Below are 45850 nucleotides of genomic sequence, written 5' to 3' on the forward strand. Positions count from 1 at the left end.
GAGGAAGCCGCCGACCCAGCGGCGCAGGGCCTGGCCGAGGAGGAAGGGCAGGAGCAGCTGGAGGACGATCTTCACCAGCGAGTCGAGGGAGAAGCCGCCCGCGCTGCCGCCGAGCAGGCCGGCCGCGAGGAGGGGGGTCAGGAAGATGCCGATGAGGCTGGAGAAGGAGCCCGCGCAGATCGCGGCGGGGACGTTGCCGCGGGCGATCGAGGTGAAGGCGATGGAGGACTGGATGGTCGAGGGGACCAGGCAGAGGAAGAGCAGGCCGCTGTAGAGGGGCGGTGTGAGCACGCCGGGGACCAGTGCGTGCGCGGCGAGTCCCAGGAGGGGGAAGAGGAGGAAGGTGGAGGCGAGCACGGTGAGGTGGAGCCGCCAGTGCCGCATGCCGTCGAGGGCCTCGCGGGTGGAGAGCCGGGCGCCGTAGAGGAAGAACAGCAGGGCCACCGCCGCGGTGGAGGCGGCCTCGGCCACGGAGGCGGCCGCGCCGCGGGCGGGCAGCAGGGCGGCGAGGCCGACGGTGGCGAGCAGACCCATGATGAACGGGTCCACGGGGAGCCAGGCGGGGAGGTACGGGCGGCGCATGGGGATGCTCACTTGTTGAGGTCGGCGGGAGGGCGGTCCGGGGCGGACTCCTCTCCATTTTCGGGGGCGGGACGGTGATCGGGAATCCCGTACACCGCTCTCACTGTCATCGTGAATCGTGATGACAGCGACTAGGATGGGGCGCGTGTACGACCCCGTTCAGCTGCGCACCTTCCTGACCGTCGCCCAGACCCTGAGCTTCACGCAGGCCGCCGCCCGGCTCGGCGTCCGCCAGTCCACCGTCAGCCAGCACGTGCGCCGGCTGGAGGAGGCCACGGGCCGGCCCCTCTTCCTGCGCGATACGCACAGCGTGGAACTCACCGAGGACGGTGAGGCGCTGCTCGGTTTCGCCCGCTCGATCCTGGAGGCGCACGAGCGCGCCGCCGCCTTCTTCTCGGGGACACGGATCCGAGGCCGGCTGCGCTTCGGCGCCTCGGAGGACTTCGTGCTGACCCGGCTGCCGGAGATCCTGGAGGCCTTCCGGCACGAACACCCCGAGGTGGAGCTGGAGCTGTCCGTGGAGCTGTCGGGGACCCTGCACGAACGGCTGGACGCGGGGCGCCTGGACCTCGTGCTCGCCAAGCGGCGCGGGGACGGCGACGAGCGGGGCCGGCTGGTGTGGCGGGACCGGATGGTGTGGATCGGAGCGGAGGGCCTGCGGGTGGACCCGGACCGGCCGGTTCCGCTGATCGTCTTCCCGCCGCCGGGCATCACCCGGGCGCGGGCGCTGGACGTGTTGCAGGCGGACGGGCGGCCGTGGCGGATCGCCTGCACCAGCGGCAGCCTGAGCGGCCTGATCGCGGCGGCCCGGGCGGGGCTGGGCGTGATGGCCCACACCCGCGGGCTGATCCCGCCGGGCCTGGTCCGCGTGAGCGGCCTCCCGGACCTCGGTCCGGTCGAGTTCGCCCTCGTGCGGGGCCCCCGCGGCTCCGCCGCCGCGGAGGCCCTGGCCGGAGCGATCCTGTCGGGCGCGGACCGGCTCACGCGGGCGGTGTAGCGAGGACCCCCCGGGCGCGCCACACCCCCACGGGCAGCGGCGCGCCCGGCCTGCCCCCACACCACCGCAAACCCCGCCGCCCGCGCGACGCCCCGGCCCTGCGGGGCGAAGTCCGGTCCTCGCCTCGGCGGCGTTCCTCACCCCGCCCGGGATTCCCGCGGCCGTCACGCCGCCGGGGCGGCCCCTCGGGGGCGCCGCGCCCACCGCGGCGAGCGTCGTGGACGGCCTGGGGCGGCTGGCGGAGGCGGGGCTCGGTGTCTGCACGCTGTGGCTGCCCGTCGCGGCCGGGCACCTCGGCGAGGCGATGGAGTGGATCGCGGCCGAGGTCGCCCCTCAACTCTCCTGACCTGGGGACTCGAACGCCCGGCGGTCCGGATGTGCCGCCGTTCGGGGCGGCGTGCGCTTAGGGTCTCCGTACGCCAACCAGTCTTGGTGCGGCGGGAGTTCGTACGGAACGAACAGAACGAGCAGGGGGACGTACATGAAGATCGCGGTGCTGGGGACGGGCGAGGTCGGGCAGCGGCTGGCGGGGAAGCTGGTTGAGGTCGGGCACGAGGTGACGATGGGGTCCCGTACGGCGGACAACGCCGATGCCGCCGCGTGGGCCGCCCTGACGGGCGGGGGCCACGGAACCTTCGCCGATGCCGCCGCCCGCGCCGAGCTCGTCGTCAACGCGACCGGCGGGCTGGTCTCGCTCGCGGTGCTGGAGGCCGCCGGAGCCGGCAACCTCCGCGGGAAGACCGTCGTGGACGTCTCCAACGCGCTGGACTTCTCGGAGGGGTTCCCGCCCAAGGTGGTCACCCCGGACGGGCACAGCATCGCCGAACAGCTCCAGAAGGCGTTCCCCGAGGCGCGGATCGTGAAGACGCTCAACACCATGAACAACGCGGTGATGGTCGAGCCGAGCCGGGTGCCGGGCCACCACACCGTGTTCGTGAGCGGCGACGACGCCGACGCGAAGGCCGAGACCACCGTGCTCCTGCGTTCCTTCGGCTGGGCGCCCGGCCAGATCACCGATCTCGGCGACCTGTCGAGCGCCCGCGCCACCGAGGCGCTGATGGCGCTCTGGCTGCGCCTGTACGGGGTGCTCGGCCCGGTGGACTTCAACCTTTCCGTGGTCACGGCCTAGGCCGGGTCCCGGACGGCCCGCTGGGGAGGTCTTGTGGAGGTCTTCCTTCCGTGATCACCGGCGGGTGGGCGTGGGATAGCGTCGCCGCGCCGTACGGAGAGGAGCGGGCCTTGCACGAGATCACCGTCCCCCCGGTCGTCACGGGCTCCCCCGTCGGCGGCCTGGCCGATGCCGTCTTCCTGCACGCCCGCGAGGACCCCGGCCGGGTGGTGCTCGGCCGCAAGTCGGACGGGGTCTGGGGGGACGTGACCTCGGCCGAGCTGGCGTCCGAGGTGCTCGGGCTCGCCAAGGGGCTGCTGGCGCAGGGCATCCGCTTCGGGGACCGGGTCGCGATCATGTCCCGTACCCGGTACGAGTGGACGCTCTTCGACTTCGCCCTGTGGGCGATCGGCGCCCAGCCGGTCCCGGTCTACCCCTCGTCCTCCGCAGAGCAGGTGCACTGGATCCTGTACGACTCCGGGTGCACGGCCTGCGTGGTGGAGGACGAGAACCAGGCCATGACCGTCGGCTCGGTGATCGAGCGGCTGCCGCGGCTGCGCCGGCTGTGGCAGTTGGACGCGGGCGCCGTGGACGAGCTCGTCCGGGACGGGCTCCAGGTCGCCGAGGACGTCGTGCACCGCCACCGCGGCGCCGTGACGCCCGATGCGACGGCCACCGTCATCTACACCTCGGGCACCACCGGCCGCCCCAAGGGCTGTGTGCTGACCCACGGCAATTTCATGTTCGAGGCGGACACGATGGTGACCCGCTGGGAGTCCGTCTTCCGGGCCCGGCCCGGTGACCAGCCGTCCACCCTGCTCTTCCTGCCGCTCGCCCACGTCTTCGGGCGGATGGTGGAGGTGGCGGCGGTCCGCGCCCGGGTGAAGCTCGGGCACCAGCCGGTGCTGGCGGCGGCCGAACTGCTGCCGGACCTGGCCGCGTTCCGGCCGACGTTCGTGCTCGGGGTGCCGTACGTCTTCGAGAAGGTGTTCGCCGCCGCCCGCCGCAAGGCCGAGACCGAGGGCCGGACGGGGCCCTTCGACCGGGCCGTGGACACGGCCGTGCGGTACGCGGAGGCGCGCGAGCAGAAGGCGTTCGGCATCGGGCCCGGGCCCTCGGCGAAGCTGCGCATGGAGCACCAGCTCTTCGAGAAGCTGGTGTACGGGAAGGTGCGCGAGGCGCTGGGCGGCAGGGTGCGGTACGCGATGTCGGGCGGCTCCGCGATGTCGCGCCGGCTGGGGCTGTTCTTCGACGGCGCCGGGGTGACGGTCTTCGAGGGCTACGGGCTGACGGAGTCCTGCGCGGCGGCCACGGCGAACCCGCCGGGGGCCATCAAGTACGGCACGGTCGGGCGGCCGATCCCCGGCGGTACGGTGCACATCGCCGGCGACGGGGAGATCTGGCTGCACGGCGCCCACGTCTTCTCCGGGTACCTCAACGACCCGCAGGCCACGGAGGCCGTCCTGCGGGACGGCTGGCTGGCGACCGGGGACCTGGGGCGCCTCGACGCGGACGGATACCTCACGATCACGGGGCGCAAGAAGGAGATCCTGGTGACCTCCAACGGCAAGAGCGTGGCGCCGGCCGCCCTGGAGGAGCGGGTCCGCTCGCATCCGCTGGTCTCCCAGTGCGTCCTGGTGGGCAACGACCGGCCGTACATCGCGGCCCTGCTCACCCTGGACATGGAGGGGGTCGCGCACTGGCTGGCGATGCGCGGCCGCCCCCGGCTCCCGGCGGCGGAGCTGCTGCTCGACCCCGATCTGACGGCGGAGGTCCGCCGGTCGGTGGTGGCGGCCAACACCCTGGTCTCCCAGGCCGAGTCGATCCGCACGTTCCGCATCCTGGGCGAGCAGTTCTCGGAGGAGCGGGGGCTGCTGACGCCCTCGCTGAAGCTGAAGCGGCGGGCCATAGAGAAGGCCTACGCCAAGGAGGTGGCGGCCCTCTACCGGTCCTGACGGGCTCCGCCGGCCCGGCCCGGCGCGATCACAGCAGCGGTCCGAACCGTTACCTGACGGGCCGTCACTTTACTTGTCGTTGATATTGACGATGCGTCAGGTCGCGCACAGAATGCGGGGATTCCGACCGGAGGGGATCCACACATGTTGCGACCGATCCGCACCCTGGCCGCCGCGGCGGCAGCGCTCGCGCTCGTCTCCGCCTGCAACTCCGCCTCCAACTCCACCTCCAAAGACGTCGGTCCCGCCAAGCCGGGAGCCGCCGGCAACTCCCGCGGGGTGAGCGCCGGCTCGATCAAGGTCGGCGGCATCGTGTCGATGACCAGCGCCAGCGGCTACAGCAAGAAGGACACCGACCTCGGCGCGAAGGCCCGCTACGCGAGAGCCAACGCCGAGGGCGGGATCAACGGCCGCAAGATCGACTACATCGGGGCCGAGGACGACGGGCAGGACCCCGCCAAGAACCTGGCGGCGGCCCGCAAACTAGTCCAGCAGGACAAGGTGTTCGCGGTCTCCCCCATGAGCTCGGTCACCTTCAGCGGCGCCGACTTCCTGGAGCAGGAGAAGGTGCCCACCTTCGGCTGGGGCACGCTCCCCTCCTTCTGCGGCCCCAAGTACATCTACGGGTTCAACGGCTGCCTCGTCCCCACCCCCGGCGGCACCATCAACCAGACCTGGCCCGAGGGCATCGGCCAGGTCCTCGGCGGCGCCGCGGGCAAGTCGGTCGCGATCATCGCCAACGACAGCGACGCGGGGAAGTTCGGCGTGCGCACCTTCCAGCAGGGCTTCACCAGCGCCGGGTTCAAGGTCTCCTACGCCAAGGCCTCGGTGCCGGGCACCGCCGTGCCGAGCGACTGGTCGGCGTACGTCAAGGAGATCCTGGAGAGCAACGGCGGCAAGGCCCCGGACGCGGTCGTCTCCGTCATGCAGACCCCCAACAACATCGGGCTGTTCACCTCGCTCAAGCGCAGCGGGTACAAGGGCCTGCTCTCCGACCCGACCGACTACGACCCGGGTCTGCTCGCCAAGGACGCCACCAAGATGGCCCTCGACGGGGTGCACGTCCTGCTGCAGTTCGAGCCCTTCGAGTCCACGGACCCGAAGATGGCCCAGTTCAAGGCCGACATCAAGGCCGCCAACGGCGGGCAGGACATCCCCCTCAACATGCACATGATGACGGGATACATGTCGGCCGACCTCTTCGTGTCCATCGCGCAGAAGGCCGGCAAGGACCTGACCGTCGAATCCTTCCAGGCCGCCGCACAGGGCTTCTCCGACACCGGCACGCTCGTCGGCGACCGCGCCGAGCCCAAGGGCCAGAAGGACAGCTTCGGCTGCGGGGCGCTCGTCCAGCTGAAGAACGGCGCGTACGAGGTCTCCGTACCGTTCAAGTGCCACGAGCCCATCCCCTTCAAGTAGGGGCGCGGGAAACGGAATGGGAGATCTGCTCGCCTTCGTCCTGAGCGGTCTGGTGTCCGGCGCCCTGTACGCACTGCTCGCCACCGGGCTGGTGCTGTCGTACTCGGCGTCCGGGCTGTTCAACTTCGCGCACGGGGCCACCGCCTACCTGTGCGCGCTCACCTTCTACGAACTGCACTCCGGCCTCGGCTGGCCGGCCGTCCCCGCGGCGCTGCTGGTGGTCCTCGTGCTGGCGCCCGGGCTCGGCTGGGCTCTGGACCGGCTGATGTTCCGGCGGCTCGCGCAGGTCGGCGAGACGGCGCAGATCGTGGCCACCATCGGCCTGCTGGTGGCCCTCCCGGCGGCCGGGCTGTGGGCGGTGGAGCTCCTGACCGACGCGGGAGCGCCGCTCAAGCCCGCGGAGAACCAGTTCGGGCTGCCGGGAGTGGGGCCGAGCCCCGCCACCTCCTGGCAGCTCACCGCGGACGTGGGCATCGACTCCGACCAGCTGATCACCTGGGTAACCACGGCCCTGGTCGCGGTCGCCCTGTGGGTGCTGATGCGGCACACCCGGCTGGGGCTGCGGCTGCGGGCCGCCGTCGACAACCGCTCCCTCACCGAGCTGCGCGGGATCGACGCCGACCGGCTGTCCTCGGTGGCGTGGATGATCGCCTCGGGGCTGGCCGGGCTGGCGGGGGTCCTGGCGACCCCGCTGCTGGGGCTGTCCGCGCACGATTTCACACTGTTCCTGTTCGTCTCGGCCACGGCCGCCGTCATCGGGCGGTTCGCCTCCGTCCCGCTCGCCTTCGCGGGCGGGCTGGGGCTCGGGGTCCTGCAGAACCTGGTCGTCGGCTACGCGTCCTTCGCCGACTCCGTCACCGGATTCAGGACGGCCGTGCCCTTCCTGATCCTGTTCGGCGGACTCCTGGTGCTCACCCGGCGGGCCCGGGCCACCGGGACCGCCGCCGTGGACGTGGCCTCGCCCGACCACCTGGCGGGGGCCCCGTGGGCGCGGCGCTGGGGGGTGTGGGCCGCGGGAGCGGTCCTGCTGGCGACGGCCTTCTACACCGTGACCACCCCCTTCTGGAGCGGGCTCCTCGCCCAAGGGCTCGCGCTGGCACTGGTGTTCATGTCCTTCACCGTGGTCACCGGGCTCGGGGCGATGGTGTCCCTGGCCCAGGGCACCTTCGTGACCGGGGCCGCGCTCGTGGCGGGACTGCTGATGAGCCGCGGGTGGCCGTTCATCGCGGCGCTGGCGGTCGGCACCTGCGTGGCCGCCGTCCTGGGAGCCCTGGTCGCGCTGCCCGCGCTGCGGCTCGGCGGGCGCTCCTTGGCCCTGGCGACCCTGGCCCTGGCCTTCCTGGCGGACCAGGTGCTCTTCCAGATGCGGTGGCTGCGCAACGGGGACTCCGGGTGGTCGGTCCCGCGCCCCGTCATCGGACCGGTGGACCTCTCCGACGACCGGGCACTGGGGGTGGCACTGGTCCTCCTGGTCACGGCGGTCGCCGCCGGGCTGAGCGCGCTGCGCGGCTCCCCCTCGGGCCGGGCGATGCTCGCCGTACGGTCCGCTCCCGCGGCCGCGATGGCCTCCGGGGTGTCCGTGCTGCGCACGAAGCTGCTGCTGTTCACGCTGTCGGCGGGGCTCGCCGGGTTCGGGGGCGTGATGTACGCCTCGTACAACACCCGCATCACGGCAACGGACTTCACCGCGATGACCGGGCTGGTGTGGCTGGCGGTGGTCGTCGCGGCGGGTGTGCGCAGGCCGCAGTACGCGGTGGTGGCGGGGCTGGTCTTCGCCGTCGCTCCGCGGGTGATGGCGGATTACGTGACGGAGTCGGCGCACCTGCCGGTGATCCTGTTCGGCCTGGCGGGGTTGGCCTTGGCCAACGATCCCGATGGGTACTGTGCGGCGGTGCCGGTCCGGCTGGCCCGGCGGCGGGCCGCTGCCTTGGCCGGGGCCCCCGTCCCGGCCGGGGCCCCGGTCTCGGCAGGAGCCCCCGTCTCGGCCGGAGCCGCGCCCAAGGCCGAGGCCGTGCCCGCGGCCCGGGTCGGCGGCGGAAGCGGGGTCGGCCCTGCGGGGCTTTCCCCCACCCCGCCCCTTCCCGAAACCGGGGCTTCGCCCCGGACCCCTTCGGGGGCTCCGCCCCCGGACCCCCGCGCCTCAAACGCCGGCGGGGCTGGATCAATCCAGCCCGCCCGGCGTTTGAGGGCCGGGTCCGGGCCCGGGCAACCGGCGGAGCCGCCCGCGCTGGAGCTGCGCGATGTCACCGCGGGGTACGACGGGGGGCTCGTGCTGCACGGGGTCGGCCTCGTCGTGCGGCGCGGGGAGATCCTTGCCGTGCTCGGGCCCAACGGGGCCGGGAAGAGCACCGCCTGCCGGGTGGCGGCCGGAGCGCTGGCCATCGTCGGGGGGAGCGTCCACGTGGCCGGGCGGGACGCCACCCGCGACGGCGCCGTGGGGCGCTCCCGGGCCGGGGTGCTGCTCGCACCCGAGGGGCGGGGGATCTTCCCCGGGCTCAGCATCGAGGAGAACCTGGCGCTGTACCTGAGGGACGCCGCCGAACGCGACGCCGTCTACGACCGGTTCCCCCGGCTGCGCGAGCGCCGCACGGTCACCGCCGGGTCGTTGTCCGGCGGGGAGCAGCAGATGCTGGCGCTCGCCCCGCTGTTGCAGCGGCCGCCCGGGGTGCTGATCGCGGACGAGCCCTCGCTCGGGCTCGCCCCGCGCGTGGTGGACGAGGTGTACGGGCTGCTCACGGAGCTCCGCGCGGCCGGCACCGCGCTGCTGCTGGTGGAGGAGAAGGCGGCCGAGATCCTCGGGATCGCCGACACCGTCGCCTACCTCGCGCAGGGCCGGGTCTCCTGGTGCGGCCCGCGCTCCGAGGTGGAGGCGGACCGGCTGACCGAGGCCTACCTGGGGATGGCGACATGAGCGCGGGCGAAGCCCCGTACGCGGGCCCGTACGTACTGGAGGCCCGCGGCGTCAGCGTACGGTTCGGCGGGGTCAGGGCGCTGACGGGCGTGGACCTCGGGGTCCGGGCCGGCGAGGTGTGCGGGCTGATCGGGCCGAACGGGGCCGGGAAGACGACCCTGTTCGACGTGCTGTCCGGGATCCGGCGGCCCGACCAGGGCCGGATGCTGCTCGACGGGGTGGACGTCACCCGGCGCTCCCCCGTCTGGCGGGCCCGGCACGGGATGCGCCGGACCTTCCAGCGCCAGCAGTTGTTCGGGCAGCTCAGCGTGGCCGACAACGTCCTGGTCGCGCAGGAGTGGCGGGGCGGGGGCGGCGGGTTCGCCGCCGATCTGGTCGCCTCGCCCACCCGGCGCCGCCACGAGCGGGAGCGGCGCGCACGGGCCGCGCGGGTGCTGGCCGACTGCGGCATCGGCGCGCTCGGGGACTCGTACGCCGGGGGTCTGCCGGTCGGGCGGGCCCGGATGGTCGAGCTGGCCCGCGCCGTGGCCGATCCGCCCCGGGTGCTGCTGCTGGACGAGCCCGCGTCGGGCATGTCCGCGCCCGAACGCGAGCAGTTGGCGGCGGTCGTGCGCCGGCTCGCCGCGGAGGAGGGCTGCGCGGTGCTGCTGGTCGAGCACAACGTGGCCTTCGTGATGGACCTCTGCACCCGGGTGGTCGTCCTCGACCTGGGCGCCGTCCTCGCCGAGGGCACGGCCGCCGAAGTACGGGCGAATGCGCTGGTCCGGGAGGCGTACCTGGGGTCGACCCTGGGGTCGTAGCACCAGCGGCCCCTTCCCGTGCCCGGCCTGTTTCCGCCGTATGAATTCACCCGTACGGCGGGAATAGGCCACCCCGGGGTCCGGTTGTCGCCGGTCGTACAGCACCAGCGACGACCAGAGGGAACGACCGACGTGAACCAGGTCCCCGGCATCAAGCTCAACAACGGCACGCTCATGCCCCAGCTCGGCTACGGCGTCTGGCAGGTTCCGGACGCCGAGGCGGAGCAGGCCGTCCGGACCGCCCTGGAGGCGGGCTACCGGAGCATCGACACGGCCGCCATCTACGGCAACGAGGAGGGCACCGGCAAGGCCATCGCCTCCGCCGGGGTCCCGCGCGAGGAGCTCTTCGTCACCACGAAGCTGTGGAACGGGAAGTCCGAGACCTGGGGCCGGGACAACGTGCTGCGCGAGTTCGACGCCTCGCTCGCCAAGCTGGGCCTCGACGAGATCGACCTGTACCTGATCCACTGGCCGCGCCCGATGCGCGACGACTTCCTGACCATCTGGAAGACCTTCGAGGAGATCGCGGCGAGCGGGCGCGCCAAGGCCGTCGGCGTGTCCAACTTCCGCCCCGCCGACCTGGAACGGCTCGGCGCCGAAAGCTCCCTGGTCCCGGCCGTCAACCAGATCGAGCTGCACCCGCTGCTCCCCCAGACCGAGCTGCGCGCCCTGCACGCACGCCTGGGCATCGCCACCGAGGCCTGGTCCCCGCTCGGCCAGGGCAAGGACCTGCTCACCCTGCCCGCCGTCACGGCGATCGCCGCCAAGCACGGCCGCTCGGCCGCGCAGGTGGTCCTGCGCTGGCACCTCCAGCTGGGCAACGTGGTGATCCCGAAGTCCGTGACCCCGGCGCGCATCCGGGAGAACCTCGACGTGTTCGGCTTCGAGCTGGACGCCGGGGACGTGGCCGCGCTGGACGCGATCGGTGCGGGCGGGGCGGGCCGCCGGATCGGGCCGGACCCGGCCGAGTTCGACTACTGAGCCGCCCGTGAGCGAGCCGGTGAGAGGGACGAAGGCGCCGGACGGCACGTACCGGATCCGCAATGCCGCGAGCGGGCTGCTGCTCCAGGTCGAGAGCGGCAACCGGGTCCGGGTCGGGCCGGACGGCGAGCCGGCCGCGGCCCGGCAGTGGGAGATCACGCCGGTGCACAGCGGCGGCGGGATCTTCCACCTGGTCAGCCTCCACAACGGCAAGCGGCTCGACGTCGCGAACGCCTCGACCGAGAGCGGCACCCGGGTCCAGGTGTGGAAGGCCAACGCCTTCGGGGCGCAGGAGTGGGTCGTGGAGGAGCACCTCGACGACCCCGGCGTGGTCTCGCTGATCGCCGCCATCAGCGGGCTGCCGCTGGAGGCGGACGCCGAGGGGCTGGCCCGGCAGTGCGAGGACACCGATTCCCCGGCGCAGTGGTGGCGTCTGGAGCCCGCCTGAGGGCCGCGGGGCGGGGAGCTGAGGGGGCGGTCGCCCTTCCCGGGGCGGTCGCCTTCCCGGGGGCGGTCGCCTCTCCGCTCCCCGCCCCGCCGGTCAGGCCCGTACGAAGGCGTGCAGCCGGTACGTAGGCTCCGCGCGCGGGGTGTCCGGTCCGGGGAGGAGCTCCAGCCGGTCCGCGAGCTCGCGCGGGGTGATCCCGCGCGGGTGGACCCGGGAGGCGTACCGCCCGGCGAGCAGTGCGGCGGCGGCCCCGTGCGGGGTGCGGCCCTGGCCGTGGCCGGTGAAGAGGGCTTCGCCTGCGGGGTGCAGGCCCACCGCGGCCGCGTGGCCGGTGACGGCCCCGGCGGAGTCGGCGGGGGTGGCGGTGAGGTGCTCGGCGAGCACCGCGTCGATGTCGCTGCCCACGTCGTGGGCGGCGTCCTTGTCGACGGTGGTGACGAACGCCCCGCCGGGCCGCAGCACCCGCCCGGCCTCGGCGATCACGGCGGCCACCAGGCCGGGCGAGCGCAGCAGGTGCAGCAGCCAGACCGCGGTGACCGCGTCGAGCGAGCCCGTGCGGAACGGGAGCCGGGTCCCGGAGGCGAGGACCACCGGGATCCCCCGGGAGCGGGCCATGGCGGCCATCCCGGAGGAGGTGTCCGCGCCGAGGACGTGCAGTCCCGGGCGGCCGGCGGCGATGCGGGTGGTGACGATGCCCGTGCCGCAGCCTAGGTCGAGCAGGGTGCCGGTGTCCGGCGGGAGCAGGCCGAGGACCGCCGCGGCGGCGGCCTCGGCGCGCGGGACCCCGCCGCGCGTGGCGTCGTAGGCCTCGGCCTCGGCGTCGTAGTCGAGGAGCGGTCGCGGCGTGGGCAGGGGCATCGGCGGTGCTTCCGGTGTCAGGCGGCGCCGTGGGCGGGCGCCAGGGACTCGACGCGCTCGGCGAGGGTGAAGTCGGCGTCGGTGACGGTATCACCGGCATCGTGCGTGTTCACGGAGAGGCGGACCGTGTCGTAGCCGAGGGTGAGGTCGGAGTGGTGGTTCAACTCCTGCTGCACGCTGGCGATATGGCTGACCAGGGCGCTCGCCGCGAAGTGGCTGCCCAGCCGGTAGGTGCGGATGATGCGGTCGTCCTCGAAGGCCCAGCCCGGGAGTTCCCGCAGCCGGTCCTCGATCTCCTTCTGCGAAAGCGGCTCTCTCGACATCCGCAGGCTCCTTCCCCGTAGACGACTGCCCGATTGACCTGACGTGGAGTCAAGGTTCCCACAGCTCGGGCCGGAGGGAAGGTCCCGCGCCCTGGTGCGTGCGGGTGCTTCGCCGCCTTCCGCGACCATCGCGGCACCCCTGCGCTCCCCCGGTTGGGCTAACGTCGCCGTATGACGACTGCTGCACCCTTGGCGGTGGGCGCCCTGCTGCGCACCTGGCGGGAGCGGCGCGGGCTCAGCCAGCTGGAGCTGGCGGGCCGCGCCGACTCCTCCTCCCGGCACATCAGCTTCGTGGAGACGGGCCGGTCCCGGCCGAGCGAGGAGATGGTGCTGCGCCTCGCCGACCGGCTGGAGGTGCCGGTGCGGGACCGCAACGCCCTTCTGGTGGCGGCCGGTTACGCGCCCCGGTACGCCCACACCCCACTGGACGACCCCTCGATGGAGGTGCTGCGCGAGGGGCTGGAACGGCTGCTGACCGGCTACGAGCCGTATCCGGCGCTGGTGGTGAACTCCACGTACGAGGTGGTGGCCGCCAACCGGGGCGTCATGATGCTGATGGAGGGGCTGCCGGAGCACCTGCTGGCCGGTCCCCTCAACGCGATGCGGCTGACCCTGCACCCGGAGGGCCTCGCCCCCCGGATCCGCAATCTGCGCGCATGGCGCGGACACCTGCTGGCCCAGATGGAGCGGCAGATCGCCCTGGCCCGTTCGGCGCCGCTGCGCGCGCTGTACGAGGAGGTCTCGGCCTATCCGCTGCCCGAGTCGGCGGGGCCCGACGAGAGCGGTCCCGACGAGGCCGTCGCGTACCTCGCGCTCCCCCTGCGGATCGAGCACGACGGGCACCTGCTCTCCTTCGTGTCCTCCATCTCCACCTTCAACACCCCGATGGACGTGACGGTCGCCGAGCTGGCCATCGAGACCCTGCTGCCGGCCGACCCGGCGACCGTGAAGTACCTGCGGTCACTGGCGCCCTGAGCCCGCGCCCGCGCGCAGCGCGAGCTGCTGGAAGAGGGCGAAGGAGGCGACGGTGAGCGCCTGCGCCGGGATCCACACCGCCCCGGCGGTGGTGGGCGCGAGCCAGACGACGAGGGCGACGAGGCTGAGTGCGGCCCAGGCGTAGTTGCCCTCGATGACGAGCCGGACGGGGAAGACCGGGGGCTCCCGGCGCGAGGCCAGCAGGCCGACACCCACCCCGTAGAGCAGCAGGAACACCCCGAGTCCCAGCAGCAGCCCCTGCCCCAGGCCGAGCAGTCGGCCGAGGGGCGCGGAGAAGGCCGCGTACGCGAGCCCGTTCCCGGTGGTGACGACGGCGTCGAGGGCGAGGAACCGGCGCAGCGCGGCCTGCGGGACGGCAGTACGGGCTACGGCGGTGAACAGGGTTGCGGACATGGCGGATCAGCCTCCGTCGAGGGTCGTTTGCGCTGGTGGAGTACGAAAGACCCGGGCCCCGGAGCCGAGTGCGCGACGCCGGAACCCGATGCCCCCACTGTGCCGCCGGAGCCCCCGCCGGGTCGATTACCTCCGGAGTAACGCACACCTGCGCCAGGAGGCGTACGGGGCCGCGCGGTCCTGGCTGCGGGCCGCGTGCGCGGGCTCGGTCAGGCCGCGGTCGTCACCGCTTCGCGGGCCGCGGCCGCTTCGCCCGTCAGGACCTTGAGCCGCTTGGTGAAGAAGACCATCACCGCGCCGGCCGCGATGACCATGGCGCCCTGCCACAGGAAGTTGCGGCTCTGGCCGATGACCGCGTCGAGCCGGGGCAGCTGGGCGCCGATCGCGTCGCCGGTGGCGGCGGCGAGGAACCAGACGCCCATCATCTGGTTGGTGAAGGCCCGCGGGGCGAGCTTCGTGGTGACCGAGAGGCCCACCGGGCTCAGGCACATCTCGCCCATCACCTGGATCACGTACACGCCCACGAGCCACATCAGCGAGACCTTGACCCCGCTGGAGGCGATGGCCGCGGCGCCCGACATGACCACGAAGGAGGCGCCGGTCAGCAGCAGGGCCAGGCCGAACTTGAAGGGGGTGCTCATGTGCTTGCCCCGGCGCACCCAGAAGGCGGCGAAGACGGGGGCCAGGATGATCACGAACAGCGAGGGCAGGGACTGGGTCCAGCTCGCCGGGATGTGCCAGCCGAGCAGGGACAGGTCGGTCTTCTGGGCGGCGAACAGGTTCAGCTCGTTGCCCATCTGGTCGTAGACCAGCCAGAACAGTGTGGCGGCCAGGAAGAGCCAGACGTAGGCCCGCAGCCGGGTCTTCTCGACCCGGTCGATCTTGGGGCTGCGGTACATCGAGAGCAGTACGCCCGCCGGGACCACCACGGCGACGACCGTCAGCAGGAAGGTGATGTTGTCGATGCTCAGCGCGTGCGAGGCGGCCAGCAGGGTGATCAGTACGGCGGTGAAGACCAGGCCGTACGCGGAGGACTTGCGCACCTTGGCCCGCTCGGCGGCGGTGAGCCGGACCATGGGCTCCGCGCGCAGCTGCTCGGTCAGGCGGCGGCCCCCGACGACGTACTGGACCAGGCCGAGGGCCATGCCGACGGCGGCGGCGCCGAAGCCGAGGTGCCAGTTGACCTCCTCGCCGAGGTAGCCGACGACGAGCGGGGCGATGACCGCGCCGAGGTTGATGCCCATGTAGAAGATCGAGTAGCCGGCGTCGCGGCGCTGGTCGTCGTCCGCGGCGTACAGCCGGCCGACCAGCGCGGAGATGTTCGGCTTGAGCAGGCCGGTGCCGATGACGATGAGGACCAGGCCGGGCCAGACGAAGACCGGGTTCGGCACGGCCATCAGGACGTGGCCCGCCATGATGACCACGCCGCCCCACAGGACGGCCCGCCGGGCGCCCAGGAACCGGTCGGCTATCCAGCCGCCGGGCAGCGCCAGCAGCGAGATCATGGCCATGTAGACGCCTTCCACGGCCTCCGCGGTGCCCTCGTGGAGCCCCATGCCGCCGTGGCCGCGGGAGGCGGCGAGGAAGTGCACGAGGATGGCGACCATGCCGTAGAGGCTGAAACGCTCCCACAGCTCGGCGAGGACGAGGGTGGCGAGCCCGCGCGGGTGACGCTTCCCGTCCACCGCCGCCGCGTCGGCCGGTGCTGCGTCCGGCGCCGGGGGCTTCTGCATATCCATCGAAGGCTTCACATATTCATTGGAGCCCTGTCGTGCCGGACCGGAATCGGCCTTTCGGCCCGTTACCGCGGGAAACGGAACGCCCCGGACCGAAGGGCCCGGGGCGTTCGTCGTACGGGAGGGAGCGGGCGCGGGCCGGAGGTCTCAGGGGGGCCCCGAGGGCTCAGAGGTCCGCGAGGGCCAGACCGGCCTGCGCGGCGGCGGCCTGCACGGTCTGCTCCAGCAGTACCGCGATGGTCATCGGGCCGACACCGCCCGGTACCGGGGTGATCAGCGAGGCGCGGGCGGCGGCCGACTCGAAGTGGACGTCGCCGACGTTGCCCTCGTTGTAGCCGGCGTCCAGGACCACGGCGCCCGGCTTGATGTCCTCGCCGCGGATGAACTCGGCCTTGCCGACGGCGGCGACCAGCACGTCCGCCTGGCGGACGATGGACGGCAGGTCCACGGTGCGCGAGTGGCAGTAGGTGACGGTGGCGTTCTGCTCCAGCAGCAGCATCCCGGCGGGCTTGCCCAGGATCGCGCTGCGGCCGACGACCACGGCGTGCTTGCCGGTCAGGTCCACGTCGTAGGCCTCCAGCAGCCGCATGATGCCGCCGGGGGTGCAGGAGACGAAGCCGGGCAGTCCGAAGCCCATGGCGGCGAAGGAGTGCATGGTGACCCCGTCGACGTCCTTGCCCGGGGCGATGGCCTCGAAGGCGGCGCGCTCGTCGATGTGGTGCGGGACGGGGTGCTGGAGCAGGATGCCGCTGATCTCCGGGTCCTCGGAGAGCGCCGTCAGGGTGGCGACGAGCTCCTCGGTGGTCGTCGCGGCCGGCAGCTCCACGTGGCGGGAGGTGATCCCGGCCTTGGCGCAGCGGTTCTGCTTCATGCGGACGTAGGTGACGGACGCGGGGTCCTCGCCGACCAGCACGGTGGCGAGACAGGGCGCGGTACCGGTGCGCTCGGTGATCTTCGCCGCGTACGCGGCGGTCCGCTCCGAGATGCGGCGGGCGAGGGCGGTGCCGTCCATCAGGGTGGCGGTCCGTGCCTGCGGGGCAGTCGTCTGGGTGGTCATCGGGGCTCCTGGGCGTCGCTGCGGGATCGCGGTTCGCCCAGGCGCGCGGCAGTCGGCGTACGCAAAGCGGGAGTACGCCGGGCCGCTCCCCGGTGGTGATCCACCCGAACGCCAGTCACGGCCCGCCGCCCAGTGTAGGCGACCTTCCGCCGGGCCGGGCGGCGGCCCCGGCGGACCCCGCGCCCGGCAATCGGGTGGATGACCGGGCCCGGACCTGGGACGATCGAGGGATGACGCGCACTTTCGACCATCTCGTCGCGGAAGCGGAATCCGTCTCTGTGGACGGCTGGGACTTCTCCTGGCTCGACGGCCGCGCCACCGAGCAGCGCCCCTCCTGGGGCTATCAGCGGCTCCTGGCGCGGCGCCTGGCGCAGGTCGGCTCCGCCCTGGACATCCAGACCGGAGGCGGAGAGGTGCTCGCCGGAGCCGGGCCGCTGCCCGCGCTGACGGTGGCCACCGAGTCGTGGCCGCCCAACATCGACAAGGCGACAAAGCTGCTGCACCCGATGGGCACCGTCGTGGTCGCGGACTCCGACGAGCCGCCGCTGCCGTTCGGCGACGGGGCCTTCGAGTTCGTCGCCAGCCGGCATCCGGTGACGGTCTGGTGGGAGGAGATCGCGCGGGTGCTGCGGCCCGGCGGCACGTACCTCTCCCAGCAGGTCGGCCCGGCGAGCGTTTTCGAGCTCGTGGAGTACTTCCTGGGACCGCAGCCGGAGGAGGTCCGGCGCGGCCGGCACCCCGACGATGCGGTCGCCGCGGCCACGAAGGCGGGACTGGAGGTGGTCGATCTGCGCTCCGAGCGGCTGCGGACGGAGTTCCACGACATCGGAGCCGTGATCTACTTTCTGAGGAAGGTGATCTGGATGGTGCCCGGCTTCACGGTCGGACAGCATCGGGACCGGCTGCGCGAGCTGCACGAACAGATCGAGCGCGAAGGCCCGTTCGTCGCACACACCGCCCGTTTTCTCATCGAGGCCCGCAAAACGGGCTGACAAAACGGGCGGACGCGACCACCCGCGACCGGCCCCCCGGTCACAGCGTGGCGCAGGTCACTCAATTCAGCGCGTAACGAATCTACTCGGGCATGCGATGAACCGACAGGTGTCCTCGTGCGGCCCGGAATACAGACCCCCCTCGGGTCTGTTTCCCGAGTCCGCGCGATGATGTCCCGCCACCCCTTATCTGTTCGCAACGAGAGGCTCCTTGTGTCGCTCAGCCCGTCCCGTACGTTCCCCACGGAGATCGCCGAATCCGAGGCCCTGGTCGCGCTTGTCGAGCGTGGCCGCGAGCAGGGTCACATCAACGGTGATGACGTGCGCCAGGCCTTCGAGGCCGGCCGCATCCCGGTGGACCAGTGGAAGCGGGTCCTGCGCAGCCTGAACCAGGTCCTGGACGAGGAGGGCGTCGCCCTCCACGTCAGCGCCGCCCCCGCCACGAAGGCTGCCGCCAAGAAGCCGCGCAAGGCGGCCGCCGCTCCGGCTCGTGCCGTCGCCAAGAAGGCCGCGGCCCCGCCGCGCCTGATCGGTGCCCGCAAGACCGCGGCCCCCGCCACCGCTGCGGCGATATCCGACCCGTCGGCCTCCGGGACCGAGGAGGAGGTGGCGGCAGAGGCCGCCGCCGCGCCGAAGAAGCGTGCGGTCAAGAAGACCGCCGTGAAGAAGACCGCCGTGAAGAAGACGGCCGCCACCAAGAAGACCGCCAAGGACGGCGACGAGGCCGAGGCCGCCGTCGCCGAGGGCGAGGACTGGGCGGCCGAGGACCTCGACGAGGGCGACGAGAAGGAGACGCCCAAGACGGGCGGCAGCGCCGGCTTCGTCCTGTCCGACGACGACGAGGACGACGCCCCGGCCCAGACCGTCATGGTCGCCGGTGCCACCGCCGACCCCGTCAAGGACTACCTCAAGCTCATCGGCAAGGTGCCGCTGCTCAACGCCGAGCAGGAGGTGGAGCTCGCCAAGCGCATCGAGGCCGGTCTCTTCTCCGAGTACAAGCTCGAAGAGGAGGAGGACCACAAGCCCGCGTTCAAGCGCGAGCTGGAGATCCTCGTCGAGGACGGCCGCCGGGCCAAGAACCACCTGCTGGAGGCCAACCTCCGCCTCGTGGTCTCCCTGGCCAAGCGCTACACCGGCCGCGGCATGCTCTTCCTGGACCTGATCCAGGAGGGCAACGTCGGTCTGATCCGCGCCGTGGAGAAGTTCGACTACACCAAGGGCTTCAAGTTCTCCACGTACGCCACGTGGTGGATCCGGCAGGCGATCACGCGTGCCATGGCCGACCAGTCGCGCACCATCCGCATCCCCGTCCACATGGTCGAGATCATCAACAAGCTGGCCCGCGTCCAGCGCCAGATGCTCCAGGACCTCGGCCGGGAGCCCACTCCGGAGGAGCTGGGCAAGGAACTCGACATGACCCCCGAGAAGGTCATCGAGGTCCAGAAGTACGGCCGCGAGCCGATCTCCCTGCACACCCCGCTGGGTGAGGAGGGAGACAGCGAGTTCGGTGACCTCATCGAGGACTCCGAGGCGGTCGTGCCGGCCGACGCGGTCTCCTTCACCTTCCTCCAGGAGCAGCTCCAGTCCATCCTGGGCACGCTCTCGGAGCGCGAGGCGGGCGTGGTCTCCATGCGCTACGGCCTCAACGACGGCCAGCCGAAGACCCTCGACGAGATCGGCCGCGTGTACGGGGTCACCCGTGAGCGCATCCGCCAGATCGAGTCGAAGACCATGTCGAAGCTCCGTCACCCGTCGCGCTCGCAGGTGCTGCGCGACTACCTCGACTAAACCGTCAGGTCAGTCGGAAGACCGGCCCCCGGGGCGTGAACGGCAGGGAGGCACCCTGCGGGATCAGGTAGGCGTGCTCGCGCCGGATCCGCAGGGTGTCGCACCGGCCGTCCGTGATCACGAGGACCGGGGCCCCGGGCGGGAAGTCCTCCGCCCGGTGCAGCAGGTCGACGGCCGGTTGCAGGACCGTGCCGCCCCGGCCGCGCACCCGGACCCGCCCGGCGATCTCGGTCGGGGGGATGTAGCCCGCGTCGTACGGCGCCGCGTCGCAGAACACGACACGGGCGGCCGGTACGTCGCGGGCTTGCGCGTACGAGGCGATCGCGCCGAGCGCCTTGCCGAGCAGGGCGGCGTTCATCGACGCCGAGGTGTCGAGGACCACCCCGAAGGTGCAGCGGGCGGTCTCCTCCAGCGGGAAGTACCGGCCCGCACGCGGGATGTCCGGGGTGGAGGCCTGTCGGCGGGCCGGGCGGGCGTAGGACCGTACGGCCACGGGCCGCGGCACGTACGCGTCGAACCAGCGGGCGAGCTCCGCGTCCCACGGCACCGGTGGGTGGACCAGCGCCCGGATCTCCTGGATCAGCCCGGCGGGCAGCAGTCCGCGCTCCCCGTACCCGTGCAGGTCGAAGCCCTGGACCAGGCCGCGCCGGTAGAACTCGTCCAGGTCCGTGTACGGGCCGCTGCCCGGGTGGAGCAGCGGCTCGCCCAGGATGTCCCCGCGGCCCTTGCCGCGCAGGGTGGCGAGGCGGCGCATGCGGCGCAGGTCGGTGGTGATCCGGTCGTAGACCTCTTCGACCGAGAGGTCCCGCAGCTCCGCGTCGTACAGCAGCCCCTCGGGCATCTCGCCGACGCCCATCTCCACCAGCCAGCCGTTGACCACGTAGTCGGCGGCCACGTTGTGCAGGTACGGGTCACGGGCACCGCAGCGCTCCCCGTGGCGCAGGGCGGCGTGCAGCATCTCGTGGGCCAGGACGAACCGCCATTCCCCGTCGGTGAAGCTGCGCAGCGGGTTGACGTAGATCTCCCCGGCGCTCGCGCTGACGGCGGCGATATCGATGCCCTGGGCCCGGGCCAGCTCGGCGTCGGCGACGATCTCCAGCCCGGCGGCGAGACCCCCGAGCAGCGGGTACGAGGAGACGAACCAGTTCAGGGCCCGGTCCCACGGGTGCAGCCGGACGTGCTCCCCGGTGACCCGGTCGCGGCGGCCGCCGGCCACGTCCATGGCGGCCGAGACGCTGCGGGTCAGGGCGTGCGCGAAGGCGGTCTCCCAGTCGGGGACGGCGGTGTTCCAGGCCCCCCAGGTCACCAGGAGCTGGTCGGGGTGGTCTCCGGCCGTGCCGCAGTGCTCGTGGGCCGCGGGGATGCCGTCGCGGCGCCAGCGGGCCGCGAGCAGCTCCTCGTCGCCGCCGGGATGTTCGGCGGGCAGCCGGTCCGGGGTCCAGCCGGGTGCGAAGCTCGCCAGGAACCGGTTGACGACGGCGCAGCGGGCGGCCAGGTCGAAGCGGTCGGGCTGGGAGCGGCGCTCGTCCTTGGCGGCGGGCACGTGTCCGAAGCCGAGGTGGAGCAGCGCGTGGGCGAGCGTCCAGGCCCACTCCCCGGGTGCGGCGCGCCGGGTGGGGTGGACGTGGACGGTGCCGTTGGAGTCGACGGCCGCCAGTCCTGAGACCGGGGTGGCCGGGCACTTGCTCTGACGGCAGACGGTGGCGGACACGGCGGCGAGGGCGGGGTTCCGCTTGACCAGGGCGAGGCCCTCGGCGAAGGCCTGGTCGGCGGGGTCGGGCTTGGCGTTGCCGGTGCTCTTGCGGGTGGTGCTCTTGCGGGTGGTGTTCGTGCGGGTGGGGCGGCTCACCGGCGGGCCTCGACCAGGCGCGGCATGTCGCGGGCCGCCTCGACGAGGAACCAGGCGGGCAGCACGGGCAGGCCGTCGGCGTCGTCGGCGATGACGGTCTGGGCGACCTCGACGGAGATCTCGGCGAGCTGCACGAGGAGGGCCTTGGCCCGGTACGCGGTCTGCCGGACGGCGGGCGAGACGTGCTCGCGCCGTGCGGGCAGCTCCTTGACCAGCCGGCCCCGGAAGGCGTCGGCCAGGTAGTAGAGCAGGTCGCGGTCGGCGAGCCGGGTGGGCCAGTTCGCGTCGCCCTTCAGGATCGCCTCGATGCCGAAGGAGTGGCGGACGATCTTCGCGTAGCCGCAGAAGGAGACGGCGTGCGCCGGGGTGAGGGTGCCGTGGGCGATCACCTTGAGGGTGGTCTCGTCCAGCTCGGGCCCGAAGGAGTGCAGGGCGTCCGAGAGCATGTGCCAGGAGCGCGGCGTGGAGAACGCCTCCTCCGTCTTGGGCGGCTGCGACCACAGGTGGTCGGGCCGGTCCGTGAGGTAGTCGGTGACCCACGGGTGGATGCCGTGCTCACCGGCCCAGACCAGCCAGTCCCCGGCGGAGGCGTTCAGGTGGACGTGCGTGAGCCGGTTGACGAGCGCGGAGGCGATGGGGCGGGCCAGGGCGTTGTCGGTGGCCCGGTTGCCCGCGCCGATGACGATGGAGCCCGCGGGCAGCTCGTAGGAGCCGATGCGCCGGTCGAGGATCAGCGAGTAGAAGGCCTTCTGCACGTCCGGGCCGGCGGCGTTGAGCTCGTCCAGGAACAGGCAGTACGGCTCGTCCCGGGCGATCGTCTCCGGCGGGCAGAACACCGAGCGCCCGTCACGGATCTGCGGTACGCCGATCAGGTCCTCGGGCGCGAGCTGGGTGCCGAGCAGGCTCACGCACTCCAGTCCCAGCGAATCGGCGAACTTCCGCACGAGCGAGGACTTGCCGATGCCGGGCGCCCCCCAGAGGAACACGGGCCGCACGGTGGCGAGCCCGAGGAGCAGTTCGGGGAGCTGGGCGGGGGTGACGGTGACGGCGGCCTGCACGGGTGGGAATGTCCTTGGGGTCCGGGAAACGCGGTGCGCTGGTGCGCGGGTGAGCCCAGTGTGGGCGCACGGCATGTCCCGGAGCACCCGGTTTTTCCCGGGGTCTGCCCAGCCCTCAGGCCTCGGAGTGTTCCAGCAGGTGCTTGAGCTTCTCCTCGCTGCGGGGCATCTCCTTGCGGACCATGGGCTTGACCGCGAGCGGGACGAGCGCCCTGCCCAGGCCGCGGCCCTCGAAGTCGACGGCGAGGGTCACGCGCGAGCGGGCGCCGTCGTCGAGGGGTTCGATGCGGCCCCGCACATCGGGGCGGACCGGCCCCCGGACTCCGCGGAAGTGCCAGCTCCTCGGCGGGTCCATGGCCAGGACCTCCATGGTCGCGGGGATCGTGCGCCGGCCGACCCGGCGGCCGACCAGGACCCTGGAACCCACATGGACGGGCAGGTCGCCCATCGGCACCGCGGTGACGGCCCGGTCCTGCCACTCCGGCAGGTGCGTGGGGTCCGTGATGTACGCGTAGACGTCCTCGGGCGTGCGGTCTATGTCGATGCTCTTGCTGATCGCGGACATGGCGACCCCTCGGAGCCCCCCTGGTGGACTCTGTTCCCACCGTACGCCCGGGGCCTACGGTGCGGGCGCCGGGTCCGTGCCCGGGGTCACCGAGAGGTCCGGGGAGACCGGGATCTGGGGCCCGTCCGCCTCGGTCAGCCAGCGGCGCAGGACCCGGTGGACGGCCTCCGCACCCACCAGCTCTCCGCCGGGCCGGTCCACCGGATCGGAGAGCTCCACCGGCCACATCAGGAACGGGTGGCCCTGCTCCCCGCCCAGGCCGCCGTGCGAGCCGATCTGCTCCTCGAAGGCGTGCACCGCGCCGGTCTGCGGGTCGTAGGCCGAGTTCACCATCACGTCGGCCACGTGCGGGAAGGTGTCGGTCCGCCGGACCGCCCGCGCCGCGCCCGGGCCGAAGGGGGCCAGCAGGGCCTCCGCCGCGCCCGGCTCGTCCAGCCGGGCCTCGGCCCCGCCGGCCGCCAGGACGGTCCCGTCGACGAGCAGGAACCCGACGCCGGGGTGGTTGGCCAGGGTGGAGAGCAGCGCCGGGTGGGCGCGCTCGATCCGTTCCCTGGACGCCCGTCCGGGCAGGTCGGGGAAGGAGATCAGGCCGAGGTTGCCCGAGGCCAGGACCACCGGGTCGGGGCCCGCCCCGGGTCGGGCCTCGTCGTCCGTCTCCTCCACGGGCCGGTGCAGGGCCGCCCGTACGGCGGCCCGCGCCTCGGCCCCGCTGTGCGTGCGGCCGGCCTTCCTGGACACCGGGAGCCCGCAGCCCGCGCGGACCAGGTCCTTCAGGGTGAGCCCGTACCGGCCCAGGAAGGTCTCCCCCGGGCTCTGGCCGTGGTCGGAGAGCAGCACGATCCGGTACTCCCGGGGGGCGTGCTCGGCGACCCGGGCGAGGAGCGCCAGGCTGCGGTCGAGCCGGGCGAGCACCTGCTCGGTGTCCCGGGAGCGCGGGCCCGAGTGGTGGGCGACCTCGTCGTAGCCGACCAGGTCGGCGTAGACGGCGGCGCGGCCGGCCAGCATGTCGCCGATCACGGCGGCGACCACGACGTCGCGCTCCACCACCGTCGCGAAGGCGCGGATCAGCGGGTACAGCCCGCCGCGCCCGACCCGTGGCCGCTCCCCGCGCAGGCGTCCGCGGACCGACTGGGTGATCTCGCGGGCCACCTCGGCGACGAAGGAGAGCGCCGTGCGGACCGCGTTGGCCGGGTCGGAGAAGTACGCGAAGTACCCCGCGCGGGACCGGTTGTGCGGGCCGCGCCGGGCCGAGACGGACAGGACGAGCGCCAGTTGGCCGGCGCCGCCGCTGAAGAGGTTGCCGCGACTGGCCCCGTCGAGGGTGAGCAGGCCGCCGTCCCCGGTGCGTTCGACGGCCCGCCGCTGGAGCTCGGCGGCGCTGGTGGGCCGGTTGCAGACGACCACCTCGCCGGTCTCCTTCTCGTACCAGCGGAAGGCCGGGACGTCGAAGTTGGAGCCGTGCAGGATCCCGAGCTGGCTCGCTCCGGTCTGGCTGGACCAGTCGGTGTGCCAGGAGCCGACGCGGTGGCTGCGGTCGAGCCAGTCGGCCACCGTGGGCATCAGGCCGCTGCCGGCCGCGCGCCGCAGCACCTCGTACCCGACCCCGTCCAGCTGCAGGAACACCAGGGCGGGGGCGCGTTCGTCGGCCCCGGGCATCCCCTCGCGGTGCTGGCGGCGCCGGCGGCGGTCGGCGAGCCGGTAGAGCCGGCGCCGGTAGGCCTCGTCGTCGCGTACGGCGAGGGCCGTGGAGGTCGCGGAGGCGACGGCGGACATCACGGCGGCGACCACCACCGCCGTCTCGGGGTCCGCCTCGCCGCGGCCGGCCGGGATCAGGCTGAGCGCCAGCAGCAGCAGCGAGCCGTTGAGGAAGAAGACGAGCAGCCCGAGCACCAGGGCCGGCACGAGCAGCAGGGCGCGTACGAGAACCGGCCACACCAGCGCGCTCAGCAGACCGAACGCACCGGCGCCGATGGCTGCCGTCAGACCTATCTGCGTGATGCTGTCGCGGTCGCCGCCCGCGCCCGCCTGGAGCCTGAAGTCGGGGAGGATTCCGGCCAGGGCGAGCATCGTGAGGGTGGACACCGCCCAGACGACGACCACCCGCACCAGGGCGCCGCCCGTACTCCGCCACCGGCCTCGCAACACGCCCGACCCACCTCACCACCGTGGCCCGCACCGCGCCGACGAGCCCCCGTCCCACGGTGTCCAGGCTCGCACAACGGCGCCCGCCGGGCCGGATGACACGGGCGGCGGACGTGCGTGCGGAGGGGGCGGCCGCTCGCTCGCGCCGGGGCAAACGGTTCCGCCCGCGCCGGGGCGAGCGATTTCGCCCCGGACCGGGGTCGAGCGGTTCCGCCCACGCCAGGGCCGGCGGTTCCGCCCGGGACCGGGCCTACGTGCCGTCGTATCCGGCGGTCGGCATGGAGAGCCGGCGGTGCACCTCGGCCTTCATCGCCGAGGTGTAGTGCGGTTCTTCGAGACCGGCTGTTTCCAGCCGTACGCCGCGCCGGGCACATTCGGCGGTGAACTCCCCCACGGAGCGCAGCGCGCGCGTCAGCACCCGGTGGTTCGCGGTGACGAACAGGTCGACGCGGCCGGCGTCGATGTCGTTCCACAGACCGCAGTGGTCGGCGCGCAGCCCGTAGACGAACAGCTGGCGGGTCACGACGTACCCCCGCTCCGCCGCCCAACGGGCGCACATGGCGTGCTGGCTCCGGGTGTCGACGGCGAAGGGATCCGTGTCCAGATCCTCCAGCGGGGCCAGGCTGGCGATCGCGGCCACGCGCAGCTCATCCATGCCGCCCGACCCTACTCCGATCCGCCGCCCGGGAGGAGGGGGCGTGAAGGACCGGTTCCGCCGCTGCGGCACCCCGGTTCCGAGCGGCTGCGGCGGGCAGCCTTTAGGCTCGGACGGGACCCGGTGGCAAGCGGGACGAGGGAGGGGATCAGGGGCCGGTGGAGATCACTTGGTGGGGCCATGCCACGTGCACGGTCGAGGATTCCGGTGTCCGGCTGCTCACGGACCCGCTCTTCGCCCGCCGCCTGGCGCACCTGCGGCGCCGGCGTGGGGCGGTGCCCCCGCCGGAGGCGGCGGTCGCCGACGCGGTGCTCGTCTCGCACCTGCACGCCGACCACCTGCACCTGCCCTCGCTGGCGCGCCTCGCGCGCGGCACCCGGCTGCTGGTGCCCCGCGGGGCGCCGGGCGCGGTGCCGGGGCTGGCCCGGACGGCCGGGGTGCGGGGGCTGGTGGTCACGGAGCTGTCGCCGGGCGACACGGTGACCGTCGGGGACGGCGTACGGGGCGGCGGCGTACGGGTCCGGGCGGTCAGCGCACGGCACGACGGGCGGCGGCTGCCGTTCGGACCGCGGGTCGCGCCCGCGCTCGGGTACGTGATCGATGGCTCCTCGCGGACCTACTTCGCCGGGGACACCGGCCTGTTCGACTCGATGGCCGACGAGGTCGGACCGGTGGACGTGGCCCTGCTGCCGGTCGGCGGCTGGGGGCCCAACCTGGGCCCCGGGCACCTGGACGCGGCGGGTGCCGCGCGGGCCCTGGCCCTGCTGGCGCCGGCGGCCGCGGTACCGGTGCACTGGGGCACGTACTGGCCCATCGGGATGGACGCGGTGCGGCCGCACGAGTTCCACGCGCCGGGCGAGGAGTTCGCACGCTGCGCGCGCAAGGAGGCGCCGAAGGTGACGGTCCGGCTGCCCGCGCACGGCGAACGGGTGCGGCTGCCGTGAGGGGGCTGTGGCTGTTCGCGGAGTCGGCCGCGCAGGTCCCGCCGGAATCCACCCAGCAGGCGATCGGCTATCCGACCCTCTTCGTCCTGGTGGCGCTGGGCGCGCTGGTACCGGTGATTCCGACGGGCGCGCTGGTCAGCACGGCGGCGGTGGTGGCGTTCCACCAGGACTCCCTGCCCTTCGGGCTGCTGCTGGTGTTCGGGGTGTCCTCGCTGGCCGCCTTCGCCGGTGACATGGCCCTGTACTGGCTGGGCCGACGCGGGGTCCGCTCCCGCAACGGCTCGCGCCGGCTGGAGGCCCTGCGCCGGCGGGCGACCCCGGAACGCCTTGCCCAGGCGCAGCGCAAGCTGGACGAGAACGGCGTCCTGGTCCTGATCGTCTCCCGCCTCCTCCCGGGCGGCCGCATCCCGGTGATGCTGGCCTGCCTGCTCGCGGAACTGCCCCTGCGCCGGTTCGCCCGCGGCGACGGCCCCGCCTGCCTGGCCTGGGCGGCGACCTACGGCCTGATCGGCATCGTCGGCGGCTCCCTCTTCGCGGAACCCTGGAAGGGCGTGGCCCTCGCGGTGGCCCTCACCCTCCTCATCAGCACGACCCCGTCCCTCTGGCGCCGAATCCGCCCCGGACACGGCTGACCTGACCGGCCCCGGAGCCCAAAGGCCTGTGCGGCGCCACCGAACTGGCCGGTCCCGGAACCGATTGCCTGTGCGGCACCGTTCCCGGGGGCCAGCCCCCGGACCCCCGCTCCTCAAACGCCGGAGGGGCTGGATTTTGGCAGGCGTCCGGCATTCACGTGCGGGCCGAGGCCGGTCACATCCAGCCCGTCCGGCCTCCACGTGCGGGCTGAGCCCAGCCAAATCCAGCCCCTCCGGCGTTTGAGGAGCGGGGTCTGGGGCGGAGCCCCAGGGGGTCCGGGGCACAGCCCCGGGGAACGGGCGAAGGGCGGGTAGGGGAACTCCGCCCCGCGCAGCGGCAAACGGTCGCCGTGGGGACTTCGGCCCGCGCAGCGGCAAGGGGTGCTGCGGGACATCGGCCCGCGCAGCGGGGATCGGTGCTGCCGGGGGCTTCGCCCCGCGCAGCGGCGAGCCGTCGCAGGGGGGACTTCGGACCGCGTAGCGGTGTGGGCCGGGGACGGCTGCGGCTAGAAGGTTCGGGACGCCCCGATCGGGAGGTCCCAGAGGTGCTCCTGGGGCAGCCCGGTACGGGCCCACGCGGCACGTACCCGCTGCACCGGCTCCATCACCGGCTCGGCGGACAGCACGAAGGTGCCCCAGTGCATGGGCGCCATCCGCCGCGCCCCCAGGTCCAGACAGGCCCGCACGGCCTCCTCCGGGTCCGCGTGGACGTCCCGCAGCCACCACCGCGGGGCGTACGCCCCGATCGGGAGCAGTGCGAGGTCGATGCCGGGGTGGCGCCGCCCGATCTCGCCGAACCAGTGTCCGTAGCCCGTGTCGCCCGCGAAGTAGACCTTCTTCGCGGCGTCGCCGCCCCGGCCCTCCCCGACGCTGAGCATCCAACCGCCCCACAACGTCCGGCACGCGTCCGTCAGCGACCGCTTCGACCAGTGGTGCGCGGGCACGAACTCGAACCGTACGCCGCCCAGTTCGGCCGACTCCCACCAGTCGAGCTCGGTGACCCGGGTGAAGCCCCGCCGCCGGCACCAGCGCGCGAGGCCCGCCGGGACGAAGAGCGGCGTCGTGCGCGGGAGGCGTTTGAGGGTGGGTGCGTCGAGGTGGTCGTAGTGGTTGTGGCTGATCACCACGGCGTCGACCGGCGGGAGTTCCTCCCAGCGCACTCCGACGGGGGTCATCCGGGCCGGGGTGCCGAGGATCCGCCGGGACCAGACGGGGTCGGTCAGTACGGTGAGCCCGCCGATGCGCAGCACCCAGCTGGCGTGTCCGGCCCAGGTGGCGGACACCGCCCCGGTGGCCACGGAGGGCAGCGGGGCGGGCGCGTACGGCAGGTCGGGGATGCCGCGCAGCCCCTCCGGGCCGGGCCGGAAGGCGCCCTCGCGGGCGAGCCGGGCGAACGCGCGGAGTCCCGGCAGCGGGGTGGTCAGCCGGTCCGCGAACGAGCGCGGCCACAGCCGGTGTTCGCCCAGCGGCCGCGGCCGCGCGGGCCGGCCGGCGACACCGGGACCGGCATCGGGACCGGCACCTGCCCGGGGCGCCGCCGGGGGGACGTCCGGGCCGGCCCCGGCCAGGGAAGCCGAGGGGGCGTCCGTCTGGTCCCTCATCGAGATGTCTCCGTTCACCGGCGGCAGTCGGGGTTTCGGCGCGGGCCTCAGCCGGACAGCCCGGCCAGCACCGACCGGAGCCGGGCCAGGGAGTCCCGTACGTGGGGCAGGCCGAGGGGGTCGGTCGCGGTGAGCGCCGCGAGCCGTTCCTCGGGGGTGGCGCCGAGGAGCGGGCCGGTCGACAGCCGGACCCGCGGGGCGACGGGCTCGTCCGCGAAGCGCTGCCCGCCGGGCGTGGGCGCGCCGAGCCGTCCGCCCAGCCAGTCCTCCAGTTCCATCGCGTCGGCGACTCCCTGGCGGGCGAGTCCGGCGCGCAGCGGCGTCAGATCGGCGTAGAGGTGGCGGCCGGCCTGCGGGGGGCGGGCCAGTACCCCGGCGGCCAGCAGTTCCCGGTGTGCGGCCCGGGCCACGGTGCCGTGCAGGGCGGCGGCCGCGGCGGCGCGTCCCGTGACGGCGGCGGGCTCGTCGAGGGCGTGTGCGGCCGCCCCGGCGACGGGGCCCGCGACGAACCCGCCGGTGGCGGTGAGCACGTCCAGGGTCCGGGCCCGCAGCCAGGTGCCGCGCGGGGTGCCGGGGAACCGGATGACGGCGGCGGGCCAGCCGGCCGGGAGCAGGGCGCCGGAGAGGTCCAGGAGCACCGCGGTGTCGTCCGGCAGCATCTCGGCGGGGCTGAGCACGACGAGCCGTTCGTGGGAGCCCGCCGGCCCGCCGGGCGTGCCCTCGCCGAGCCCCCCGAGCCCCCCGGGACCACCGAGCCCGCCGGAGCGTCCGGGGACGGGCCGGTGGACGGTGTCGCGCCAGGTCTCGTCGCTGACGACGAACAGCCCGGCGGACTCGGCGGCCTCGCAGGCCTCCCGGAGCAGCTCGGGCGGCGGCACGGTGGCGGTCGGGTCGTCGGCGACGGACAGCAGCAGCACCCGCGGGTCGCCGCCCTCGGCACGCACCCGGCGCACGGTCTCCAGCAGGGCGTACGGATCGGGTACACCACCGCATTCGGCCGGGGTCGGCACGTGGTAGGCCCGCCGTCCCAGCAGCCGGACCTGTGGTGTCCACCAGGCGGGACAGGGCCGGGGCAGCATGACGTCGCCCCCGTACGCGCCGAGCAGCGCCAGCAGCAGGGCGGGGGCGCCGGGTCCGGCGGCCACGTGGTCGGGGTCGGTGGGAAGCCCGCGCCGCCCCCAGTGCCGGGCCGCGGCGGCCCGTACGGGCACTCCCCCGCCGGTCGGCTCGGGGGCCGAACGCCAGGCGGCCGCGGCGAGCACGGCCGTGAGCTCGGGCAGGACGGGCAGGCCGGGCTGGGGTGCGGGCGGACCGTAGCGGACCGGGCCCCGGCCCTCGGCCGTCGTGCGCTGGATCCCCGACACCGCGCGCCACCTCTCCTGCCGTACCCGCGCTCCCGACCCTGCCTTTATACGGTTATTCGTCCGGAGTCGCCCGTTGTGGATACCGAGGGGCCGGACCGCCAGGACTCCGGACCGCCGGACCGCCGGTACTCCGGCACGCCTCAGCCGCTCCGGCCCAGCAGCGCGAGCAGCCGGGTCTGGGCGTCCGCCCCGGCCGGCACCTCCAGCGGAGCGTCGTACATGCCGCTCGCGGCCAGTCCGGCGGCGTAGGGCATGACCTCCTTGAGGGAGAACTCGACGAGGCCGTCCGGCAGCCGGTCGTCGGCGCCGGTGCCGCGCGCGAGGTCCCAGGCGTGGACCACGCAGTCGGCGGTCAGCTCCGCGCAGTACGCCGATCCGAGCGCGGGCCCGTACGAGAGCCGGACGGTGCGCTCCAGCGCCCCGGGGACCTGGAAGGCGGTGTGCGCGGCGGCCGAGGCCTCGTCCCAGGCGGCGGCCGGGTCCGTACCGAGGACGTCGCCGTTGAAGGTGCTGCCGATGTCCTCGACGGTGCGGCCGTCGGTGACCAGCGGCGGTATCCAGAGCTGTTCGGCGGTGACGTGGTTGACCAGGTCGCGCACGCTCCATTCGCCACAGGGCGTCGGCGCGTCCCACTGCGCGTCCGAGACCGCGTGGACGTACTGCCCGAAGAGCCGCAGCGCCTCGGCGTGCCGCTCGAGCACCGGGTCCGGCATGGATCTCACCGTCCTTGGTTCCCCCGGCTTCACTGTCCTCGCCACCGGACCCTCCTGCCACCCACTCGACCAGTCCCCTTGGCGTGCAAGGGTGGTGTCCACATGTCAAAACATATATCTCAGATGGCGAACTGATCCTTTACGGTGAAGCCAACGCCTCGACAGCACTTTCGACGACGAAGGAGCCAGGTCCATGAACGCCGCTGAGCCCGCGCACGAGACCGCGGTCTACACCCACGGACACCACGAGTCGGTGCTGCGCTCGCACCGCTGGCGCACCGCGCAGAACTCCGCCGCCTACCTGATCGACGCACTGCGTCCCGGGATGGCCGTCCTGGACGTGGGCTGCGGCCCGGGCACGATCACGGCGGACCTGGCGGAGCTGGTGGGGCCCGGGGGCCGGGTCACGGCGGTGGACGCGGCGCGGGACGTGGTGGACCAGGCCGCCGCGTACGCGAAGGAACGGGGCCTGACCGGGATCGAGTTCGCCACGGCCGACGTCCACGCGCTGGACTTCCCGGACGACTCCTTCGACGTGGTCCACGCCCATCAGGTGCTGCAGCACGTGGGCGATCCGGTGCAGGCGCTGCGCGAGATGCGCCGGGTGTGCCGGCCGGGCGGGATCGTCGCGGCGCGGGACGCGGACTATGCGGCGATGACCTGGTACCCCGCGACGCCGGGGCTGGACCAGTGGCTGGACCTGTACCGGCGGGTGGCGCGCGCCAACGGCGGCGAGCCGGACGCGGGACGCCGCCTGCGCGCCTGGGCGCGGGCGGCGGGCTTCACGGACGTGACCTGTACGGCGACCTCGTGGTGCTACGCGACCGACGAGGAGGCCGCGTGGTGGTCCGCACTGTGGGCGGACCGTACGACGGCCTCGGCCTATGCCGGGATCGCGACCGGCGGCGGCCACGCGACGCGGGCCGAGCTGTCGGCGGTCGCCGAGGCCTGGCACACCTGGGGCGCGGACCCGGACGCCTGGTTCTCGGTGCCGAACGGCGAGATCATCTGCCGCGCCTGACGAGGGTCCACCCGACCAGGATCCGACCGGTCCGGATCCGACCGATCCGAGTCCGCCCGATCCTGATCCGCCCGATCCGGGGCGCGGCCACCAGCCGGCGGCCCCGGTTCAGGCGGCCAGGCGTACGGGGAGCAGTTCGGGCCGCTTGGCCGTGCGGCCGTCCCCGGAGGAGCGCCCGCGCAGGCGGCGCCCGATCCAGGGCCCGGCGAAGCCCACGGCCCACCGCAGCTCCCCGGCGACGCCCCGCAGGCCCGCCGGGGCGGCGGGCGGCGGGCCGGGCAGCGGACGGGTCCACGCCTCGTCGCTGCCGGGCAGACCCAGGGCGTGTGCGACACCGGCGGCGATCATCGCGTGGCCGGAGGGCGCGGCGTGCAGCCGGTCCGCGCTCCACATCCGCGGGTCGGTGGCGGTCTCGTGGCGTTCGAAGTCGGCGACGGCCACCCCGTGCCGCTCCGCGGCCACCCGTATCCGCTCGTTCAGCGCGGTGACGCGCGGGGCAGCCCCCTTGGCGAGCGGGACGAGCTTCGCGAGGTCGGGGAAGGTGACGGTGGCGACGCGGGCGCCCTGCGCGGTGAGCGCCGCGAACATCGCCTCCAGGTGCCCGGCGACCTCGTCGGCGTCGAACCGGGGCCGCAGCACGTCGTTGACCCCGGCGACCACGGTGGCCAGGTCGGGGCGGAGCGCGAGGGCCGGCCCGAGCTGCCCCTCGCGGACCCCCGCCGCCAGGCGGCCCCGGACGGCGAGGTTGGCGTAGAGCACGTCGGGCTCGTGCACCGCGATCAGCTCGGCGAGCCGGTCCGCACACCCGCGCAGCCCGGTGCGGTCGTCACCGTCGCCCACGCCCTCGCTCTGGCTGTCGCCGAGGGCCACGTACCGGGTCGGCCACCGCTGCTCACTGCTCTCCACGGGATGCCCGCCTCTCGTTCAGGATGATCGTGGTGCGCTCGTACCAGGCCCGGTTGGCCCGCTCGAACTCCAGGCCGCGCAGGCAGGTGAGGTAGGGGCCGATCCGTGCGCCGTGGCGCAGGAACTCCTCCTCCGTGCGCTCGCCGCGCATCGAGCGCAACAGCTTCTCGAACAGCTCGGCCTTGGCCGTCGCGAAGGCGGTCCGCTCCGCGAGCTGCGCGATGAGCGCCCCGGTGTCGACGTGCTCGGCCGCCTGGACCTTCACGAGCAGGTCGTCCCGGATGACGCAGGCCTTGGTCTCGGCGGCGGTGAAGCGCTCCAGCTCGGCCAGTCCGGCGTCGGTGACCTGGAACAGCCGCTTGTTCGGCCGGGTGTCCTGGACCACCTCGCGGCCGGCGATGAAGCCTTCCCGCTCCAGCCTGGCCAGCTCGGTGTAGAGCTGCTGGGGCAGGGCGTGCCAGAAGTTGGCCACGCCCGTGCCGAACGCCTTGGCCAGCTGGTAGCCGCTCAGCTCCTCGTCGAGCAGTGCCGCCAGTACGGCGTGACGCAAAGCCATCGGCCGGTCTCCTCGGGTTCGTCCACCTTGTGCGCGGCTGCGTCTTCTCAAGGACGCCCGCGCCATGATAGTCAAGAAAGTGAGTAATCACATCGGTGACTATCGAGGAGTCCTCATGAGTACCGCCACCAGCACGGCCGACCGTTTCCGCGCCGCCGTCGCCGGCCATGACCTCGCCGCGCTGGACGCGCTGTTCACCGACGACGTACGGCTCAACAGCCCGGTGAAGTCGAAGCCGTTCGAGGGCAAGCCGGCGGTACTGGCCCTCTTCCGCGTCCTCCTGCGCACGTTCGAGGGATTCCACTACGTCGGCCACTTCGACGGCGGCGTCCAGTCCGCCCGGGTCCCGTTCGGGGAGGAGGGGACGGAGGGGCCGGCGACCGTACTGCCGTTCCGGACCACCGTGAGCGACCGCCAGGTGCACGGCATCGACATGCTGCACCTCACGCCCGAGGGCCTGATCGACGAGATCACCGTGATGATCCGCCCCCAGACGGCGGTCGTGGCGGTCGGCGAGGCGGTCCTGGCGGGCCTGCTCACCGACGGCGTGGTGACCAGCTGACCGGGTGACCGGGCGACCGCATGACAGGGTGACCGCATGACCGGACCTCGCAGGACGGCCCAGTAGACTCGGTGCCCGTGGCGGATACCCAGTACGAAGACCTGTTGAAGCTGGTGCTCACCTCCGGGACGGCGAAGGCCGACCGGACGGGCACCGGCACCCGGAGTGTCTTCGGGCACCAACTGCGTTACGACCTCTCGCAGGGGTTCCCCCTGGTCACCACCAAGAAGGTGCACCTCAAGTCGATCGTGTACGAGCTGCTGTGGTTCCTGCGCGGCGAGTCCAACGTCGGCTGGCTGCGGGAGCACGGCGTGACGATCTGGGACGAGTGGGCCGACGAGAACGGCGACCTCGGCCCGGTCTACGGCGCCCAGTGGCGCTCCTGGCCCACCCCGGACGGTGCGCACATCGACCAGATCACCGAGGTCCTCGACACGCTGCGGCGCGACCCGGACTCCCGCCGGATGATCGTCTCCGCCTGGAACGTCTCCGAGCTGTCCAAGATGGCGCTCGCACCGTGCCACGCCTTCTTCCAGTTCTACGTGGCCGACGGCAAGCTCTCCTGCCAGCTGTACCAGCGCAGCGCGGACCTGTTCCTCGGCGTGCCCTTCAACATCGCCAGCTACGCCCTGCTCACCCACATGGTGGCCCAGCAGACCGGACTGGAGCCGGGCGACTTCATCTGGACCGGCGGCGACTGCCACATCTACGACAACCACGTCGAGCAGGTCACCGAGCAGATCTCGCGGACCCCGTTCGCGTTCCCCGAGCTGAAGCTGCACCGGGCCGACTCGCTCTTCGACTACGCCTACGCCGACGTGAAGATGGCCGGCTACGAGCACCACCCGGCCATCAAGGCGCCGGTCGCGGTATGAGCCTCGGTACGAACCCCGGCGTCGGCGCCGGTACGGACACCGGCGCGGGCACCGGCGTGGACGACGGCGCGGGCACCGGCATGAGCGTCGGGCTGATCTGGGCGCAGAGCTCCGACGGCGTGATCGGCGCGGACAACGGGATTCCCTGGCGGCTGCCCGAGGACATGGCCCACTTCAAGGCCACCACCCTCGGGCATCCGGTGGTGATGGGCCGCAAGACCTGGGATTCGCTGCCGGCGCGGTTCCGGCCGCTGTCGGGGCGGCGCAACATCGTGGTGACGCGCGATCCCGCATGGACCGCGGAGGGCGCGGAGCGGGCCGGGTCCATCGACGAGGCCCTGGAGCTGGCCGCGGCGCGGCCCGGCGCGGCGGCCCCCGCCACCACAGCGTGCTGGGTGATCGGCGGCGGCGAGGTCTACCGTGCCGCGCTGGCCCGTGCCGTGATGCTCTCGGTGACCGAGGTGGACACGCAGGTGGTCGGCGACACGCACGCCCCGGAACTGGACCCGGCGTGGACCGTCGCCGGGGACGGCGGCTGGCAGTCCTCGGTGACCGGCCTGCGCTACCGCATCCGCAGCTACAGCCGGTAGGCCCCGGCCGGGCGGCCGGGGCCGCGTCGGCCCGGGTCCCGGCCGCCCGCGTCCCGGCCGCCCGGGCCTGTCGGCCTAGTCGGTGGCGACCGCGCGCAGGATGTCCAGCCGGGCAGCGCGCCGCGCCGGGCGCCAGCCCGCGAGGACGCCCGCCGCCAGGCCCACCAGGGCCACGAAGCCGAGCTGCAGCGGCGGGATGGCGAACGTGAACGTGCTGTCGTCCGCCCCGTCCGAGGCCTTCACCAGGACCCAGCCGAGGAGCCCGCCCAGCGCCAGACCGCCGGCCGTGCCGAAGGCGGCGACCAGGACCGACTCCCAGCGGACCATGGCCCGCAGCTGTCCCCGGGTCTGGCCGACCGCCCGGAGCAGCCCCAGCTCGCGGGTGCGCTCGTGGACGGCGAGGGTCAGCGTGTTGGCGATGCCCAGCAGGGCGATCAGCACGGCGAGGGCGAGCAGCGCGTAGACGAGCGTGAGCATCATGTCGATGCCTCCCGCCGACGAGCGCGCGTACGCGTCGCGCGTCTGGACCTCGGGGCCGCCGTACTGCGCGGCCGTCTTCTCGACCGCCGCCACGCCGGCCGCGGCCGACACCCCGTCCTTGAAGGTGACGCTCACGAGCGAGTCCGTGTCCTGCGCCCGGTGCGGCGCCCAGGCCGCCCTCGTGATGACGTAGTCGCCGGCCAGCTCGGACCGCTCGTACACCGCGCGGACCGTGAAGGGCTGCTTCCGCCCGTCGGCGAAGGCGAGTTCGGCCGTGCTGCCGGGCCGCCAGCCGTGCCGCGAGGCCTCCTTCGCGGACACCGCGATGCCGTCCGTTCCCAGGCCGGCGAAGCTTCCCGAGACCGCGCCCAGGTCGAGGCCGGCCGCGAGTGCGACGGGATCGGTGACGGTCAGCGCCCGGCCCGAGCCGTCGACCTCCGCGACCCCCTTGCCCAGGCCCACGGCGCCCGCCACCTCGGGCAGCGCCGCGACGGCCGGTGCCAGTTTCGGGCTCAGTCCGCTGCCGCCCGCGCCGAAGGACGGGGCGCTGATGGCCACGTCACCGGCGAAGGACCGCGACACGGCCGTGTTCATGGTCGCCTTCAGGGAGGCCCCGAAGACCGTGAACAGGGAGACGACGGCGACACCGATCATCAGCGCGGTCGCCGTGGACGCCGTCCGCCGGGGGCTGCGCCGGGCGTTGCGCACCGCGAGGGCTCCGGTCACCCCGCGCAGCCGCACCAGCGGCCGTCCGAGCATCCGTACGGCGGACGAGGACGCCACCGGACCCAGGACGACGAACGAGGCGGTCGCCAGCGCCGCGCCCGCCCCGGACAGCCACAGCGACGGTACGGCGAGGACCCCGGTCAGGAGCAGGGCCGCGGCGGCCGCGGCGAGCACCGCGCCGGTGACCGTACGGGACCGGGAGGCCTCCGCACGGTCCACCGCGCTGTCGAGCAGCGCGGCCAGCGGCGCCGTACGCCCGGCCCGGACGGCCGGCAGCACGGCCGAGCCGAGGCAGACCGCGACCCCTACCGCGAAGGGAAGCGCCATCGACAAGCCGCCGATCACCAAGTTCCCTTCGGGGAAGGGGAACCCGATGGCCGGGAAGAGCGCCTGGAGCCCCGCGGCGAAGCCGACGCCGACGAGCAGCCCGGCGGCCGAGGCCACGAGCGCGACGACGGCGGCCTCGGCCAGGGTGCCGCCGACGACCTGGCGCCGGGCGGCGCCGAGCGCCCGGAGCAGGGCGTTCTCGCGGGTGCGCTGGGCGACGACGATCGCGAAGGTGTTGTGGATGCCGAAGGTGGCCACGAGCAGGGCGATGCCCGAGAAGACGAGCAGCAGGGTGGTGAAGAGGTCCAGGAACCGGCCGGAGATCATCTCGGTGTTCTCCCGGGCCGATTCCTCGCCGGTGATCGCCTCGACGCCCTGCGGCAGCGCCGCGGTGAGCGCCTCCACCAGTTCGCTCTGGCTGGTTCCCGGACCGGCGCGCACCTGGACGGACGCCGCCTGGCCAGGCGCCGGCATCAGGTACTTCTCCGCGTCCGCCTGGGTCATCCCCGTGTACGTGACCTGCGCCATGCCGTCCGCGCCGCCGAAGGTGGCGAGGCCGACGACCGTCACGGGGACCGGGTCGGGCGTGCGCAGCACGGTCGTGTCGCCGATCCTCAGTCCGCCCCTGGCCGCGGTGGCCCGGTTGACGACGACCTCTCCGGTGCGCTCCGGCGCCCGGCCCTCCGCGAGCCGGTACGGGTTGAGTTCGGGGTCCGCGATCCAGTTCTCGGCGAGCGTGGGCGGCCCCTAGCCGCCGATCGGTTCGCCGTCGGAGCCGACGAGCTGCCCCGCGCCCTGGACGGCGGGTGCGGCGGCGACCACGCCCGGGATCCGCCGGATCTCCTCCACGAGCGCGGTCGGCACGGGCTGCCGGGTGCCCTGGGCCCCGCCCGGGACGGTGACCACGCGGGAACTGCGGACCACGGCGTCGGTTCCGCTCGCCGCGCCGGCGAACATGTCGTCGAAGCTCGCGCGGAGCGTGTCGCCCATGACGAGCGTCGACGCGAGGAAGGCGACGCCGAGCAGCACGGCCGAGAAGGTCCCGGCGAAGCGCCGCTTGTGCGCGCGCAGCGAGGCCGTGCCGATCCGCAGCACGGTGCGGGCGCCGTGGGTGCTCATGACCCCTCCCCCGGGTTCCTCGGGTCCCTCGGGTTCCTCGGGTTCCGCGGGTTCCTCGGGTTCCGCGGGTTCCTCGGGTCCGCCGCAGCCGGTGGCCGGGTGTCGAAGGACTTGAGCCGGTCCAGGACGCGGTCCGCCGTGGGATCGGCCATCCGGTCGACGAGCCGGCCGTCGGCGAGGAAGAGGACCTCGTCGGCGTAGGCGGCGGCCACCGGGTCGTGGGTGACCATGACGACCGTGCGGTTCATCTCGCGCACCGCCCGGCCCAGCAGTCCGAGCACCTCCTCGCCCGAGCGGGAGTCGAGGTTGCCGGTGGGCTCGTCGGCGAAGACGACGTCGGGGCGGCCGGCGAGGGCGCGGGCCACGGCGACGCGCTGCTGCTGGCCGCCGGAGAGCTCCGCGGGCCGGTGAAGCAGCCGGTCGCGCAGTCCGACGACGTCGATGAGGCCGTCGAGCCAGGCACGGTCCGCGCGGCTGCCCGCGAGGTCCTGCGGGAGCGTGATGTTCTCGGCGACGGTGAGGGTGGGAATCAGGTTGAAGGCCTGGAAGACGAAGCCGACGCGCTCGCGGCGCAGCAGGGTGAGCCTGCGGTCGTCGAGTGCGCCGAGCTCCGTACCGCCGATGGAGGCGGTTCCGGAGGTGAGGGTGTCGAGGCCGGCGGCGCAGTGCATCAGGGTGGACTTGCCGGAGCCGGAGGGTCCCATGATCGCGGTGAAGCGGCCGGCCGGGAAACCGACGCTCACCCCGTCCAGGGCCCGCACCTCGGTGTCGCCGCGGCCGTAGACCTTCACGGCATCGACGACCCGGGCGGCGACGGCGTCGGCGACGGCGCCGCGGCCGCCCGGTGCGGTGGTGGCGGTGCTCATGCCGCGCCGCCCTGGGAAAGGCGGCCGAACTGCTCGTCCAGGACGGACAGCCGCCGCCAGTACTCGTCCTCGTCGATCTCGCCGGAGGCGAAGCGCCGGCCGAGGACCGCGATCGGGGACTGCTCGCCGTACGCGGCGCCGCGGGCCTGCCACGGTGTCCGGTGGCCGCGCCAGACGGTGCGGCGCAGCACGGTGATCACGCCGATCACCACGGCCGCCCAGATCAGCGGGAAGAACAGGATCCACGGGCCGGGCCCGTCGTACGCGAGGGTGGTGAGGGTGTTCATCTCGGTTCAGCTCCTCGGAAGTGTGGGCGTGTGCGTCACACTCCGAGACTGGCTCCGGGAGGGGGTCCGGGTCGTCGTACGGCCGGCTGCACCGCGCGTACCGCCCGGGGAGTACGGGGGCGGGGCGGGCGGGCTGGGCTCGGCCGGGCAGGCAGGCGGCCGGGCGGGCAGGCGGGCGGGCTGGACTCGGCCGGGTGGGCAGGCGGGCGGGCAGGCAGGCGGCCGGGCCGTAGTCAGCCCAGCCAGCCGGGCCGGACCAGCCCCGACTCGTAGGCCAGTACGACCAGTTGGGCGCGGTCACGGGCGCCTAGCTTCACCATCGTCCGGCTGACGTGGGTCTTCGCGGTGAGCGGGCTGACGACCAGGCGGCGGGCGATCTCCTCATTGGACAGGCCGAGGCCCACCAGCGCCATCACCTCGCGCTCCCGCTCGGTGAGCCGGTCCAGGCCCAGGCCCGCGCCGTCGGCGGCGGGCTGTTTGGAGCGGGCGGCGAACTCCTCGATCAGGCGGCGGGTGACGCCCGGGGACAGCAGCGCGTCGCCGTCCACCACCGCGCGGACGGCCCGCAGCAGTTCCTCCGGTTCGGTGTCCTTGACCAGGAAGCCCGAGGCTCCGGACCGCAGGGCCTCGAAGACGTACTCGTCGAGCTCGAAGGTGGTGAGCATGACCACCCTGACCCCGGCCAGCGCCGCGTCCCCGGTGATCCGCCGGGTGGCGGCGAGCCCGTCGGACACCGGCATCCGGATGTCCATGAGGACCACGTCCGGACGCAGCTCGCGGACCAGGCGGACGGCCTCGTCGCCGTCGGCGGCCTCTCCCGCCACCTCGATGTCCGGCTGCGCGTCGAGCAGGGCCCGGAACCCCGCGCGGACGAGGAGCTGGTCGTCGGCGAGCAGCACACGGATCACGGATCCTCCTGGGACGGGGCAGGCGTCGGGTCGGCCGTCGGGTCGGCCCTCGGGTCGGCCGTCAGCGGGAGTCTGGCGATCACTCGGAAGCCGCCGCCGGGGCGCGGGCCGGCCTCGATGGTGCCGCCGAGGGCCGCGGCCCGCTCGCGCATGCCCACGAGCCCGTTGCCGCTGCCGCCCGCCGGACCGCCCGTGGCCGGCCCCTCGTCGTCCACGTGCAGCTCCAGGACCCGGGGCTGCCAGGACAGCCGTACGCGGGCGGTGCGCGAAACGGAGTGCCGCACCACGTTGGTCAGCGCCTCCTGGAGGATGCGGAAGGCGGCCAGGTCCGCTCCGGGAGGCAGCGCCCGGGCGTTCCCCTCCGTGGTGATGCCGACGCTCAGCCCGGCCGCCGCCGCCTGCTCCGCGAGCTCGGGGAGCCGGTCGAGCCCGGGGGCGGGCGCGCGCGGTGCGTCGCCGGGGGTGCGCAGGGTGTCGAGGACCTGCCGGACCTCGCCCAGGGCCTCCTTGCTGGCCGCCTTGATGGTGGTCAGCGCCGAACGGGCCTGCTCGGGATCGGAGTCGAGCAGGGCCAGCCCCACTCCCGCCTGCACGTTGATCACCGAGATGCTGTGGGCGAGGACGTCGTGCAGTTCGCGGGCGATGCGCAGCCGCTCCTCGTTCACCCGGCGCTTCTCGGCAGCCGCCCGCTCGGCCCGGGCGAGGGCCCACTGCTCCCGGCGTATGCGGACCAGCTCGGACACCGCCAGGATGGCGAGCACCCAGGCGGTGATGCCCAGTTCCTGCGCCCAGGGCGCCGGACCGTCCCCGGCGGGCGGGAGCAGCCGGTAGAGCCAGTGGCCGATGAGCAGGTGGCCGGACCAGAGCAGCCCGACGGCTCCCCAGGCGGCTCTTCGGTGCCCGGCGATGACGGCGGCGAAGCAGGCGAGGGCCAGGCTGAGGAACACCGGTCCGTACGGGAACCCGGCGCCGATGTACACCAGGGTGACGGCGCTGACCCCGTAGGCCACGGCCACCGGGTACCGGTGCCGCCACACGAGCAGCAGCGGACCGAGCAGCAGCAGGAGCCGGGCGAAGGCGTCCAGCGCCACCCGCCCGGTCTGCTCCTGCGCGGCCCACCCGGAGCCGGCCTGCGCGAAGACGGCCACGAGCAGCGAGGAGCGCCAGGCCGGTCCCCGCCCGGTCCGCTCCACCCATCGCTGCCACGGAGGTCCCCCCGGGCGCCCACGCTGCTCGTCCATACCACCCACGCTAGGCCGTACCCGGCCTGACCTGCGTCACTCCGGCGTAGCGTTTCCGGTGTACTCCCCTGGTAGTACGCGGGGTAGTACACGGCGGTACCTACAGGAACGCAGCAGCGCAGGGCCTAGTCCCCCGGCGGGCGCATCCGGAAGTTGTACGCGGCCGGGAGCGGGCGGTCCGTGAGGGTGGCCCAGACCTCGGAGAGGGTCTCCTCGCCCTCGCGGAGGTCGGGCAGTTCGAAGCCCTCCTCGAAGACGCGGCGGGCCGCGCCCACATGGCCCTCCGCCGCGAGCAGCCGGGCCGCCGACAGGCGGAAGCGGCCCTCCTCGCGCAGGGCGGGGCGCAGCCGGTCCCACACCGCGCGGGCCTGCGGCAGCAGTCCCGCGGCCAGCAGGGAGGCCAGCGCCTCCCGGCCCAGCGCGGATTCGGCCGCCAGCCAGCCCGCGCCGCCCCGGCTCTCCTCGGCCAGGTCCTCGAAGGCCTCGGCGTACCAGCGGGCGGCCCGGGCTGGGTCCCCGGCCAGGTCGTCGGCGACCGCCAGGCACCTCAGCAGCGGCCACCGCGAGGGGGCCAGCGCCAGCCCGCGCTCCCAGCTGCGTACGGCCTGGGCGATGTCTCCGGCGTGCCACTGGGCTACCCCGAGGTGGTACTCGGTCAGCGGGTCCGCCGGGGCCGTCTCCAGCATGTCCCGCCAGTGCGGGGCGACCAGGCTCGGGCCGGGCGGAGTCACCCGGCGCGGGGCGGGGAAGACCCCGGTGCGCCACAGCTCCAGCCAGGGGGCCTGGTCCTCACCGAGGGTGTCCTCGGGGAAGGGGGTGCCGGGCAGTTCGTGGCCCCCGCGCAGCACCTCCAGCGCGCCCCAGCCGGAGCCGGCCGCCAGCCGCTCCCCCGGTTCGGTGTCGGCGCACCCGCGCCACGCCTCGTACGCCGCGTCCACGGCCGGCCCGGGCAGTGCGGACTCCAGCGCGGTGCCCGCCGCGGCGCGGGCCGCCGCCCAGTCGTCCCCGTGCACGGCGGCGGGGTCCGCGGACAGGGCTCCGTAGGCCTCCAGCCAGCTGAACTCCGCGCCCGCCTCCAGCCTTACGTGCTCCAGCTGGGTCCGGGCGAGCCCGGCCTGGATCTCCGCGTACCCGCCCGTGCCGGGCTCGGTCAGCCACTCCTGCCAGCGCCGGCCGCCCTCGCCCGCGCCCCAGACGAAGAGCTTGCGGCCGCGCAGCCGGGCCGTCGAGGTCTGGACGAGTCCGCGCCCGTCGGAGTCGAGGGAGGCGATCCAGGGCCGGGTCCCGGCTTCGACCTCGTAGAAGAAGTCGGCGGGGTACGTGCTGCGCAGCGGGTACGTGCGGTCCGCGCCCTCCCAGCCGGGGACCGGGATGCGCCGCAGGGAGCGTTCGTACCCGAAGTGCCAGGCCTCGTCGGCCGGGGCCAGGACACGGGTGCCGGCGTCCTCGGGGACGGCGATGTTGGACCACCAGTAGACGGGTGCGGGCCGCTCGTGCGGGTTGCGCACGCGGACGCCGACGTAGAGGAACTCGGAGTCCTCGGGCAGCCACAGGTCCACCTGGAAGGGCAGGTCGCGCAGCCGCTCCCATTCCCAGAGCCGCACCATGACTCCCCCGTCGGGCGCCGGGACGAGCGCGGCGTGCAACGGGGCGCAGGAGAGCGTGGTGTGGCCGGTGGCGCCGAGGTTCCACTCGATGCCGCCGGAGAACCAGGCGCCGTTCAGCGCGAAGTTCGCGGGCTGGAACACCGGGTTGCGGTAGAGCAGTTCGCGTCCGGTGGGGAGGTGGACGAGCGAGTGGATCCGGCCGCCGAGGCCGGGCAGGACGGTGGCGCGCAGGTGTGCGTTCTCGATGACGATCGTCTCGAACTCGCTCTCGGTGCGCAGGCGTCGATAACCGTCCCGGATCCGTACGGGGAGCAGCGAGCGCAGTGGTTCGTACCCGATCTGGCGTGCCATGTCGCGCGGCAGACCCTCGCGCGAGCGCTCGTCCAGGGTGTGCACCCCGCTGGTCTCACGGAGGGCGGGCAGTGGGTTCTCGGGACCCAACGGGGCTGCGGGAAGGGTCAGTACGGAGCGGCGGACGGTGGTGGCCATGAGGGAAATGGAACACGCCGCGGCGGCCGGTGCACAGGGATTCGGCGGATCACCACCGGTCAGGATTACGCAAAGCCTTCTGCCGCCCGGGCCGGTGTCCGATCATGGAGGGCATGAGCGATGTGATCAGGAGGGGCCGGCTCTTCGACGGGGAAGAGTCGGAAAGCCGGTTCACGGGACCGACGACGGGCGACGAGCGGCGGATGCTGGTCGACGTGCTGGGGGCCCAGCGGGCCACGCTCCGGCTCAAGTGCGCCGATCTGGGGCCGGAGTTGGCCGAGCGGTCGGTGGAACCGTCCACGCTGTCCCTGCTGGGCCTGGTCCGCCACCTCGCGGACGTGGAGCGCCGCTGGTTCCGCCAGGTGCTGGACGGGCAGGAGGCTCCGCTCCGGTTCTGGTCCGCGGCCGCCCCCGACGGGGACTTCGACGGCGCGACGTCCGCGCCCGGGGTGATCGGGGAAGCCTGGGAGGCATGGCGTGCGGAGGTGGAGTTCGCGCAGGCGTTCACGGAGCGGGCGCCGGACCTGGACGTGTCCGGGGAGGACGCCTGGCGGGGCGAGGTCTCGCTGCGCTGGGTGCTGATCCACATGATCGAGGAGTACGCGCGGCACAACGGCCACGCCGACCTGCTGCGCGAGCGGATCGACGGCTCGATCGGCGTCTGAGGCGCCGGCCCACGGCCCGGGAGCCCTGCGGCCCCACGGCCCGGGAGCCCTGCGGCCCCACGGCCCGGGAGCCCTGCGGCCCCGCGGCCCGGCGCGATCCGGGCGATCCGGACGGGGCGACGGCCTACGCGAACGCCCCCGCCACCAGGTCCGCGAGCAGCGCGCCCGCCCGCCCCTCCGGGTCCAGGTCCGGGTCGTAGATGGTGACGTTGAGTCCGACGCAGCGCGGGGAGCTGATCAGCACGCCGAGCAGTTCGGCGAGTTCGTCGGGGATCAGGCCGCCGGGGTCCGGGCTGTCGACGGCCGGCATCACGGACGGGTCCAGTACGTCGGCGTCCAGGTGGACCCAGAATCCGGCGGTGGCCGGGGGCTGCAGTCCCGTGAGGGCGGTACGGGCCACCGGCCCGGCGCCGCGGTCCCGGATCGCCGACACCGTGGCGGCGAAGATCCCGGCGGCGCGCAGCTCGGGGAGGTCCGGGTCCCCGTCGCGCAGCCCGAAGAGCCGGACGTCCTCGTCGCGGACGTAGGGCCCGAGGCCCTCCAGGTCCGTGAGGTCCGCCTGGCCGCGGCCGGTGGCGAGCGCCAGCTCCTCGCCGCCGGCGGCACCGACGGGCCCGTTGACGGCCTCGTTGCCGGGATGGCGGAAGTCGGCGGAGCCGTCGATCGCGGCGATGCCGTACCGCCCGATGCGCCGCATGGCCAGGGAGGCGCCGAGCTGGATGGAGCAGTCGCCGCCGAGCACGACGGGGAACTCACCCGAGCGCAGGTGGTCCTCGATCCGGTCGGCGAGGGCGACGGTGTAGGCGGCGAGGGGCCCGGCGTGGAACACCCCGTCCCCCTCCTTCCAGTCGCCCCGGTCGTAGCGAGGCGGGACGACGACCCCGCCCTCGCGCGCACCGAGGCGGGCCAGCAGGCCTTGTTCGCGCAGGGCCCCGGCCAGTTTGTAGACGCCGGGAACGGCACCCGGGGCCGGGGGCCGGAGCCCTAGGTTGGACGGCGCGTCGAGGAGCACGAGGGTTCGCATGGAATCATCCTGTGCGATGCGGGGCCCCGGGACACGGCATTTCGGCCGTGAGCGCCCAGCGTTCGTGATCCCGCCAGGCTCCGTCGACGTGCAGGAAGTCCGGCGACAGCCCCTCCAGGCGGAAGCCGAGTCCCCGGACGAGGGCGATCGAGGGGGTGTTTCCCGGCTGGATGTTGGCCTCCAGCCGGTGCAGTCCGAGGCCGTCCGCCGCGAAGGAGTGGCCGATGGCCAGGGCGAGGGCCTCCCGCATGAGTCCCCGGCCCGCCACGTGCGCGAAGGCCCCGTACCCGAGCGCGCCGCAGCGGAAGGCGCCGAGGACGATGTTGTTGACGTTCACGAAGCCGGCGATCGCCCCCGACTCCCGCTCGCACACGAGGAATCCGGTCCGGCCCGCGGCGGCCGCCCCGGCCGCGCCCCCGGTGGCGCCGGCGATCAGGGGGGCGGCGTACGCCCCGTAGGCCTCCGCGGTCGCGGGCGGCGACAGCCAGGGGTGGTGGAGCTCCCGGCTCTCACGCGTCCGGGCGGTGAACTCGGCCGCGTCGGCGGGCCGGTAGGGCCGCAACCCGATCCGCCCGCTCTCCACCAGGTACGGGAAATATGACATCGCCCCAGGCTAGGGGGTGTCTTGTCGATCAGGCTGGGTCAGGGAGCGGGGTCTGGTGCCGTGGATCGCAAGGCGGAGGAGGGAGTCGACGCGGAGCGTCGGCGAGTGACGACAACGCGGCGAGGCGCGG

General features: G+C 73.8%; 42 protein-coding genes, 1 pseudogene and 1 riboswitch (1 of these 44 only partly in view). Of the genes and pseudogenes, 19 read left to right on the forward strand and 24 right to left on the reverse strand.

Translation table 11 applies throughout. The annotated features are described in order from the left end of the window. A protein-coding gene (locus ACIA8F_RS31660) for a bile acid:sodium symporter family protein (RefSeq protein ID WP_399384023.1) crosses the window boundary here: on the reverse strand, nt 1-582 show its 5' portion. Its footprint begins 492 nt before the window's first position; the window shows 582 of its 1074 coding nt (coding positions 1-582); its start codon is at nt 580-582; its stop codon lies off the left edge, out of view. A gap of 145 nt (nt 583-727) precedes the next feature. Between ACIA8F_RS31660 and ACIA8F_RS31665 the strand changes: the two genes are divergently transcribed. The 9 genes from ACIA8F_RS31665 (at nt 728) to ACIA8F_RS31705 (ending at nt 11201) form a co-directional block, all read left to right on the forward strand. Next, nucleotides 728-1579: a LysR substrate-binding domain-containing protein gene (locus ACIA8F_RS31665; RefSeq protein WP_399383949.1), complete on the forward strand. Its 852-nt coding sequence runs from the start codon at nt 728-730 to the stop codon at nt 1577-1579. A gap of 217 nt (nt 1580-1796) precedes the next feature. Further along, a complete protein-coding gene (locus tag ACIA8F_RS31670; protein ID WP_399383951.1) occupies nt 1797-1925 on the forward strand; it encodes a hypothetical protein in 129 nt (42 codons plus the stop codon). Nucleotides 1926-2060: 135 nt separating this feature from the next. After that, entirely contained in the window at nt 2061-2708 is a 648-nt protein-coding gene (locus ACIA8F_RS31675) for an NADPH-dependent F420 reductase (protein ID WP_399383953.1), read from the forward strand. A 110-nt stretch (nt 2709-2818) separates the two neighbouring features. Beyond that, nucleotides 2819-4642: an AMP-dependent synthetase/ligase gene (locus tag ACIA8F_RS31680; protein WP_399383955.1), complete on the forward strand. Its 1824-nt coding sequence runs from the start codon at nt 2819-2821 to the stop codon at nt 4640-4642. 144 nt (nt 4643-4786) lie between these two features. Continuing rightward, nucleotides 4787-6061 (forward strand): ABC transporter substrate-binding protein, encoded by a 1275-nt coding sequence (locus ACIA8F_RS31685; protein ID WP_399383957.1) that lies wholly within the window; start codon nt 4787-4789, stop codon nt 6059-6061. Between the two features lie 16 nt (nt 6062-6077). After that, a complete protein-coding gene (locus ACIA8F_RS31690) occupies nt 6078-8972 on the forward strand; it encodes an ATP-binding cassette domain-containing protein (RefSeq protein WP_399383959.1) in 2895 nt (964 codons plus the stop codon). Then, entirely contained in the window at nt 8969-9772 is an 804-nt protein-coding gene (locus ACIA8F_RS31695) for an ABC transporter ATP-binding protein (RefSeq protein WP_399383961.1), read from the forward strand. Before ACIA8F_RS31690 ends, ACIA8F_RS31695 begins: the two co-directional genes overlap by 4 nt. Nucleotides 9773-9904: 132 nt before the next feature. Further along, nucleotides 9905-10753: an aldo/keto reductase gene (locus ACIA8F_RS31700; protein WP_399383963.1), complete on the forward strand. Its 849-nt coding sequence runs from the start codon at nt 9905-9907 to the stop codon at nt 10751-10753. Between the two features lie 7 nt (nt 10754-10760). After that, entirely contained in the window at nt 10761-11201 is a 441-nt protein-coding gene (locus ACIA8F_RS31705) for an RICIN domain-containing protein (protein ID WP_399383965.1), read from the forward strand. 93 nt (nt 11202-11294) lie between these two features. On the opposite strand, the gene ACIA8F_RS31710 is transcribed toward ACIA8F_RS31705, so the two are convergent. Both ACIA8F_RS31710 and ACIA8F_RS31715 read right to left on the reverse strand, forming a co-directional pair. Next, complete coding sequence (locus ACIA8F_RS31710; protein WP_399383967.1) at nt 11295-12059, reverse strand: class I SAM-dependent methyltransferase; 765 nt, start codon at nt 12057-12059, stop codon at nt 11295-11297. Between the two features lie 17 nt (nt 12060-12076). Continuing rightward, nucleotides 12077-12382: a 4a-hydroxytetrahydrobiopterin dehydratase gene (locus ACIA8F_RS31715; protein WP_399383969.1), complete on the reverse strand. Its 306-nt coding sequence runs from the start codon at nt 12380-12382 to the stop codon at nt 12077-12079. Between the two features lie 171 nt (nt 12383-12553). Here ACIA8F_RS31715 and ACIA8F_RS31720 point away from each other — a divergent pair, with 171 nt between their 5' ends. Further along, a complete protein-coding gene (locus tag ACIA8F_RS31720; RefSeq protein WP_399383971.1) occupies nt 12554-13357 on the forward strand; it encodes a helix-turn-helix domain-containing protein in 804 nt (267 codons plus the stop codon). On the opposite strand, the gene ACIA8F_RS31725 is transcribed toward ACIA8F_RS31720, so the two are convergent. The 3 genes from ACIA8F_RS31725 to ACIA8F_RS31735 all read right to left on the reverse strand — a co-directional run bounded on the left by ACIA8F_RS31725 (nt 13343) and on the right by ACIA8F_RS31735 (nt 16564). After that, nucleotides 13343-13771, reverse strand: coding sequence for a hypothetical protein (locus ACIA8F_RS31725; RefSeq protein ID WP_399383972.1), 429 nt, complete (start codon nt 13769-13771; stop codon nt 13343-13345). The two genes, ACIA8F_RS31720 and ACIA8F_RS31725, sit on opposite strands and share 15 nt — an antisense overlap. A gap of 209 nt (nt 13772-13980) precedes the next feature. Then, nucleotides 13981-15510 (reverse strand): peptide MFS transporter, encoded by a 1530-nt coding sequence (locus tag ACIA8F_RS31730; RefSeq protein WP_399383974.1) that lies wholly within the window; start codon nt 15508-15510, stop codon nt 13981-13983. Between the two features lie 163 nt (nt 15511-15673). After that, complete coding sequence (locus tag ACIA8F_RS31735; protein ID WP_399383976.1) at nt 15674-16564, reverse strand: bifunctional 5,10-methylenetetrahydrofolate dehydrogenase/5,10-methenyltetrahydrofolate cyclohydrolase; 891 nt, start codon at nt 16562-16564, stop codon at nt 15674-15676. Nucleotides 16565-16592: 28 nt separating this feature from the next. Next, a riboswitch (ZMP/ZTP riboswitch) is annotated at nt 16593-16693 on the reverse strand. 101 nt (nt 16694-16794) lie between these two features. Between ACIA8F_RS31735 and ACIA8F_RS31740 the strand changes: the two genes are divergently transcribed. Beyond that, complete coding sequence (locus tag ACIA8F_RS31740; RefSeq protein ID WP_399383977.1) at nt 16795-17556, forward strand: methyltransferase domain-containing protein; 762 nt, start codon at nt 16795-16797, stop codon at nt 17554-17556. 213 nt (nt 17557-17769) lie between these two features. Continuing rightward, complete coding sequence (locus ACIA8F_RS31745; protein ID WP_399383979.1) at nt 17770-19344, forward strand: RNA polymerase sigma factor; 1575 nt, start codon at nt 17770-17772, stop codon at nt 19342-19344. A 4-nt stretch (nt 19345-19348) separates the two neighbouring features. Here ACIA8F_RS31745 and ACIA8F_RS31750 read toward each other — a convergent pair whose 3' ends face one another. From ACIA8F_RS31750 to ACIA8F_RS31770, 5 genes are all read right to left on the reverse strand, one after another. Next, nucleotides 19349-21193, reverse strand: coding sequence for a hypothetical protein (locus ACIA8F_RS31750; protein WP_399383981.1), 1845 nt, complete (start codon nt 21191-21193; stop codon nt 19349-19351). After that, the gene (locus ACIA8F_RS31755) at nt 21190-22251 is read right to left on the reverse strand and encodes an ATP-binding protein (protein ID WP_399383982.1); all 1062 of its coding nucleotides are present in this window, start codon (nt 22249-22251) and stop codon (nt 21190-21192) included. Before ACIA8F_RS31755 ends, ACIA8F_RS31750 begins: the two co-directional genes overlap by 4 nt. Nucleotides 22252-22366: 115 nt before the next feature. After that, the gene (locus tag ACIA8F_RS31760; RefSeq protein WP_399383984.1) at nt 22367-22816 is read right to left on the reverse strand and encodes an SRPBCC family protein; all 450 of its coding nucleotides are present in this window, start codon (nt 22814-22816) and stop codon (nt 22367-22369) included. 54 nt (nt 22817-22870) lie between these two features. Next, nucleotides 22871-24961, reverse strand: a complete 2091-nt coding sequence (locus ACIA8F_RS31765; RefSeq protein WP_399383986.1) for an alkaline phosphatase family protein — start codon at nt 24959-24961, stop codon at nt 22871-22873. A 247-nt stretch (nt 24962-25208) separates the two neighbouring features. Next, nucleotides 25209-25613, reverse strand: a complete 405-nt coding sequence (locus tag ACIA8F_RS31770; RefSeq protein ID WP_399383988.1) for a hypothetical protein — start codon at nt 25611-25613, stop codon at nt 25209-25211. 158 nt (nt 25614-25771) lie between these two features. On the opposite strand from ACIA8F_RS31770, the gene ACIA8F_RS31775 reads away from it, so the two are divergent. After that, nucleotides 25772-26557, forward strand: coding sequence for an MBL fold metallo-hydrolase (locus ACIA8F_RS31775; protein WP_399383990.1), 786 nt, complete (start codon nt 25772-25774; stop codon nt 26555-26557). 5 nt (nt 26558-26562) lie between these two features. Then, nucleotides 26563-27189, forward strand: coding sequence for a DedA family protein (locus ACIA8F_RS31780; RefSeq protein WP_399384024.1), 627 nt, complete (start codon nt 26563-26565; stop codon nt 27187-27189). 506 nt (nt 27190-27695) lie between these two features. Here ACIA8F_RS31780 and ACIA8F_RS31785 read toward each other — a convergent pair. The 3 genes from ACIA8F_RS31785 to ACIA8F_RS31795 all read right to left on the reverse strand — a co-directional run bounded on the left by ACIA8F_RS31785 (nt 27696) and on the right by ACIA8F_RS31795 (nt 30867). Further along, a complete protein-coding gene (locus ACIA8F_RS31785; protein WP_399383992.1) occupies nt 27696-28790 on the reverse strand; it encodes an MBL fold metallo-hydrolase in 1095 nt (364 codons plus the stop codon). Nucleotides 28791-28837: 47 nt separating this feature from the next. Continuing rightward, nucleotides 28838-30145 carry an aminotransferase class I/II-fold pyridoxal phosphate-dependent enzyme gene (locus ACIA8F_RS31790; RefSeq protein WP_399384026.1) on the reverse strand — a complete coding sequence of 436 codons (1308 nt, stop codon included), beginning with the start codon at nt 30143-30145 and terminating at the stop codon, nt 28838-28840. Between the two features lie 149 nt (nt 30146-30294). Continuing rightward, the gene (locus tag ACIA8F_RS31795) at nt 30295-30867 is read right to left on the reverse strand and encodes a TIGR03086 family metal-binding protein (RefSeq protein ID WP_399383994.1); all 573 of its coding nucleotides are present in this window, start codon (nt 30865-30867) and stop codon (nt 30295-30297) included. A gap of 193 nt (nt 30868-31060) precedes the next feature. Between ACIA8F_RS31795 and ACIA8F_RS31800 the strand changes: the two genes are divergently transcribed. Further along, nucleotides 31061-31888 carry a class I SAM-dependent methyltransferase gene (locus ACIA8F_RS31800; RefSeq protein WP_399383995.1) on the forward strand — a complete coding sequence of 276 codons (828 nt, stop codon included), beginning with the start codon at nt 31061-31063 and terminating at the stop codon, nt 31886-31888. Nucleotides 31889-31996: 108 nt separating this feature from the next. Here the strand turns inward: ACIA8F_RS31800 and ACIA8F_RS31805 are convergent, their stop codons facing one another. After that, nucleotides 31997-32794: an SGNH/GDSL hydrolase family protein gene (locus ACIA8F_RS31805; protein WP_399383997.1), complete on the reverse strand. Its 798-nt coding sequence runs from the start codon at nt 32792-32794 to the stop codon at nt 31997-31999. Next, nucleotides 32781-33350 (reverse strand): PadR family transcriptional regulator, encoded by a 570-nt coding sequence (locus ACIA8F_RS31810; protein WP_399383999.1) that lies wholly within the window; start codon nt 33348-33350, stop codon nt 32781-32783. The genes ACIA8F_RS31805 and ACIA8F_RS31810 overlap by 14 nt, the downstream gene beginning before the upstream one ends. A 115-nt stretch (nt 33351-33465) precedes the next feature. On the opposite strand from ACIA8F_RS31810, the gene ACIA8F_RS31815 reads away from it, so the two are divergent. The 3 genes from ACIA8F_RS31815 (at nt 33466) to ACIA8F_RS31825 (ending at nt 35377) form a co-directional block, all read left to right on the forward strand. Further along, nucleotides 33466-33912 (forward strand): nuclear transport factor 2 family protein, encoded by a 447-nt coding sequence (locus ACIA8F_RS31815; protein ID WP_399384001.1) that lies wholly within the window; start codon nt 33466-33468, stop codon nt 33910-33912. Nucleotides 33913-33989: 77 nt separating this feature from the next. Continuing rightward, on the forward strand, nt 33990-34787 hold the full coding sequence (locus ACIA8F_RS31820) for a thymidylate synthase (RefSeq protein WP_399384002.1): 798 nt from the start codon (nt 33990-33992) through the stop codon (nt 34785-34787). Nucleotides 34788-34867: 80 nt separating this feature from the next. Next, nucleotides 34868-35377, forward strand: a complete 510-nt coding sequence (locus ACIA8F_RS31825) for a dihydrofolate reductase (protein ID WP_399384027.1) — start codon at nt 34868-34870, stop codon at nt 35375-35377. A gap of 75 nt (nt 35378-35452) precedes the next feature. On the opposite strand, the pseudogene ACIA8F_RS31830 reads toward ACIA8F_RS31825, so the two are convergent. From ACIA8F_RS31830 to ACIA8F_RS31855, 6 genes and pseudogenes are all read right to left on the reverse strand, one after another. Further along, nucleotides 35453-38029, reverse strand: a pseudogene (locus ACIA8F_RS31830) (ABC transporter permease). Then, a complete protein-coding gene (locus ACIA8F_RS31835) occupies nt 38026-38895 on the reverse strand; it encodes an ABC transporter ATP-binding protein (protein ID WP_399384004.1) in 870 nt (289 codons plus the stop codon). The pseudogene ACIA8F_RS31830 and the gene ACIA8F_RS31835 overlap by 4 nt, the downstream one beginning before the upstream one ends. Next, nucleotides 38892-39182 (reverse strand): SHOCT domain-containing protein, encoded by a 291-nt coding sequence (locus ACIA8F_RS31840; RefSeq protein ID WP_399384006.1) that lies wholly within the window; start codon nt 39180-39182, stop codon nt 38892-38894. The genes ACIA8F_RS31835 and ACIA8F_RS31840 overlap by 4 nt, the downstream gene beginning before the upstream one ends. 233 nt (nt 39183-39415) lie before the next feature. Beyond that, nucleotides 39416-40090 (reverse strand): response regulator, encoded by a 675-nt coding sequence (locus ACIA8F_RS31845; protein ID WP_399384008.1) that lies wholly within the window; start codon nt 40088-40090, stop codon nt 39416-39418. Beyond that, on the reverse strand, nt 40087-41331 hold the full coding sequence (locus ACIA8F_RS31850; protein WP_399384009.1) for a sensor histidine kinase: 1245 nt from the start codon (nt 41329-41331) through the stop codon (nt 40087-40089). The genes ACIA8F_RS31845 and ACIA8F_RS31850 overlap by 4 nt, the downstream gene beginning before the upstream one ends. A gap of 125 nt (nt 41332-41456) precedes the next feature. Continuing rightward, nucleotides 41457-43427, reverse strand: coding sequence for a DUF5107 domain-containing protein (locus tag ACIA8F_RS31855; RefSeq protein WP_399384011.1), 1971 nt, complete (start codon nt 43425-43427; stop codon nt 41457-41459). A gap of 113 nt (nt 43428-43540) precedes the next feature. Between ACIA8F_RS31855 and ACIA8F_RS31860 the strand changes: the two genes are divergently transcribed. Next, a complete protein-coding gene (locus tag ACIA8F_RS31860) occupies nt 43541-44092 on the forward strand; it encodes a DinB family protein (RefSeq protein ID WP_399384012.1) in 552 nt (183 codons plus the stop codon). Between the two features lie 124 nt (nt 44093-44216). Here the strand turns inward: ACIA8F_RS31860 and ACIA8F_RS31865 are convergent, their stop codons facing one another. Next, the gene (locus ACIA8F_RS31865; protein ID WP_399384014.1) at nt 44217-45116 is read right to left on the reverse strand and encodes an arginase family protein; all 900 of its coding nucleotides are present in this window, start codon (nt 45114-45116) and stop codon (nt 44217-44219) included. A 4-nt stretch (nt 45117-45120) separates the two neighbouring features. Continuing rightward, complete coding sequence (locus ACIA8F_RS31870) at nt 45121-45720, reverse strand: GNAT family N-acetyltransferase (RefSeq protein ID WP_399384016.1); 600 nt, start codon at nt 45718-45720, stop codon at nt 45121-45123. Nucleotides 45721-45850: the final 130 nt, after the last annotated feature.

It is taken from the genome of Streptomyces sp. NPDC051563 (assembly GCF_044454225.1).
GTDB lineage: Bacteria > Actinomycetota > Actinomycetes > Streptomycetales > Streptomycetaceae > Streptomyces.

Coding starts and splice junctions, on each gene's coding strand:
- ACIA8F_RS31675 (WP_399383953.1), top strand. CDS start 2,061: ATGAAGATCGCGGTGCTGGGGACGGGCGAGGTCGGGCAGCGGCTGGCG.
- ACIA8F_RS31685 (WP_399383957.1), top strand. CDS start 4,787: ATGTTGCGACCGATCCGCACCCTGGCCGCCGCGGCGGCAGCGCTCGCG.
- ACIA8F_RS31690 (WP_399383959.1), top strand. CDS start 6,078: ATGGGAGATCTGCTCGCCTTCGTCCTGAGCGGTCTGGTGTCCGGCGCC.
- ACIA8F_RS31695 (WP_399383961.1), top strand. CDS start 8,969: ATGAGCGCGGGCGAAGCCCCGTACGCGGGCCCGTACGTACTGGAGGCC.
- ACIA8F_RS31710 (WP_399383967.1), bottom strand. CDS start 12,059: ATGCCCCTGCCCACGCCGCGACCGCTCCTCGACTACGACGCCGAGGCC.
- ACIA8F_RS31715 (WP_399383969.1), bottom strand. CDS start 12,382: ATGTCGAGAGAGCCGCTTTCGCAGAAGGAGATCGAGGACCGGCTGCGG.
- ACIA8F_RS31720 (WP_399383971.1), top strand. CDS start 12,554: ATGACGACTGCTGCACCCTTGGCGGTGGGCGCCCTGCTGCGCACCTGG.
- ACIA8F_RS31725 (WP_399383972.1), bottom strand. CDS start 13,771: ATGTCCGCAACCCTGTTCACCGCCGTAGCCCGTACTGCCGTCCCGCAG.
- ACIA8F_RS31730 (WP_399383974.1), bottom strand. CDS start 15,510: ATGGATATGCAGAAGCCCCCGGCGCCGGACGCAGCACCGGCCGACGCG.
- ACIA8F_RS31735 (WP_399383976.1), bottom strand. CDS start 16,564: ATGACCACCCAGACGACTGCCCCGCAGGCACGGACCGCCACCCTGATG.
- ACIA8F_RS31740 (WP_399383977.1), top strand. CDS start 16,795: ATGACGCGCACTTTCGACCATCTCGTCGCGGAAGCGGAATCCGTCTCT.
- ACIA8F_RS31760 (WP_399383984.1), bottom strand. CDS start 22,816: ATGTCCGCGATCAGCAAGAGCATCGACATAGACCGCACGCCCGAGGAC.
- ACIA8F_RS31770 (WP_399383988.1), bottom strand. CDS start 25,613: ATGGATGAGCTGCGCGTGGCCGCGATCGCCAGCCTGGCCCCGCTGGAG.
- ACIA8F_RS31785 (WP_399383992.1), bottom strand. CDS start 28,790: ATGAGGGACCAGACGGACGCCCCCTCGGCTTCCCTGGCCGGGGCCGGC.
- ACIA8F_RS31795 (WP_399383994.1), bottom strand. CDS start 30,867: ATGCCGGACCCGGTGCTCGAGCGGCACGCCGAGGCGCTGCGGCTCTTC.
- ACIA8F_RS31800 (WP_399383995.1), top strand. CDS start 31,061: ATGAACGCCGCTGAGCCCGCGCACGAGACCGCGGTCTACACCCACGGA.
- ACIA8F_RS31810 (WP_399383999.1), bottom strand. CDS start 33,350: ATGGCTTTGCGTCACGCCGTACTGGCGGCACTGCTCGACGAGGAGCTG.
- ACIA8F_RS31815 (WP_399384001.1), top strand. CDS start 33,466: ATGAGTACCGCCACCAGCACGGCCGACCGTTTCCGCGCCGCCGTCGCC.
- ACIA8F_RS31825 (WP_399384027.1), top strand. CDS start 34,868: ATGAGCGTCGGGCTGATCTGGGCGCAGAGCTCCGACGGCGTGATCGGC.
- ACIA8F_RS31835 (WP_399384004.1), bottom strand. CDS start 38,895: ATGAGCACCGCCACCACCGCACCGGGCGGCCGCGGCGCCGTCGCCGAC.
- ACIA8F_RS31840 (WP_399384006.1), bottom strand. CDS start 39,182: ATGAACACCCTCACCACCCTCGCGTACGACGGGCCCGGCCCGTGGATC.
- ACIA8F_RS31850 (WP_399384009.1), bottom strand. CDS start 41,331: ATGGACGAGCAGCGTGGGCGCCCGGGGGGACCTCCGTGGCAGCGATGG.
- ACIA8F_RS31855 (WP_399384011.1), bottom strand. CDS start 43,427: ATGGCCACCACCGTCCGCCGCTCCGTACTGACCCTTCCCGCAGCCCCG.
- ACIA8F_RS31860 (WP_399384012.1), top strand. CDS start 43,541: ATGAGCGATGTGATCAGGAGGGGCCGGCTCTTCGACGGGGAAGAGTCG.
- ACIA8F_RS31865 (WP_399384014.1), bottom strand. CDS start 45,116: ATGCGAACCCTCGTGCTCCTCGACGCGCCGTCCAACCTAGGGCTCCGG.
- ACIA8F_RS31870 (WP_399384016.1), bottom strand. CDS start 45,720: ATGTCATATTTCCCGTACCTGGTGGAGAGCGGGCGGATCGGGTTGCGG.